Source organism: Arthrobacter sp. 10N410 (genome assembly GCF_056394945.1).
In genome coordinates this window covers 57,672-113,549 of record NZ_JBFTIP010000004.1, presented here as the reverse complement: position 1 = coordinate 113,549, position 55,878 = coordinate 57,672, and the positions used below count along the sequence as shown (strand labels likewise).

Here is a 55,878-nt window from a genome sequence, read left to right as displayed (position 1 = left end):
CATCGCCAACCCCGACCTGGTGCGCCGCTGGCGCGAGGGGCTCCCGGTCAACGAGCCCAACCAGGCCACCTTCTACTCCGACGGCGCCGAGGGTTACACCGATTACCCGGCTTACCAAAACTAGGAGCGGGGCGCCGGCGTAATCATTCACCGGACATGCCCAGTGCACGCCTCGAACGGTGGACAGAATCCGATTCTGTCCACTGTTGGCGTTTAAGGATGGGCATGTCCCCCGGAGCAGCTCGAAGGCGAGGGGCATGTACCGTGGCGCACCCAGAGGACGGGCATGTCCAATGGTGGGTGTGAAGGATGGGCATGTCCCCCGGAGCAGCTCGAAGGCGAGGGGCATGTACCGTGGCGCACCCAGAGGACGGGCATGTCCAATGGTGGGTGTGAAGGATCGGCATGTCCCCTAGGGGGCGGGGGACACGGACCGCTGGCAGAGGCCGATGAAGCCGCCCAGCTGCTCCAGGCCTTCCGGATGGGTGGGCAGGTAGTTTGTCAGCTCCGGAGCACGCACGACGACGGCGCGCCACTGCCCGCGTGACACAGCCACGTTGATCCGGTTCCGGGAGAGCAGGAACTCCATGCCCCGGGGCGCCTCGGCCACCGCCGAACACGCCATGGACACGATCACCACCGCGGCTTCCTGGCCCTGGAACTTGTCCACGGTTCCGACCCGTACGCCTGACAGTCCGGCCCGGTCCAGGGCTTCGCGAACAAGGTTCACCTGGGCGTTGTAGGCAGCCACCACAAGGATGTCCGAGGCCTCAAGAGGGCGCGACCCCTCCGGAGTGTGCCACGCCAGACCCAGATGGCGCCGCACCTGCCGGACGACTTCGGCGGCTTCCTCCGGGGACGACGTCGTGTTGCCGCTGTGCGGCACCATCACCGTTTCGATCCCGGCGGGAACTCCATCCAGTCGCCGGAGGTCAGCGGACGGCGCAGACCGCAGCCGGCCCTCGTAGGACAGCTCGGAGACCGCCAGACACAGCTCGGAGTTCATCCGCCACGAGTCGGCCAGGAAGTAGCCAAGCTCCGGCGGCAAGGTGGCGTGCCCCGCGGAGATCCAGCCCAGCGCCGACTCGTCGACCGGCTCGGGATGCTTGCCTTGGCTGACCTGCGGGAGCTGCTGCGGGTCGCCCAGCAGGAGCAGCCGGCTGCTGGACTGGGCGACCGCGAGCGTGTTGGCCAGCGAGAACTGGCCGGCTTCGTCGATCACCAGCAAATCGAGTGAGCCGGCCGGGACGGTGGCGCCGGTCATGGTCCACGCCGTGCCGCCGACCAGGGCACCGCCGGGCGCGCTCAGCAGCGCCGCAACGTCCTTGGCGGTACGCGCCTGCCACGGCAAGGGATTGTCGTGCTTCACGTCCTTCGCGACCAGGGCGGGGCTGACCCCCGCTTTGGTGATGGCGGTCGTCAGCAGGTTCTCCACCACGGCGTGGGACTGGCCGACGACGCCGACCTTCCAGCCTCGGGCGACGAGCCGGGCGATGACGTGGGAACCCACATGGGTCTTGCCGGTTCCCGGGGGACCCTGCACCGCCAGGTAGGAGTGGTCGAGTCCCAAGACCGCCGTGGTGATCGCATCGATGAAGCGGTCCGGACCGTCGCCCGGCTGCGGCAATGACGCGCCGCCGGACAGCCGTGGCGGCAGATGCCGGACGAGGTCAAGGGCAGGGTGCCGGGGGATGGAACCGGACTGCAAGCCATCGGCTACCAGGTCGGCGAGTGACTCCAACGCCTGCTCCAGGCTTTTGGTGGCCAGCGGCTGGTCCTCGGTCAGCGCGATGGGCACCTCGCTGTGGGGCGATACGTTTCGGTGCAGCCGGTCCCGAATTACGACGGTGTCCTTGCCGTCCTCGTGCCCAAGTTCCAGAACCTCCGTGCCGAACCAGCCGCTTCGACCGGCACCGTTCTTGCCCGTGCCCTCCAGCCCTGCGGGAAGCGGCAGCCCGTACATCCGGAACCATTTGCTGCCTTCGCGCAAATCCGAGCCGGGGCTCACAGTGCCGGTCAGCCGGACCCGCCGCTCCGGAAGCTTCCGGCCTTCTTGCTGCCAGTCGTCGAGGATCACGGCGGAATCGACAAGGAAGACGTTCCGGTCCCGCTCGTGCGTGTCCGGGCCTTGCTCGCACCGGTCGAAATGCGCCCACCAGAAGGACTTGCGCTCCCGGCGGTGATAGCTCACAGCCGCAGCCAGCATGGCGACGGCCTTGCGATCCTCCTCGGACAGGCCGCTCCCGGGCTCGGCAAGGGCCAGCAACGCCAGCTCGGCCGGGCCAAGCGCGGCAGCAGCGGCCGGGGAGTCGACGTCGTCCCCGGCGCCCGCCGGTACGGAACCGGCGCCGCCCGACCCGGACCCGGTGTCCCCGCCCGGCCCGGAGCCGGTGCCGCCTGGCTCAATCCCGCCCGGCTCGATCCCACGTTCCTTGGCCCGCTGGAGCAGCCAATTCCGCAGCTCCAGCGTCGAGAGGCAGTCGTATTCGTTGTAGTCGGAGATGCCGGCGAGGATCCTCGCGGCGTCCTCGGCCCTGGCCTCATCCACCTTGCCAGCCTCGCGCGCCTCGCAGTAGTGGGCGTAGGCGACAACGGAGGCGCCGGCGTCCTTCACGTCGCCCGTCCGGAGGTTCGTGCCCATGTAGAGCGGCTCGAGCTTCTTGATGCTGTACGAGTTTTCCGAGATGCGGATGCTGTTCCGGACCGTCTGGTAGAGGTCCACCAGCAGGCCTTCGCGGAGCCACTCATCCACAATGTCTTCGCCGGCCACATGCAGCACGGAGAGCTTGCGGAGTGCCGTCTTCTCATAAGGGGCGTAGTGGTAGACGTGCATATCGGGGTAGTCCCGTCGACGCTGTTCCACGTAGTCCAGGAAGTCGAGGAACGCCTGCTTCTCCGCCGCCCGGCTGTGCGCCCAGAACGGCCGGAACACGCCCGGAACGCTCGGCCCGGTGGGCGCCTCGACGACGCCGAAAAGGTACTCGAGTCCCCACACCCCGGTGGCGCTGTCCTGCCATAGTGGATCGCCCTCGAAGTCGAAGAAGATGTCGCCCGGACTGGGCGGTGGAAGCTCAGCCAGGGCGTTTTGCGGGAGCACGGCGTAGCGCAGCGTGTGTTCCTCGCCGTCCTTGCGGTACTGCACTTCCCCGTCGGCCGGTCCAACGCCGCTCTGCATCCGGGCCTGTTCCTGCAGCCGCAGGAGCGTGGGCGTCGGCTTGGCGAGCGGGGTTTGGGCCAGCTCCGTGACGGTGTGAATGCCCAGCTCGTGGAGGTTCTTGCGCTGCACCGAGTTCATCCGGGCCACCAGGAGCAGATCGTCGGTGGCCTTGACCTGTTCCTGGCAGTAGTCGCACCGGCCGCAGGCGGCGACGTCCTCCGCGCCCCAGCGGACGGCGTCTGGCAGTGCGATGTGCGCGGCCGTCAGGGCGAGGAAACGTTCGCGGCGTTCCCGGAAGACCGGCAGGATCTCGGCGAGTTTGTGGTGGCTCCGGACGTAGTCGTAGCCGCCGTCGGCCAGTTGCACCGTGGCGCCGAGGACAAGGGTGACCGCGGGATCCACGGGGATGCCCTCCTTGAGCAGCTGGTCGCCGTAGGCGGCGAGCTGCAGCAGGGCGGTCACTTTGGCGTGGCGGGCCAGTTTCGTGTCGAACACGGCGTAGCCGCCGTCGGCCTGCCGGACCAGGAAGTCGGAGCGGCCGTGGAACTGGCCGTCAAAGAACGCGGCCTGGAAGACGACGTCGGCGCCCGCCCGCAGCGCCTCGATGGACTCGTGGTGCTTGGCCGCCAAGGTGGCGCGGTCCATGGCAGTGGCGGGAACGACGTCGTACACGCCGCGCCCGTGGGTGGGGTCCCAGGTGCCGAACTCGTCCATGAACCCGTCCAGGACCTTGCGCTCGTGAATGTCGCCCAGCAAGGCCGCGTGCTTGAGCATTTCATCGGTGCCGAAGTCAGCCTTGGGGGCACGGCCCAGCTTTTCGTCGAGCTTCCGGAGCAGCTGGTACTCGCAGCCGACGGCCACCACAAGGTCGCTCGCGGAGTAGACCAGATCCGGTGCCGCGCCCGGTACTTCCGGTTCAAGAAAAAACACTGCGCCCCGCTTTGCTTGGCTCTGGCCGACTGACTCTTTTTGACCGACCGGCCGGCTCCCGACGCCGTCGATCTCTCTTCTGCCAAGCTACCAAAGCCCTCTGACACTTAAACACTGGCCGTCGTCGTGGGAGCGGCGTAAGGTCAGCAAGACCATGACCGAACAACAACCCTTCGAGCTGGTCCGCAGCTATCCCCACTTCGAGTTGCGCCGCTATCCCGCGCACGTCGTCGCCGAGATCCGGGTCAACGCGAGCTTTGACCGCGCCGGAAATGCGGCCTTCCGCCACCTGTTCAACTACATCAGTGGCAGCAACAGCGCGTCGCAGAAGCTGGCGATGACCGCCCCGGTGATCCAGGGGACCGGTGGCCCGGGAACACGAGGCCAGGGGAGCTCGGGCAACGGCCCCTCGCAGAAACTGGCGATGACCACTCCGGTGCTCCAAAGCGGCCCGTTGCCCGGGAAGGATGCGCCGGCCGACTTCGTGGTCGCCTTTGTCCTCCCCGCGGGCATGAGCGCAGAAACCGCTCCGGTCCCGACCGACCCCGAGGTCAGGATCCGGGCCGTTCCCGGCTCGTTGGCCGCGGCGCTGCGCTTCTCCGGCAGCGGCTCGGAAACCGCGTTCGCGCGGCGCAACGACGGGCTGCAGTCGGCGCTGACCCTGGCCGGGCTGACGCCGGTGGGGCCGCCGAGGTTCGCCCGCTTCGACCCGCCGTTCAAGCCGTGGTTCCTGCGCCACAACGAGGTCGTGCAGGACGTGCAGGAGACCCCTGACGCTGCGGGAACGCCCGGCTCCTGACCCGCGTAAGGCAAAATGGCTGGGTGAGCCAACTCCCGCAGCACCCCGCCGTGACCACCCCGATTGAAACCCAGATTGCCGCCGAGCTCGGCGTGAAACCCTGGCAGGTGAAAGCGGCCGTGGAGCTGCTCGACGCCGGGTCCACGGTGCCGTTCATCGCCCGGTACCGCAAGGAAGCCACCGGCACCCTGGATGACACCCAACTCCGCGGGCTTGAAGAGCGGCTGCGCTACCTGCGCGAGCTGGAGGACCGGCGTCGGACCATTCTGGAAGCAATCGCCGCCCAAGGGGCGCTCACCCCGGAGTTGCAGGCCGCCGTCGTCGCCGCCGACACCAAGTCGCGGCTGGAGGACATCTACCTTCCCTTCAAGTCGAAGCGGCGCACCAAGGCCCAGATCGCCCGCGAGGCCGGCCTGGAACCGCTCGCGGACTCGTTGCTGAAGCGGCCGGAGCTGGACCCGGAACGCGAAGCCGCCCGGTACCTGAACGAAGAACATGCCATCGGTGACGCCACCGCTGCGCTGGCCGGAGCCCGGTCCATCCTTGTCGAGCGCGTCGCGCAGGACGCTGACCTGGCCGCCACCCTGCGGGAGCGGCTCTGGACCCAGGGCCGGATGGTGTCGCGGGTCAAGAAGGGCAAGGAAACCGAGGGGCAGAAGTTCAAGGACTACTTCGAGTTCTCCCAGGCTCCCTCCGGGATGCCCTCGCACCGGGTCCTCGCGCTGCTGCGCGGTGAAAAGGACGGCGTGCTGGAACTGGATCTCAGCGAGGCGGAACCGGACGACGACGCCGCCCTGGCCGCCGCCCGTGGCCGGTACGAAGCCGCTGTGGCCAGGTTCCTTGGGGTCGCCGACCGAGGCCGGCCCGCCGATGCCTGGCTGCTGCAGACGGCGCAGCAGGCGTGGCGCTCGCGGGTGCTCAGCCGCCTGAGCGGCGACCTGCGCAGCCGGATGTTCGCCGCGGCCGAGGACGAGGCCGTCCGCGTGTTTGCCGCCAACCTCCGGGACGTGCTGCTCGCCGCGCCCGCCGGCAACCGCGCCACCCTGGGACTGGACCCGGGGCTGCGCACCGGCGTGAAAGTCGCCGTGGTGGACGGGACCGGCAAGGTGGTTGCGACGGAGACTGTCTACCCGCACGCCCCGGCACGGAAGTGGGATGAGGCGCTGCGCACGCTCCTGGGGCTGGCCCGGAAACACGGTGTTGAACTCGTGGCGATCGGCAACGGCACCGCCTCGCGGGAGACGGACAAGCTCGCGGCGGAGCTGATCAAGCAGCTCGGTGCGGAAGCCGGCAGCGCGCCGCAGAAACTCGTCGTGTCCGAGGCCGGGGCGTCTGTGTACTCGGCGTCGGCGCTCGCCGCGGCCGAACTGCCCGGCATGGACGTGTCGCTGCGCGGCGCGGTGTCGATCGCCCGGCGGCTGCAGGATCCGCTCGCGGAACTGGTCAAGATCGAGCCGAAGTCGATCGGCGTCGGGCAGTACCAGCACGACGTCACGGCGGCGAAGCTGGACCGCAGCCTCGACGCCGTCGTCGAGGACTGCGTCAACGCCGTCGGGGTGGACGTCAACACCGCCTCACCCGCGTTGCTGAGCCGGGTGGCCGGCGTCGGACCGCTGCTGAGCGAGAACATCGTGGCGTACCGGAACGAGCACGGTCCGTTCAACAAGCGCAGCGAGCTGAAGAAGGTGCCCCGGCTGGGCGCGAAGGCTTTTGAACAGTGCGCCGGCTTCCTGCGGATCAGCGGGGGAGCGGAGCCGCTGGACGCCTCCAGCGTGCATCCGGAGGCGTACCCGCTGGCCCGGAAGATCAAGGCCGCGGCCGGCGCCGGTCAGGGCGGCGGCCTGGCTGCGCTCAACCCTCAGGACTTCGTGGACGGCTCGTTCGGGCTGCCGACAGTGCGGGACATCATGGCCGAGCTGGAAAAACCAGGCCGGGACCCGCGGCCCGCGTTCGCGGCGGCGACGTTCCGGGAAGGGATCGAGAAGATCTCCGACCTCAAGCCCGGCATGGTGCTGGAAGGCACAGTCACCAATGTGGCCGCGTTCGGCGCGTTCGTGGACGTCGGAGTGCACCAGGACGGGCTGGTCCACGTCTCCGCGCTGGCCAACCGGTTCGTCGCCGACCCGCGCGAGGTGGTCAAGTCCGGCCAAGTGGTACGGGTCAAGGTGCTGGAGACCGACCCGGACCGGAAACGCATCTCACTGACGCTCCGGCTCGACGACGAACCCGCGGCAGGTTCGCAGGACCGGGGCCGTCGGGGCCAGGCGAGGCCACCGCAGCCCAGGTCCGCCGCCACGCCGACCCCGGCTAGGCAGGGCTCACCCACGCCTGGCCCCAAAGCGGCCCCGGCGGCGGCCCCGGCGTCGGCGCCCGCCAACACCGCGATGGCCGAGGCGCTCCGGAAAGCGGGCCTCGGAAAGTAACCTGACCGCTCATCGCGGAATCCCTACCGCTCGGCGCACAACTGATACGTTTGCTGATGAATTGCACCATGATTGCCGGAGGCAACTGCCCGCATTTGGGCCTTTCGCCTCTAGAGCGCCGAGACATCGGCGTCTTTCGACACGCAAGGGAGCAACTATGGGCTGGCTGGACCGCGAACGAACTATTGCCCCGCCGGGGTTCAACCGGTGGCTTGTGCCGCCCGCGGCGCTCGCCGTCCACCTGTGCATCGGCCAGGCGTACGCGACGAGCGTTTACAAGACGGCGCTGGTCAAGCACTTCGGCGCCAGCCTGACCGAGATCGGCGTGATCTTCTCCATCGCGATCGTGATGCTCGGCCTGTCCGCCGCGATCATGGGCACCTGGGTGGACAAGAACGGCCCCCGCAAGGCGATGTTCACCTCCGCCTTGTTCTGGGCCAGCGGCTTCGTGATCGGCTCGCTCGGCATCTTCACGCACCAGCTCTGGCTCGTCTACCTCGGCTACGGCGTGGTCGGCGGCATCGGCCTGGGTATCGGCTACATTTCGCCGGTGTCCACCCTGATCAAGTGGTTCCCGGACCGCCCGGGCCTCGCCACCGGCATGGCCATCATGGGCTTCGGCGGCGGCGCGCTGATCGCGAGCCCCGTCTCCACCGCGCTGCTGAAGATGTACGACCCCAACTCCGGCGCCAAGGGCTGGATTGCCAGCGGTGACTCGGTCGGCAAGCTCTTCCTGACCCTCGCCGTCGTCTACCTCGCCTACATGCTCTTCGGCGCTTTCACCATCAAGGTGCCAGCCGACGGCTGGAAGCCCGTCGGCTTCGATCCGGCCAAGGTCAAGGCGTCAAAGCTGGTCACCACGGACAACGTCTCGGCGAAGAACGCGGTCAAGACCCGGCAGTTCTGGCTCGTCTGGATCGCACTGTTCTGCAACGTCACCGCCGGGATCGGCATCCTGGAGCAGGCTGCCCCGATGATCCAGGACTTCTTCCGGAAGTCCGACGGCGTCTCCCTGGTCAGTGCGGGCGTCGCCGCCGGCTTCGTGGGATTGCTCTCCATCGGCAACATGGCCGGGCGCTTTGCCTGGTCCGCGACCTCGGATGTGACCGGCCGGAAGCGCATCTACATGGTGTACCTCGGCGTCGGCGCGCTGCTCTACACGGTGCTGGCCCTCGCCGGTTCCTCGACCACGGTCCTCTACGTGGCGCTCGCCTTTGTCATCATCTCCTTCTACGGCGGAGGCTTCTCGACGGCTCCGGCCTATCTGCGGGATCTCTTCGGCACATTCCAGGTCGGCGCCATCCACGGCCGGCTGCTGACCGCGTGGTCGGCTGCCGGCGTCGCCGGACCGCTGATCGTCAACGCTTTCCTGGACGCCCAGGGCAAGCCCGGCCAGCTGAATGCCGCGTCCTACCAGCCCGCGCTGCTGACCATGGTGGCGCTGCTGGTGATCGGCTTTGTGGCCAACCTGCTGGTCAAGCCGGTCGACGCACGATTCCACGAACCCCGCCCGGACCGCGACCGGTCTGCCGAACCCGCCATGGAGGCCTGAGATGAGCACAGCACATACCCCCGGTACACAGACGGCGGTCACAGCGTCCACCGGCAAAATCGCGGTGGCATGGGCCCTCGTCGGCGTGCCACTGGCCTACGGGGTCTACGAGACCCTGACCCGCGTGGCGGCGCTGTTCGGCTGATCCATGACCTTCACCGCGGCTGAGCAGTTCACCACCCGCCCCACCTTGCAGGGCACCTTCGGGATGAGTGCATCCACCCATTGGATCGCGACGGCGGCAGCGCAGGCGGTGCTCGAACGCGGCGGTAACGCGTTCGACGCCGCCGCGGCCGGCGCCTTCGTGCTGCACGTTGTCGAGCCGCACCTCAACGGCCCGGGCGGGGACATGACGGGTGTCTTCGTGACGGCGGCCGAACCCGGCAGGCCAGTGGTGTTGATGGGGCAGGGGCCGGCGCCGGCTGCGGCCACGGTCGAGCGCTACCGCGCCGAGGGGCTGGACCTGGTGCCGGGCTCCGGGGCGCTGGCCGCCGCGGTGCCCGCCGCCGTCGACGCCTGGCTCCTGTTATTGCGCGACCACGGTACCTGGGAGTTGGACGCGGTCCTGGCGTTTGCGATCGGCTATGCGCGGGACGGGCACCCGGTGCTCGGCCGCGTCGGCACCACGATTGCCGCGGTGGCGGAGCTGTTCCAGGAGCATTGGCCCAGCTCGGCTGAGCTGTGGATGCCCGGCGGCCGGATTCCGGCCGAGGGCGACGTCATCCGCAACCCTGCCTACGCCCGGACGCTGGAGCGGCTCATCGAAGCAGGCTCGGCGTTGGGGTCCGACGGGTCCCGGGAGGCGCGGATCGATGCTGCCCGCCGGGAATGGCGCGAGGGCTTCGTAGCCCGGGCGATGGTCGAATCCGTGCAGGCCCCGCACCGGCACTCCTCTGGGACCGACCACCGGGGCGTCCTGGCGGTGTCCGACCTGGCCGGCTTCGAAGCAGGCTATGAGTCGGCGGCCACCATCGATTTCCGGGGCCACACGATCGCGAAGACCGGGCCGTGGGGTCAGGGTCCGGCGCTGCTGCAGACCTTGGCCATCCTCGCCGGGTTCGAGGACCAGTATCTCGATCCGTCGACCGAGCTCGGGGCGCACACAATCCTGGAGGCCCAGAAGCTGGCGCTGGCCGACCGCGAGGCGTACTACGGCGACACGGACGTACCCCTGGAGTACCTGCTGTCCGAGGAGTACAGCGCGGGCCGCCGCGATTTGATCACGGAGCGGGCGTCACACGAATTCCGGCCCGGGAAGGTCCCGGGGCGCGAGCCTTATCTGCCGCAGCTGCGCACCGAATACACGCCGCCAGCTTTGGTCCGGAACGGTGTGGGGTCCGGACCGGCGGGACTGGGCGTCGGCGAGCCAACCGTGGCGCCGAGCGGGGAAACCCGCGGCGACACCTGCCACATCGACGTCGTGGACCGCTGGGGAAACATGGTCTCGGCCACCCCGTCCGGCGGCTGGCTGCAGTCCTCGCCCGCGATTCCAGAGCTGGGTTTCTGCCTCGGCACCCGCCTGCAGATGACGTGGTTGGAGCCGGGCACACCGTCCACCCTCACTCCGGGCCAGCGGCCCCGCACCACCCTGACCCCGACCCTGGTCCTCCGGGAGGGGCATGCCGTGACCGCGCTGGGTTCGCCGGGCGGTGACCAGCAGGACCAGTGGCAGCTGCCGTACTTGCTGCGAACGATCGTGGGCGGCTACTCGCCGCAGCAAGCCATCGACGCACCGACGTTCCATACGACGTCGATGCCCGGCTCGTTCTGGCCGCGCACCTGGGAGCCCGGCGGCGCAGTGGTCGAGGACCGGCTGGGCGAGGACGTCATCGCGGGGCTCGAACGCCGCGGGCACGTGGTGACCGTGGCCGGCGGCTGGACCCTCGGCCGGCTGTCCGCCGTCGTGCGGGACCCCGCGACGGGGGTGCTGCAGGCCGCGGCCAACCCCCGCGGCGCCCAAGGGTACGCGGCGGGGCGGTAGCGCGTAGGGAGGCTTGGACGCCCCAGGCGGGGCAGCCAATACACCTGCGCATCCATGCTTAGATTGTCCGGTGAGTAGAACCAGCCGCGTCCCCTTAATCGTGGGTTTGCTTACCTTTTTCTATTCAATGGTCGGAGTGTCCGTCCCGAGCTTTTGGACTGACGAGGCAGCCACCGTCAGCGCGGTCAACCGGGACTTTCCCGAGCTCTGGACCATGCTGGGGAAAGTGGATGCGGTTCACGGCGCCTACTACGGCCTGATGTATGGCTGGACTCGAATTTTCGGACTGTCCGAATTGTCGCTGCGCACGCCCAGCCTGATCGCGGTGGCAGTGGCGGCTGGACTGCTGACGGCACTCTGCCGCAGGCTCGGGGGTACCGCCTACGGAGTGAGCGCCGCGGTCATCTTCGTCATCCTCCCGCGGGTCCAATACGTGGCCACGGACGCTCGCTCGTACGCCATGACCGTTTTGGGTGCTGTGCTGGCAACCTACCTGCTGGTGCTCATCCGCGAATCCCCGACCAAACTGCGGTGGCTCTGGTACGGACTTACCGGCCTGCTCACCGTTAGTTTGTCGTTTTACGCCGTGCTTTTGGTCGCGGCGCACGGGATTACCCTGCTGGTCGACGGGCGCCTGCGCAGACAATGGCGTGGCATGGCGGTGGCCTCGCTAGGGTGGCTTGTCCCGGCAGCCCTGATCGCCGCCGTCGCCTCGCGCCAACAGTTTCAGATAGCTTGGGTACAGCCCATCGGGGCGTCCACACCCTACGAGGTCGCCTTTATCCAGTTCTTCAGCGACGCCTATTCCGTTTCGGAGAACTTCGTCACCAGCCCCAAACCGACGCCGGGCGAGGACTTTTCGATGTACGGCCTGGCGGCGGTCGTCTGGGTTGCGGCACTGATCGGCACAATCCTGGCCCGAAAGCATTTCGCAGTGAAGCTGGCCTTGCCATGGCTTGTGCTGCCGCTGGCACTGGTGATTCTAGGATCAGCGATCGCCGGGCGAGGCTATTACCTGCCGCGGTATGTCTCGTTCGAACTGGCCGCCCTGCCAATGCTGGCTGCCGCTCCGCTCCTGGCCAGGCCGCTCGGGCGTCCTGTCCATCGACGTTGGCTGGTTGCGGTGTTGGCCGCCGCGCTGGTGATCTCGGTGCCGTCGTATGTCGGCCAGCGGACGGAATATGGGCGCATTGAAAGTGATGACTTCCGTTTCATTGCTGAAACTATCCAGAGGAACGCCGCCCCGAATGACGCGTTCGTAATAAGCAACGACCGGGACATGGCGTTCCAGGGCTACCGGGCCGATTTTGAGCGCCTTAACGATCCCACAATGGCTCTTCCGGCCGCCCAATGGGGGCGCATTTTTGACCGGCGCTATGACGTCAAGACGGCCAGGAATCGAATTCTTAAATACGACACAGTTTGGGTTGTGGAAGTGTCCAGCAAGACCGGCGCGCGCAAGGCAATGGAAGCTATTGGCTACGCGCCGAAGCGGCAGTTTGCGGGGCTGACGACGTCCGTCACCGAGTTCAAGCGCACTCGTCCCTAGGTCAATGTAGGCACACGGCGGCTGCGACGGCGAGCCGCCAGAAACGTTCCTGCGGTCGCGGCAGCCGGTACGGCGAGGAATGCCGCGGCCCTCGATGCGCCACTGGCCGCACCTCCAACCGCAAGGTAGCCGGTGAGCCCAATCCACCAAAAAAGGGCCGCCGCAAACCCCGCTATGGCGAGCAAATCGCGGACGACAAGAGTACGCTCCTTCGGAAACTAACGGACATTCTGAGCCCAGAGCCTGGTCAGTTCGAATGATCGAGTCGCCTGTATGTCGATACCCCGCGGTCACGATCTGAAGTAGTGGTTTCTTCGGGGTGTTTGGTGGGGGTCGAGGTGGGGCGGTGGGATAAACCAGGGGATGCCGTGGCGGGGTTGGATGGTCCATTGTTCTTTGTGGATCAGGTGGTGATGGTGGGAGCAGAGGAGTGTCCCGTTGTCTGCGGAGGTGGTGCCGCCTTGTGACCAGTAGGTGATGTGGTGGGCTTCGCACCAGGGGGCGGGGATGGTGCAGGAGGGGAAGGCGCAGCCTTGGTCGCGGGCGGTGATGGCTTTGCGGAGGTGGGGCGGGAAGAGCCGGGTGGTACGGCCGATGTCCAGGAGGCGGCCTTGGGAGCCGAGGAGGACGGGGATGATGTCGGCGTCGCAGGCGATGGTGCGGATGGTCGCGGCGGTGACGGGTCCGGTGAACGCCAGTGTCCCGGTGCCGGTGTCGGTCTCTGCGCGCTGGTGGAGGCGGTCGAGGAGGTCGCGGTAGTCGATGGTGGCCATGATCTGGGGCCGGAGTCCGCCCGCGGCGGGCAGCCCGCCGGAGCTTAGGGCGACTTTGCAGGCGCCGACGAGTCCGTCGAGGAGTTTCTGCGGCCGGGACCGCCGGTCCATGCTGCCCGGTCCTGTCCCGTCGGGTTCTTCGCCGTTGAGTGCTGCGGTGCCGGTTGCGGTGTTGCCGTCGATTGCCGCGCCCGGGGTGGTGCGGGGGTTGGTGGCGGTGTTCATCACGGTCAGCAGGTGTTCGTATTGTGCGGTGGTCGCGAAGATCTCCAGGTGTTGGAGGCCGTGGCGGGGTTTGCGGAGGAACGCGCCCTGTAACTGGCGGAGGACGTCTTCGGCGGGTTCGGCGCCGTCCTGGTCGATTGCGTCCATCCAGCGCCGGGCGATCCGGGCCAGGAAATCCGGGTCATGTTCCGCGGCGGTGCGGGTCAGGGCGTGTTCCATCCGGGCACTCGTGTCCGGGTCGCAGAGCGGCCGGGCGCGTTCTAGGGCCTGGCTGATGATGGTCGCGGACCGGGACGGGACGGTACCGGCGGCCACGGCGGCGGCGAGTTCCTCGTGCAGGGCCGCCAGAGGCTGGCCGGTGATCCCGGCGCGGGGCAGCAGGGCGCCGGCGAGGGTGAGGCGGCGGTGGGCCTCGACGGCGGTGATCTGCAGCCGGTCCCGGAGGAAGTCCCCGGTCCTGCGGTACCCGTCACCGGCGGCCGGGAGCGCATCGGGGCTCTCTTTGCGGGTGCGGTCCACGGCCCCCGCGGCAACGACCTGCAAATACTCCAACGCCCGGGAAACTTCCTCGACCCGGCCAGCGAACTCCGCCGCCTCAGCGAATCCCAGCAGCGCCGCGTCCCCGGCCGCCGTCGCGCACAACCGTCGGAGCAGCACCAGGACCTCGTCAACAACAGGACCAGCGCTGCGCCCCTCACCGCCCGGCCAACTGGCCGGACGAACGATGAGGGCTGCACCGATTCCCATAACCCCATTCAACTGCCGACCACCGACATTATTAGCCCGCCGCGGAACGCGCACCGAACTGGTAGGCCGCAACTCGACTCGGGCCCGCCCTAATCCAAAACCCGCGGCCGTCCGAACTGCGTCCGAACGCCCGGCGAGAACAACACCGAGTCGGGCGGCCCCGACACAGCGATGCCGGCCGCTGCGACGAGTTGGTCCTCCAACACCGTCACCCGAGCCGGGTACAGCGGCCACGGCGTGTGCGTATTCGGAACGTAGAACGTCTTGCCGCGGAAGCGGGTATGTAAACCAAACCGGGCCGTGAGGTGGACGGACAGCGGATCGGTTGCTCCGGCGTCGGACTCCGGGACTACCGCGAAATCGCTGCGTGCCCCGCCCCGAAACCTGCGCACCGAATACCCGGTCGACGGGTCCGCCAGGTTCGTTGCCCTGAACCGGTCCCGGGACCACACATAGGGAATTCCCGCCACTCGGGCAGCCAGCACCACCGCCAGGCGGGACGCGTCCAGGCTCAGGAAAACCACGCCCCGCGTGCCGTCCGCTTCCCGGGAGTAGAGCCGCACGTTGATCTCGTTGAAGCTGCCGAAGTACGGAATGCCGGGCCCGTGGCCCAAGCCGGCGCCCTGCATGCGGAAACCGATGAGTCCCACCCAAGCCGATCCGTCGAACAGGTCCGGAACAACGCCGGGCGGCATGAATTTCGCGGCAACCGCCTCGGGGATGCGCCAGTGCAGGAACACGGCGTCCGTCCACCGCTGGTCCATGATGACCGGTCGCGGCAGCTCCGGCGCCGCAGGCCAGGGATCGTTTGCCATCGGTTCGCGGCCCGTTAGTTCAGGGCCCGGGTACCGCCCGGAAGTTCTCCGCCGGACAGCAGTTCCGCCGCGGTATCCGCCAGGGCGGTCAGCGCCACGCGCTGGGTCCACGGACCGTATGAGATGCGGGCGACGCCGAGTTCCTGAAGCTTGGCCGGGGCCAGTGAGCCGGGGACGTTGATGACTGACACCTTGTTCCACCCGATGCCGTCCACCAGCGCCTTGACGGTGGCTTCGTCCAGCAGCCCGGGTACAAACACGGTCGTGGCGCCGGCGTCCAGGAAGGCCCGGCCGCGCTCAACCGCGTCCGCGAGCACTGCGCCGGGGTCCCGGTCCTTGCCCTTCAGAAACGCGTCCGTGCGGGCGTTGAGGACAAAGTCGATGCCCTCGGCCTCGGCCGCCCGCACCACGGAACTCATCTGGGTCACCGCGTCCGCGAGCGGCCGCATCTGGTCCTCGATGTTGGCACCAACAATGCCGACGCCGATCGCCTTGCGGGCGGCCTCGCCCGGGTTGCCGTAGCCCGACTCAAGGTCGGCGCTGACCGGCAGGGAGGTCGCCGCGGCAATGCGGCCGACGGCGGCGATCATCTCGTCCAGTGGGATCTTCTCGCCGTCTTCATAACCCAGCGAAGCAGCAATGGAGTGGCTGGCCGTTGCCAGGGCAGTGGTGCCGGGGACGTCGGCGACGACCTTCGCGGTGATCACATCCCAGACGTTGATGACCTGCAGGATCCCGGGCGCGCGGTGGAGACTCAGCAATTCGGTGGCTTTGGCGGCAAATGAATTCGTCATTTCGCGAGCCTAGCCGGAGCCAGCGAGCGCCGAGAAGGGCTTTCCGCTCTCGGGAGAACCGGTCAGCCGCCCGTCGACGGCGCCTGGGCGACCGCCGGCTGCTTCTGCCAGGGCCAGCGTCCGGTGATTTCAAGTTCGAGGGAGAAGCTCAGGAACGTCCGGATCAGCACGATGATGGCCAACACGCCCACGCTCTCGAAGGTGGGGGTGACGGCGACGGTCCGGATGATGTCGGCCGCCACCAGCAGCTCGAGGCCGAGCAGGATGGAACGGCCCAGCAGTTGCCGGTAGGAACGGTAGACCGAGAGCGGTTCGGAGCCGGACGGCAGCTGCCGTGGCTGGAACCCCCGCAAAGCCATCGGGATCGACACCAGCGCGCCGATGACCATGATGGCCACGCCGGCGAAATCCATGAACCGGCCGACCGTCTCGATGATGTGCTGAAAATCCATGCTGCCCCTCGGAAAAGTCGGGAGTGAACTCTAGTGCCCTGCGAGCAAACGCCGCGTCAGGGGTGCCGCTCGCCGACGCCGGCCAGGATGGCACGGTAGCCCTCGCGGAAGCTCGGATACTCGAACTCGAAGCCCGTACCGCGCAGCAGCGCGTTGCTGACGCGCTTGTTCCCGCCACGCGACGGCTCGCCGCCGCCTGCTCCGGCAGCCCCCGACGCCGGTTCGGTAGGCCCTGGCTCCGGGAGCCCCAGCTCGCGGGCCAGGAACCGCAGCACCTCGCCAAGTTCGGCCGGCTCGTTGTCCACGCCCAGGTACACGGGCGCCGGCTCGGCGGCCATGGTGCACAGGTGCACGATGGCGGCAGCGGCGTCGTCGCGGTGGATCCGGTTGGTGAAGCGGGACTCGGCCGGGACCGTGGCGTTTCCGCTGCGCACCTGGTCGATCAGTCGGGTCCGGCCGGGTCCGTAGATCCCGCCGAGCCGCAGGACCACCGGCGTAACCCCGGTGCCGCGCAGGCGGGTATAGAGCAGGTCCTCGGCTTCGCGGATGATGCGGCCGGAGAACCCGCCGGGGGTCGGCGTCGTCGTTTCGTCCACCCAGCCGCCGTCGGCGTCGCCGTACACCGCGGTGGAGGACACGAACAGCACCCGGCGGACCGGCTCACCGGAAGCGGCCACGGCGTCGAGCACACGGGCCAGGCCGTCCACATAGGCCGCCCGGTAGGCCGACTCGGTGGGGGAATCCGCCGCAATCGCGACGACGACGGCGGTGGTGTCCGCCGGGACCGGCGGCAGTTCGCCGGAAGTCAGGTCAACCGCGGCGCCCTCTATCGCCGTCGGCAGCTTCCCCGGGGAGCGCCGCCAGCCCACCACCCGGTGGCCGGCCGCGGCAAAGCGCAGGCCGGCTTCGGTACCCAGATCGCCGCAACCGGCCAGCAGTACAGTCATACGGGCCAGTCTGCCAGTAAATGCGGGCAGCGCCGTGAGCGACGGAGCCGCCCCTCGCGGGTTTCGTTCGGGCTCGACGTTCGGAAGCGCCGACGGCGGACCGAACCCGCGAGCAGGAGAGTCGCCCGGAGCCGCTAACCGCGCGCCCCGAGCTAACGCGCTACCGCGCCGGGATCGGGAAGAACGCCCGGGGATCCTGCAGCAGTGCCGGGTAGTCGAAGTCCCGGCGGGCCAGGATCTCGTTGACCTGGAAGTTGCGTGCAAACACGCCGTCCACCGTGATCGGACGCCCCTGGACCTCGCCGACGGCGAAGGAGCGGCCGCCCTCGAGCGGGATCGCCACGACGGATTTCCCTGGCAGCGTGGTGAACGCCTCTTCCTGGGCCTGGCGCTTGCGGGTGGGCTTCTTCACCAGCGGCTTGGCGGGGCGCTTGCGGGCGTTCTTGTCCGGCCGGCGCGATCCGTTGTCCGCGTAGACGAACTCGTACTCGTCGTCCCCGGCGTTTGCGGCCTTGCCGCGAACCGGCGGCAGGCTGATCGTGTCCAGCTGCTTTGGATCGGTATCGCCCAGCGGCAGGCGGAGGACCCACATGCGGTCTCCTGCGGGATCTTCCGGCAGCAACTCGTGCTTGGGTTCAGGCCACACGTACTCCAGATCCGGATCCGTGCCGGGGAACACCGCAGTGTAGAACCGCTGGTCCTTGGCGAGCAGCCGGGAGCGGTGGCTGGCGTGGAAGTCCGGGTTCCCCAGCCAGTACGGCATCGGGATCTTGGCGGCGTAGTCCGGGTGCGCGGCTTGCGGAGCGAACTCCATGATCTTCTCCCGGGTGGTGTCTTCGCCGCCGCGGGCGGTCCATTCGTCCACCATGGCCAGGCCGTACATCGTCAAAGCGGGGACGTGGCCCATCCACATCCGGACGGCCGGGTGGGACTGCCAGCCGTACTCGGGAATCACCAGCGCGCGCAGCATCTGCAGCGCCTCAACGCGCTGCTTGCCGAGCCGCGCGGGGTCAAGGGCCGCGGCGCTCTGCTGGAAATCGGGGAAGGGTAGGAAAGTCTGCATCTCTCCAGTTTGAGGCCACGGGCCCGCAACGCCAATTGCTGGGCGCCGCGGGTGAGCGTGTTCACATCGCGGATACCTACAGACAGCTCCCAGCCTCGGGATTTATCATTTAGCCCAACCACCCCAGCCGCACGGAAGACCCGCCATGACCCTTGAAGCAGCGGCGCCCTTTGCGCCCAAGTACGGACAAATGCTCGGCCCGGAAGCCAACGGAATCCTGGTCCTCGAAGAATTCACCCTGGACCCCGCCGCGGCCCGCAAGGAGCAGAGCGGTTTCCGCGCGGCCCTGGCCTCGGTGGCCCTGACCATGCGCCGCCTGCTCGCGTTCCGCCTTTTCATCGCCCTCGTCGCAATCGCCAACCTGCCGCTCTTCCTGCTCTCCAGCGGCTGGGAAATCTACGCCATCTCGCTGACCCTCGTGGTGGCCGTGCACGCGGCCGTGTCATGGCTGAACCGGCACGAGCCGCGGCTGCGGCAGCGCCGGCTGCTCGAACTCCACCTGCACCGTGAGCGCAGCGACAACTACCGCAAGGTCCGCGACGCGGTGAAGTACGTGATCGACACCCCGGCCCGGATGAACGAACAGCTCTACCTGGAACTGCTCGCCGCCAAGCGCGTCGCGCTGCACCTTGCGCAGGGCACCGTGGCCCTGCTGGACACCAGTGACGACGCCGCGTGGAAGGTCCGCATCATCCGCGAACTCCCCAAGACTGCCTGACGCCCGTCCCGGCTCTAGCCCTTCAGGACCGCCCCGAGATACGGGGCGGTCCTGCTTGTTTTGGAGCGCGCGACGACGGCGGGTTCCCCGGCGGCGATGATCTTGCCGCCGGCGTCGCCGCCGGCCGGTCCCAGATCGATCACCCAGTCCGCGGCGGCCACGACGTCCATCTCGTGCTCCACCACCACCACGGTGTTGCCGGCGTCCACCAGCCGGTGCAGCTGGGCCATCAGGAGTTCGACGTCGGCCGGGTGCAGTCCCGTGGTGGGCTCATCCAGCAGGTAGAGCGAGTGGCCGCGCTGGGCACGCTGCAGCTCGGTGGCGAGCTTGATGCGCTGGGCCTCGCCGCCGGAAAGCTCGGTGGCGGGCTGGCCTAGCCGGAGGTAGCCCAGCCCGACTTCGCGCAGGGTCTGCAGGGCGCGCGCGGCGGCGGGGACCTCGGTGAGGAAATCGGCCGCCGCGTTGACCGTCATGCCCAGCACTTCCGCCACGTTCTTGCCGCGGTAGGTTACTTCCAGAGTCTCCGGGTTGTAGCGCGAGCCATGGCATTCCGGGCAGGGGCCGTAGCTGCCGGGCAGGAACAGCAGTTCCACGGCCACAAAGCCCTCGCCCTGGCAGGTTTCACAGCGTCCGCCGGCCACATTGAAGGAGAAACGTCCGGCGCCGAAACCACGGGCTTTGGCCTCGTCCGTGGCCGCGAACTCCTTGCGGACGGCGTCGAACAGCCCGGTGTAGGTGGCCAGGTTGGAGCGCGGGGTCCGTCCGATCGGCTTCTGGTCCACCTTCACCAGCCGGTCGATCTGCTCCAGCCCGGACACGGGACCCACGCTCAGCGGGGCGCTGGGCTCCCCGGCGTCGTCGGCTGCTTCCTCTGTGGTGACGGCGTCAGAGTCCGGGTGCAGCCAGGAATTGGCCACCTCGGCGAGGACCTGGCTGACCAGGGTCGACTTGCCGGAGCCGGAGACGCCGGTGACGGCGGTCAGGACACCGAGCGGGAAGCTGGCATCGAGCTCCTGCAGGTTGTGGCGGCTGATGTCGCGCAACTCCAGCCAGCCGGCCGCCTCCCGACGGGCCCGCGGGCCGCCGTCGTCCGCCTTGCCGGCAGCATCCGGGAACAGGTAGGGCCGGGTGACGGAGGCTTCCACTTCGGCGAGGCCGGCCACCGGGCCGCTGTAGAGCACCTCGCCGCCGCCTTCGCCGGCGCGCGGGCCCACGTCCACCAGCCAGTCGGCCCGGCGCACCACGTCCATGTTGTGCTCGACGACGAACACCGAGTTGCCGGAGGACTTGAGCTGGTCCAGCACCGCGAGCAGGGGCTCAGCGTCGGCCGGGTGCAGGCCCGCGGAGGGCTCATCGAGCACGTAGATCACGCCGAACAGCCCGGAGCGCAGCTGGGTGGCGATCCGCAGCCGCTGCATCTCGCCGGGGGAGAGGGTGGGGGTGGAACGGCCCAGCGCGAGGTAGCCCAGGCCCAGGTCCAGCAGCACGGTGACGCGCTGGAGCAGGTCGCGGGTGATGGCAACAGCCACCTCGTTGGACTCGCCCGAGGACTGCTTCCGCGACGCCGTGCCCGCGGACGTGAGCTCGGTGGTGGGGCGGATAATCGCGGCCAGCTCGGTCATCGGCACCGCGTTGAGCTCGGCGATGGTCTTGCCCGCGAACGTCACGGCAAGCGCCTCGGGACGCAGCCCGCTGCCGCCGCAGCGCGGGCACGGGCCGGTTTCCATGAAGCGCAGCACCTTCTCGCGCATGGTGCTGCTCTTGGAGTCCGCGAGCGTGTGCAGGACGTAGCTGCGGGCGCTCCAGAAGCGGCCCTTGTACGGCTTGGCCACCCGGTCGCGCTGCGGCGTCACCTCCACCACGGGCTGTTCCTCGGTGAAGAGGATCCAGTCGCGGTCCTTCTTGGGCAGCTTCCGCCAGGGGGTATCGACGTCGTAACCCAGGTGGGTGAGGATGTCGCGCAGGTTCTTGCCCTGCCAGGCGCCGGGCCACGCGGCGATGGCGCCGTCGCGGATGCTCAGCGAGGTGTCCGGGACCAGCGAGGTTTCACTGACCGTGTGCGCGATGCCGAGACCGTGGCATTCGGGGCAGGCGCCGGCCGCGGTATTGGGGGAGAACGCGTCCGAGTCAAGCGATGCGGCGCCGTCGGGGTAGCTGCCGGCGCGGGAGAAAAGCATCCGCAGCGAGTTGGACAGCGTGGTGACCGTGCCCACGGTGGAACGGGAGCTGGGGGTGCCGCGGCGCTGCTGGAGCGCGACGGCGGGCGGCAGCCCGGTGATCAGCTCAACCTTGGGGTTGTGGCCTTGCTGGATCAGCCGCCGGGCGTAGGGCGCCACAGATTCGAAGTAGCGGCGCTGGGCCTCGGCGTAGATGGTGCCGAAGGCCAGGGAGGACTTCCCGGAGCCGGAGACGCCGGTGAAGGCGACAATCGCGTCGCGGGGCACGTCCACGTCCACGTTGCGCAGGTTGTTTTCCTGGGCGCCGCGGACCCGGACGAAACCATCCGTGGGGCGGTCCGGCGCCAGGCCGGCAAGATCGGAAGCCTGCTGATTATTCTGCATCTGTTCGACTCTATCCGTCCTTGCTTCCGGCAGGCATATCCTTACCGAATGGAAACTAACAATGGCGGCGCCGACACGGCCCAGGTTGAGGGCGTCCCCGAGTTCGCCGAGGTCCCGGCAGGAGTCCATGCCGCGCTGCCCGTGGCCGAGCTGCACCTGCATATCGAGGGCACGTTGGAGCCGGAACTGATCTTCGCGCTCGCGGAACGAAACGGGATCGCCCTGCCCTACGCGGACCTGGACGAGCTGCGCGCGCGGTACGAGTTCACGGACCTGCAGTCGTTCCTGGATCTCTACTACGCCAACATGGCCGTGCTGCAGACCGAGCAGGACTTCGCCGACATGACCCGCGCATACCTGGCGCGCGCCGCCACAGCCGGGGTGCGGCACGCCGAGATCATGCTGGACCCGCAGGCGCACCTGTCCCGCGGCGTGTCGCTGGCGACGTGCGTGAACGGCGTGGCCTCCGTGCTGGCCACCTCCGCGCAGGAGTTCGGCGTCTCCACCCTGCTCATCGCCGCGTTCCTGCGCGACCTCTCCGAAGAGTCGGCGCTGGAGGTGCTGGAGCAACTGCTGGCGATGGACGCGCCGATCGCCGGCATCGGGCTGGACTCGGCGGAGGTGGGCAACCCGCCGTCGAAGTTCGAACGGCTCTTTGCCCGCGCCAAGGAGGCCGGACTGCACCGCATCGCGCACGCCGGCGAGGAGGGCCCGCCGTCGTACATCATCGAGGCGCTGGACGTGCTGGGCGTGGAACGGATCGACCACGGCATCCGCTGCATGGAGGACCCAGAGCTGGTGGAACGCCTGGTCAACGAACTCATGCCGCTGACCGTCTGCCCGCTCTCCAACGTCCGGCTCCGCGCGGTCGACACCCTGGCCGAGCACCCGCTGCCGGGCATGCTCGCGGCCGGGCTCAACGTCAGTGTGAACTCGGACGACCCGGCCTACTTCGGCGGGTACGTGGATGAGAACTTTGCCCAGCTCAAGTCCGTGATCGGGCTCTCCGAGTTCGACTGCGTGCGGCTCGCGGCCAACTCCATCCGGTCCTCCTTCGCGAGCGAGGAACGCAAAACCGAGTTGCTGGCCGAACTGGCAGCCTCGGGACGCTAAAGCCCTTAATGCAACGCGGGGTCACTTACGGTCCATTCCACCCCTGGGGATGGGCCGTAAGTGACCCCGCGTTGCGGTCTTAGACGTCGATGCTGTCCATGTGCGGGTAGCGCGCGCCGACCGCGACGCCGGCCGGAGCCAGCTCATCGAGCCGGGCGAGGTCGTTCTCGGAGAGTTCGACGTCGACGGCGCCCAGGTTCTCGCGCAGGCGTTCGCGCTTCTTCGTCCCGGGGATCGGCACGATGTGTTCGCCCTGGGCCAGCAGCCACGCGAGGGCCAGCTGCGCCGGGGTGCAGCCCTTCTCGGTGGCGAGTTCCGTCACCCGGTCCACAAGCTCGAGGTTGCGGGTGAAGTTCTCGCCCTGGAAACGCGGCGAGTGGCGGCGGAAATCGTCGTCGGCGAAGTCTTCCTCGCTGCGCAGCTGGCCGGTGAGGAAGCCGCGGCCCAGCGGGCTGTAGGGGACAAAGCCGATGCCGAGTTCGGCGAGGACCGGGAAGATCTTGGTCTCCGGCTCGCGCTCCCACAAAGAGTATTCGGTCTGCAGCGCGGTAATCGGGTGCACGGCGTGGGCGCGGCGGACGGTGTCGGCGCTGGCTTCGGAGAGGCCCAGGTGCTTGACCTTGCCGGCCTGGACCAGTTCGGCCATGGCGCCGACGGTTTCCTCGATCGGCACGGTCTTGTCCACCCGGTGCTGGTAGTACAGGTCGATATGGTCGACGCCGAGGCGCTGCAGGCTCGCGTCGCACGCGGCCCGGACGTATTCGGGCGTGCCGTTGATGCGGACCCACGAACCGTCCTCGCGGCGTTCGTTGCCGAACTTGGTGGCGAGGACGACGTCGTCGCGGCGTCCGGCGATCGCGCTGCCTACCAGCTTTTCATTGGTAAACGGGCCGTACATGTCCGCGGTGTCCAGCAGCGTTCCGCCCGCGTCGAGGAAGGCATGGATGGTGGCGACGGACTCCTTTTCGTCGCCTTGGCCGTAAAACTCGCTCATGCCCATGCAGCCGAGCCCAAGGGCGGAGACGGTGAGTGAGCCGAGGGTGCGTGATTCCATGGAGATCTCCTGAACCAGAGGGGAGTGCCGCGGATCAGCCCCGAGCGAGCGGGGGCGGCGGCGATCAACCCACTCTAGCCAGCTTGTTTGCCGTGGGCAACGGGTTTGCCCAGCCGCAGCAGCAGGGCAGTGAGAGCGGTGACGGCCGCACACACCGCGGCTCCCCAAACGATGTCGGTCAATGCCACCACGGCGGGGAAGTCCTTGAGGATCGCGAACGCGGTCAGGGCCCAGGTTGCGTAGGTGAAGAAACCGAACAGCGCCGCCCCGGCCGCCCGGCTCCGCAGTGTGGCATTGGGATCGTTGGGGCGGATGCCGTAGTGCACTATTCCCACGACGTAGACGACGTAGAACAGCACCGCGCCCAGGACGTTGAAGCTGGCGGGGAGCAGGTGCCCGATCTGGCTGCGGTATTGGTTGTTCGCCACGGTGCTGATCCAGAGGGCGTCGATGCCGGCAAAGATGACGGCGGCAACTGCGTAAGCGAGCAGCCACTTCTTGGTGGGACCGGTCATGGTGGCTCCTCTTGTCGGCAAGGTGCTGGCGTTCCCCGAAGTATAGGCGGCGGCCAGTCAGGGCTGCGATTCTCCAGTATTGAACAATACTGATGGTGGCGGGGTTCCCCGCCCCGGAGCGCCAGCGCTTGGCGACGCCTGTGAAAGGAACATCCTGATGAAAGACTCGGACCGCAAAGCCCTCGCCAGCATTCCCGGGGTTGTCGTGATTGGGGCGCTGCTGGCGGTTGCCGGCAGCCAGGGCGGCGCCGTGGCCGGCGGGATTCCCGTTTTCGCGCTGGCCGTCGGGGTCGCTTTCCTGATCCAGTGGCTGGCGTTCATTCCGGCGTTCCTGGCGCAGGCGGAGAAGTTTTTCGACCTGACCGGGTCGCTGAGCTACATCGCCGTCACGCTGCTGCTCGTCCTGCTCACTCCGGGCATCGACGCGCGGGGATTGTTGCTCGCGGGTTTGGTGCTTGTCTGGGCGGTCCGGCTGGGTACGTTCCTGTTCCGTCGGATCAGCCGGGCCGGCAAGGATGACCGTTTTGACGACATCAAGCCCTCCTTTGTCCGCTTCCTCAGTGTCTGGACCATGCAGGGCATCTGGGTGGCGTTCACCGCCGCTGCCGCGTGGGTGGCCATGACATCCGCGAACCGGGTAGCGCTGGATGGCTTCGCCGTAGCCGGCCTCCTGGTGTGGGTGGCGGGCTTCGGCTGCGAGGTTTTGGCGGACTCCCAGAAATCCCGGTTCAGTGCGGATCCCGCCAACAAGGGCAAGTTCATCTCGACAGGTTTGTGGGCGAAGTCCCGGCACCCGAACTACTTTGGCGAAATCCTGCTCTGGGTCGGCGTCGCGATCATTGCCTTGCCCACACTGCAGGGTTGGCAGTGGGTTGCCCTCATCTCACCGGTGTTCGTGGCTCTGTTGATCACCAAGGTCAGCGGCGTACCGCATCTCGAAAAGAAAGCCGACACCAAGTGGGGCGGCCAGGCCGACTACGAGGCGTACAAGAAGAACACCCCGGTGCTGATCCCCCGGATCTAGCCGCACAGCGGCACTCCGGTCCGTCATAGTGGGTCACGACACCCAGAGTTAACCCGGTCCGGTCGCGGAACCTGCCGAACCTTGGCAAAATGCAGGTGGATCAATTGCTTCTAAAGGAGACCCATGGGCGCGAACGCTGCGGAAAACACGAACCTTCGGCTTAAGGCTGTGCTGGACGTCCTGGCCGAGGGGGTCTGGTCAGGCGAAAAACTGAACGCCGGCGTCGTGCTGGGCGAGGCCATCGCCCGGGTGCCGCTCAATGACCATGAGCGCGAACTGCTCAGCGGCGGCATTCCCCGCGGCCACAAGGCCCTCACCACCGCGACGGCCAAGCTGGTCAAGGCCGGCTGGCTGGTCAAGGGCCGCTCCGGCTGGACCATCACCGAGGACGGCCAGCGCGCTACGGTCGCCTTCGCCGACCCCGCCGCCTTCACTGCAGCGCTCGACGCCGGTACTCCGGTCCCGGCCGACACCCCGCTGCCGTCCGCCCCGGCCGGGAAAGCCGCCGGCAAGCCGGCTCCCAAGACAGCCCCGAAGGCCGTCCAGGTGGCGGAAAAGGTCGCCGAAAAGGTGGCCGACACAGCTGCCAAGCTGGTCGAAGAGGCCGTGGCTCCGGTGGCGAAGGCCGTCCGGAAGCGTAAGGCGGCGTCCGAGGCGTCCGCCGAAGCCGCCCCTGCAGCAGGCGTGGAGGCCATCGAGCAACCAGAGGCGGTTGCCGTTGCCGGCGATTTCACCGTCCTGCTGGGTGCGCCTGCCAACTGGGCCCCGCAGTACGACGAGGTCCAGATGCAGCTGGACGAGGTGGACCAACTCTGGAAGCTCGCCGCGGAACTGCCGCCCGGCTCCTACAGCTTCAAGATCGCGATCAACCGGTCCTGGGACGAGAACTACGGCGCCTTCGGCCACTTCGACGGCGCCAACCACGAGGTGCACCACCGCGGCGGCCTGCTGGTCATCCAGTACGACCACCGGACCCACGACATCGTCATCGACTAGGCGCCCGGCGAGGAGTCAGTCCCGACCCTCTACAAACAACGCGGGGTCACTTACGGCCCATCCTGGCTATCAGGATGGGCCGTAAGTGACCCCGCGTTGCTTTAAACCGCGGTTCAGAACCTTGTGGGGTCGGGCCGCGGCGGCACAGGTCCAGGGTCCGGAATCGGGAGTGGATTAGGCGTCGGGAACGGTCCCGGTGCCGGCGACGGTGTGGGCGCTGGCCCCGGTACAGGCTCAGGCCCGGGAATGGGCGACGGCGGGGTCGGCCCCGGATCCGGCGGGAACGGATCGCCGGGCTGCGGCTCGGGCGACGTCGGCCCCGGTTCCGGCGGGAACGGGGACGGCTCGGGCGCTGGGGGAATGGTCATGGCTCCGATTATCGACCTGCACCAGCCGCGAGGGAAGACTGGCCCGGCAGGGCGGGCCTAGTTCTGCGCCGCGATCGACTTGTCGCGGTCCTCGAACACATCCTCGCCCGGGCCGGAGAACGCACGGGAACGCTGCACGGCCTCGATGGAACCGGTGAACAGCTGTGAATCGTGCGGGTCGGAGGGCAAGCGCGAGGCGGTGTCGTCCGCCGCGGAGAGCTTGCCCGGACGGCGGGGCGCGGGCGGCGTCGAGGCTCCGGCGGCCGGCATGGACTCGAGCCGGACGTGCGGCAGCGCCGTCGGGTGTTCCTGCTGCAGGAAGAGCACCAGCTCTTCGCGGATCAGGCAGCGCAGGTCAAAGAGCGAGGCGCTGTCCCCGGCGCTGACCAGGATGCGAACCCGGACAAAGCCAGCCGTCGCGTCGGTGATCTGCAGGATGCCCACGCGGTTGTCCCAGAGTTCGGTCGAGGCGAGGACCTTCTTTAGCTCCGCCCGCATGGCCTCCACGGGGGCACGCCAGTCGAGGTCGAACTCCACGGTGCCCATGACCTCGGACTGGCGCCGCGTCCAGTTCTCGAACGGAGTGGTGGTGAAGTACGTGGAGGGCAGGATCAGCCGGCGGTCGTCCCAGATGTGGACCACCACGTAGGTCAGGGTGATCTCCTCGATCCGGCCCCACTCCTTCTGGACCACCACGACGTCGTCCACCCGGATCGCGTCGGTGAAAGCGAGCTGGATGCCGGCGAAGACGTTGACCAGTGAGGTCTGCGCCGCGAGACCGGCCACAATCGAGATCACGCCGGCAGAGGCCAGCAGCCCCGCGCCGAGGGCCTGGATCGCGGGGAAGGTCAGCATGATGCTGCCCAGCGCCACGACCGCGATCAGCGCGACGCCGATCCGGCGGGCCAGGATCACCTGGGTGCGGAGCCGCCGGGCACGCCGGTTGTCCGCCACGTCCACCCGGTACCGCGTGAGGACCATGGTTTCGATGATGAGCAGCACGGCGATCGCCAGCCAGGCGACGGAGCCGATCAGCGCGATCGCCAGGGCGTGGTCCACGTTGCGGCGCCAGTCGGCGTCGTCGGTGGTCAGAGCCAGCGCGATCCGCACCCCGATCAGGCAGAGCGCGAAGCGCAGCGGCAGCCGTGCCATCCGGGAGGTTTCCCGGAGGGCCTCCTGCTTGCGGTTGAGCCGGAGGATGACACGGCGCACCAGCCAGGAGGCGGTCAGCCCGGCGGCCACGGCCAGGGCCACGGCGAGGAAGGGCATGGCAGAGCTCAGAAAGTCTTGCATCCTTCAAGGTCTAGCAAGCTTCGCTGATCAACTGAAATCGGTGGAATGTCAACGTGGGTCTGGTCACCCCAACGCTCCCGCGCCGCATCCGTGCCCCACCGGAGACAATTCGGGACCTAAGCCCCTAGGATCCGTGGGGCAAAGCCCCAGAATAGTGCCACCACTTGCATCTCTGGGGGAGGGTGACATGAGCCATAGGATCTCATTCGGCACATTCGGTTCCGCCGCGTTCTGCGCGGCGGTTTTGTTGTCTGGGTGCGGGTCGCCGGCGGCGGCGCCAGCCAGCAGTGCGCCGGCCAGCATGTCGCCAGGCACGACGTCGGCCTCCGCTACCGCGAGCGCCTCGCCGACGGCGGAATCATCGTCTCCCTCGAGCAGTTCCGCACCCAGCTCCACGACGACGGCCCCGGCGGGCTGGAAGTCGTACACGACGCCGGACGGGACCCTGACGTTTGACTACCCGGCGACCTGGTCGGTCAAAGTGACCGGCAGTGCTGCCGCGCTGGTGAGTGACTACGGCAAAACCATGGCGACGCTGCGGACCCAGGCGGGACCGGCACCGGCGTGCAGCACCAAGTCGCAGTTCATGGCCTACGACTCCGCGCCGATCCCGGCCCTCACCCAGTCCGGAGTGACCCCAAGGTTCGCCTATGAGGCACGGGTCGATTCCGCCGCGGCCGATCCAAGTAAGGCGCAGACCTACGCGTACGGCATCACCTCCGCGCCGAAGCCCGCCGGAACCGAGGCCTGCCCGTTCGCGCAGTCCTTTACCTGGCCGCCGAACACGGCGTCCTTTGGCGGCGTCTATGACCCGTTCGACAGCACGCCCGGCAAGCCCATGCATGTGGACACGCCGGAGGTGTACAAGGACACCGCCGAGTACAAGATCATCCGGCAAGCCCTGCTCTCCCTGCGACCGGCGGGGAAGTAGTCCGCCGGTGGCACGTGCTCGGCAAATGGCGGGCGCCGCGCTTGCGCTGGCCGTACTGCTCGCCGGCTGCGCAGCCCCGGTAACACCGACGGAGAGCACGGCACCCACCACTACGACGGTGCCCGGCTCACCGACTGCAGCAACGGCAACGCCGCCTGAGACAACGCCGTCGAACTGGCAGACCTTCACAACCTCGGACGGCCTGTCCTTCGACTACCCGCCCGGCTGGACCGCCCGGGATCCCGGCGGTGACCTCGCTGGAGCCTTCGTGGATGTCACCAACGCGGCTGGGAAACCGATGGCCCAGCTGCGCACCAACATCGTCACCGGCGCGGAGTGCACCGTGCAGTACCCGTACCAGGTCTACGATTCACAACCGCTCCAGGCCCTGGTGGAAGCGGGCAGCGCGGACCGGGGCGTTCCCCGCTATGTCTTCGAATCCCGCGGTGACGGCACCGGACCGGGCCCGAGCACCACGGCCGCCTACGGGATCACCATGATGCCGGAGGAAACCGGGCCGCTCGCCTGCCCCATGTTCCATCTCTTCCTGTGGCCGCCGAGCGGGGCGTTGTTCGGCGGCACCTACAACCCGGCGAACAACCTCACCCCCGGCCCGTCGTCGTTGCCGTATCTGGAGAAGGCGAAGCGCTACGCCGGCACGGAGGAATACCAATCAATCCGGAAGATGATTACGTCCCTGCGGCCGGCGAAGGCGACGGGGTAGCCGCACCCAGGTAGCCGCACCCAGGCGCGGCGCCCGCATCCCAAAATTTACACGGCGGGGAAGTGCCGTCGCTGGCGGCTGTGGGGGCGGGCCGCCGTGCTGCTCTTGGTCCAGGTGGTGCCGCCCCAGGGAGTTGAATGGGTCTCCCGGATCAGTCCGGTGCCGGCGCACTCGCGGACTGCCATGATGCCGTCCGCCGCGGAACGCTTGTCCTCGAAGGCTTTTGAGACAGCGAGCACTGTGCCGTCCGCCCCCAGCAGCCGGAACCGGACGTTCGATTCTGCGTCGGTGAAGATTTCGAATTGTCCTGCCATTGTCTTTTCCTTTCAGGCGTTCCGGCAGGCGTCGCGGGGTGTCCGCTGAGTGCGCTGTGCCGGAGGTCTTCTTCCACCCTCCTTGGCCCGGGACAGGGCTGAAAGGGGCAAAGGTCCCGGATGTGGGCGGCGCCGGACCGGGACTACATTGGAGGCATGGCTGATTTTGCTGGTGGATCCGGGGCTGCGGACGCGGGTGCCGCCGTGCGTCTGACGGCCCGGGTGCAGGGCATGGTGCAGGCGGTCGGCTTCCGGTACTGGACAGTGCGCAAGGCCGAGGAACTCGCCCTGCGCGGCACCGTGCGGAACAACGACGACGGCACGGTCGGCGTCGTCGTCGAGGGCCCGCAGGCGGTGGTGCTGCAGTTCCGGGCCTGGCTGCGCTCGCCGGAGGCGCCTGGACGGGTGGACCACGTGGACGAGCGGATCTCTCCGGCCACCGGAGCCTTCAGCAACTTCCGGGTGCTCTACTGAGCGCGGGTCACACCCAAGGTGCGGGCATCAGGGCAGCGGCCTCAGCAGCCCGCTGGCCAGCACCGCTCGCCGGGACAGGGTCTTGTAGCCCTCCCGCTCAAACAGCACCGTGATCAGCCCGTCGTCGTGGCCCATCACCAGGCCCCGACCCCAGAGGGCATGCTCCACGGCCGCGTTCAGCGGGAACTCTTCCGCGCCGGCCATGGACGAACCGGCCGTGGCAGCGCCGTCGCCGTGCGTCCTTCCTGCCGAACCGTCGCCGCAGTTGTCACAGTTCCCGCACGGGGCGGGGAAGTCCTCGCCGAAGTAGCCCAGCAGGAACTGGCGCCGGCAGCGGTGCGTCTCCGCGTAGCCGCGCATCATGGCGATGCGGGACTTGTCGACTCGTTCCCGCGCCGCGGCGAGGTCGACGGCGCGTTCCACCAGCGCCGCGGGATCGGCGCCCGGCGCCAGGCCCACCCCGTCGGACGCCAATGTCACCCCGCCGGTGTCCTGCAGTTGGTTCAGCAGCCCGGTGAGCCGGCGCGGCGGGTACCCAGTCGCCGCCGCGAGAGCCTGCGGGGGAACCGGAGTGCCGGCGTCGCGCAGGACGTCGAGGACGGCCAACAGGGCCTCCTGGTCCGGACGGTGGGTGGCGAAGTAGCGGCGCAGGCCCAGGTCCTCGGAACGGTAGTGCAGCGCCGCGACGGCGGGCAGGCCGTCCCGTCCGGCGCGGCCGAACTGCTGGTAGTAACTGTCCAGCGACTCGGGAATGTCCGCGTGCAGCACGAACCGGACGTCCGGCTTGTCGATTCCCATCCCGAACGCGGTCGTCGCCACCACCACGTCGAGGTCCCCGGCCAGGAACTGCCGGTGCACCTCGTCCCGTTCCGCCGCGCTCCGGCCCGCGTGGTAGGCCGCGGCCTGCAGTCCCTTCTGCGCCAGCTTCGCGGCGTACTTCTCGGTGTCCTTCCGCTTGGCCGCGTAGACCAGGCCAGGGCCCTGAAGCTCGCGGACCGACTCTGCCGCCTGCCGCACAACGGCACGGCGCTTCTCCTTGTCCTCGTGGTGCCGGATGACGTCCAGGCTGATGTTGGGCCGGTCGAAGCCGCGAACCAGCACCAGCGGATCCGTCATCCGCAGGCGGTCCAGGATCTCCTCCCGGACCGGGGGAGCGGCGGTGGCAGTGAGGGCCGCCGTCGTCGGGTTGCCCAGGCGCTCGCGGACCTCGCCCACGCCGAGGTAATCGGGCCGGAAATCGTGGCCCCAGGTGGACACGCAGTGGGCCTCGTCCACCACGAACAGGGCAATGTTCAGGCCCGCGAGCCGCTCCACCGTGCTGGTCTTCGCCAGCTGCTCCGGGGCGAGGAAGAGGAACGCGGCCTCGCCGTGCTCCATGGCCTGCCAGGCGCTCTCCTGCTCCGCGGCGCTGTGCGAGGAATTAACGGCGACGGCGTGGTCCGGGCCAAGCACGGCCGCCAGGCCGTCCAGCTGGTCCTCCTGGAGGGAGATCAGCGGGGAGACGACGACGGTGGGCCGCTTGAGCTGCCGGTGAAGGAGCAGCGCCGGGACCTGGTAGATGGCCGACTTCCCGTACCCGGTGGGCATCACCGCGAGGACATCCCGGCCGACGGCGAGCGCGTGCATGCCTTCGAGCTGTCCCTCGCGGAGCCGGGGGAGACCGAAACTGGCGGCGGCGAGCGTGCGGAGGGCGCCGTCGTCGGGTGCTTCGCGGACCGGGCCGGCGGTGGCCTCGCTCATTCGACGCTCCCTTGCGACGGTGCGGACTTTGGCGGCCCGCAACGCAGGCCGTTGGGTTCAGGGTAGGCGCAGCCGGGAGTTAGAAGAAACGCTTCGGCTGACGGTCGGGACAAATGGCCCTCGGCAGGGACCTCAGCGGTGGGTAGGGTGACCCGCATGCAGAAGATATCGATCGAGGCCCTTGCCCGCCAGCAGGTTACGGCGGCGCTCGCGGCGCCCAGCGGCCGGGCCGCAGACACCGCTTACGGCGGCCACGAGAAGGTCCTCCGGCAGACCGTGATGGCGTTCAAGGCCGGGACGCAGCTGAGCGAGCACCAGAACCCGGGGGAGGCGACCGTCTACGTGATCCGCGGCTGCGTCCGGCTGCAGGCCGGCCAGGAATCCTGGCAGGGGAAGGCCGGCGACCTGCTGATTGTGCCCGACGGGCTGCACAGCCTGATGGCGGAAGAGGACTCGGCGATCTTGATGACGGTGGCGAAGACCAAGGGCTGAGTACTGACCAGAACGCGCACGCACCCAGTTGAAAGGCCCTCCTTGAAAGTCAGCGAAGCCAGGCAGCTCATCCAGGTCAAGGCGCCCATCTTGTCGCGCCGGCGCCGGGTGCTGGCCAACGCCTTCAACGTTGAGGAGTACCGGAAGGCGGCACGGAAAGTGCTGCCCACCGGGATCTTCGACTACCTCGACGGCGGGTCCGAGGACGAAGTGACGCTGCGCCGCAACCGTGCCGTCTTCGATGCCTGGGCCCTGATGCCCAGCTGGGGCCCGGTATCCGGACCCGACACGACCACCACCCTGCTGGGGAACGAAAGCGCCCTGCCGCTCACCCTGACCCCGACCGGAGCCACCCGGCTGTTCCATCCCGAGGGAGAAGCGGCCGTCGCCGCGGCTGCAGACCGGGCCGGTATTCCGTACGGGCTGGCAGGGCTAAGCACCGTGGCGATGGAAACGATCGCGGCGCGCCAGCCGAACCTTGACCGCTGGTTCAACTTCGGCCTCACCTCCGATGCCCGGGCGCTCAAAGACAAACTGGCACGCTGCGAAGCCGCTGGCTTCACCACGCTCATTGTCGGCGTCGACACCCGCGCGCTGGGATCCCGGGAGCGGGATCTGCACAACGGCTTCACCGCGCCTCCCGCGCTGACGCTGTCAACCATCGCAGACATCGCCCGGCGTCCTGCCTGGTGGATCAACTTCCTGAAGTCGGACGGCATCAGTTTCCCCAACCTGGACCCCCGCAGCGCGGCGGCAAACTCCATGATTACGCCCGCCATGTGGCAGGACATCCTGGGCCACTCGGACGCGACCAGCGGATGGAATGAGCTGGAGGCTTTGCGGCAGGCGTGGAGCGGCAAAATCGTCTTGAAGGGCTGCGTCAACCCTGCCGACGTCGCCAAAGCCTCGCGCATTGGCCTGGACGCCGTGCAACTGAGCAACCACGGCGGACGCCAGCTCGACCACATGCTCAGCCCCATGGACGTCCTGCAGGAATCGCGGCAGCGCGTGGGCGGTTCGATCGAGATCTACGTGGACTCCGGCATCCGGCGGGGCAGCGACATCCTCAAGGCACTCGCGCTGGGCGCCGACGCCTGCTCGATCGGCCGGGCCTACCTTTACGGGCTGGTCGCCGCGGGGTCGCCCGGCGTCGGACGGATCATCGAGATCCTCGCGGACGAACTCCGGCGTACGATGACGTTAGTAGGCGTTTCCAGCATTCCCGAGTTGAAAGCCCGGGGTGGAGAAATTCTCCGGGACATTCGTCATTCCGGGGAAATCCTTGAATCGACGGCGTCAGGCGACACGAAGTGATTCACTCTGATCCAGCAGGCACCCAGAGTTCTCCCGCAGCGCCGCGGGAGGCCAATGAATCCCTGAACAGCTAAGGAAACCATGCGTACTCGATACCTTTTTCCCGTTCTCACGATCGCTACCGCGCTCTCCCTCTCAGGCTGTGTCAACAACAGCGAACCCGCGGCCTCCGGCGGAGCGAATGCAAGCTCCGACGCCGTCGACGTGAAAAAGAACGACGCCATTGCTGCGGCCCTGCCGGAGAAAATCAAGAACGCCGGCGTGCTCAATGTCGGCATGGCCAACAATTACCCGCCCAACGAGTTCAAGGACGATAACGGGGCACCCGCAGGCTGGTCCGTGGATCTCACTAACGCGCTGGGAAAAGTGATGGGGTTGAAGGTCAATTTCGACATTGGCACCTTCGATAACATCCTCCCGGCCGTCCGGGCAGGGAAGGACGACATGGGGATGTCCTCCTTTACCGACACCGTGGAACGCGAAAAGCAGGTGGATTTTGTGAACTACTATTCCGCCGGTATTCAGTGGGCCGCGCCGAAGGGCAAGACCGTGGATCCGAAGAACGCCTGCGGGCTCAAGGTCGCCGTCCAGGCCACCACTTACGAGGACACGCACGAGGTGCCGGCCAAGTCGAAGGCCTGCACGGATGCCGGGAAGCCGGCCATCACCATCTTCCGCTACGACGCCCAGGACCAGGCCACGAACGCCCTGGTGGTGGGGCAGGTCGACGCGATGAGCGCCGATTCGCCCGTGACGCTGTACGCGATTTCCAAGACCAAGGACAAGTTGCAGACCGCCGGCGACGCGTTCGAGGTGGCACCGTACGGGATCCCGGTGGCGAAGGGCAGCGCTTTCACCCCGGTCCTGCAGAAGGCGCTCCAGTCGCTGATCGACGACGGTTCGTACACCAAGATCCTGGCCAAGTGGGGAGTGGAAGCCGGCGGCATCAAGACGGCGGAACTCAACGTGGCCGCCAAAGGGTGACACCCCATGAGCGAGCGGGAACCCGACCGGATGATTGAGCCGGATCCGGCCAAGCCGCTGCCCGCGGGCGCGGCGCCGGCCGGCGGGGCGCAGCCTGCCGGTAACGCGCAGCGCGCTGGCGTGGGCAGCGGGACGGACGACGCCCCGGCGGAGGCCATCGTCGCGATCCCGCTGCGCCACCCCTGGCGGAACGTGATCGCCGTGCTCCTGCTGTTGGGCCTTGCGGTGTTCGTGCTCGACGCCGCCCAACGCCCTGATTACGGTTGGGCGGATGTGGGGAAGTATATTTTCGACCGCCGGATCAGCCAGGCCGCCTGGGTGACATTGTGGCTGACTATTTACGCGATGATCGGTGCGATCGTCATCGGGCTCCTGTTGGCCATCATGCGGCTCTCCCCGAACCCGGTGCTGAAGAGCATCGCGTGGCTCTACATCTGGATCTTCCGGGGAACTCCGGTCTACGTCCAGCTGGTTTTCTGGGGCATCGTGTCGCTGATTTATCCGGTGTTCACCCTGGGGATTCCGTTCATGACGCCGTGGGTCACCATCCCGAATGAGGTCTTCACGAACCTGTTCATCACCGCCGTGATCGGCCTGGGCCTGAACGAGGCCTCCTACATGTCTGAGATCGTGCGGGCCGGCCTGCTGTCCGTGGACGAGGGCCAGGCCGAGGCCTCGACGGCGTTGGCCATGTCCTGGGGGCAGACGATGCGGTACGTCGTGGTCCCGCAGGCCATGAAAATCATCATTCCGCCCACGGGGAACGAAGTTATCTCGATGCTCAAGACCACCTCCCTGGTGGCCGCGATCCCGTTGAGCATTGACCTTTACGGCGTCTCCCGCGGCATCTCCGCGGTGACGTTCACTCCGGTGCCGCTGCTGATCGTCGCGTCCCTCTGGTACCTGCTCTTTACTTCGGTGCTGATGGTTGGCCAGCACTTCATCGAAAAGCGGTTCTCGCGCGGAACCGGCCGGATGAAGACCAGCAAGGGACCCGCGGAGCCCGGGCCGGCGGCGACGGCGGGACCTGGCGTGCAGGGCGCACCCGGGGCGCCCGGCGCCCCGACCGGTAACGACTTTGGAGGAAAAGGATGACCGGCGCTCCCATGGTCCTTGCGGAAAAGGTTTCCAAGAACTTCGGCACCAACAGGGTGCTGCGCGGAATCAGCCTGGAAGTGGACCGCGGCGAGGTGCTCTGCATTGTGGGCCCCAGCGGCTCAGGCAAGTCGACCTTCCTGCGCTGCATCAACCACCTGGAGCGCGTCGACGGCGGCAGGCTGTCGGTGGAAGGCCAGCTGGTTGGCTACCGTCAAAAGGGCGACAAGCTCTACGAGCTCAAGCTAAGTGAAGCAGCGCACCAACGGCAGGACATCGGAATGGTCTTCCAGAGGTTCAACCTGTTCCCGCATCTCACCGCGTTGGAGAACATCACCCTTGCGCCCATGCGGGTGAAAAAACAGTCCAAGTCAGCGGCCACCGCCAGGGCTATGGAACTGCTGGAGCGTGTGGGGCTGGAGGACAAGGGGGATGCCTATCCGGCGCACCTGTCGGGTGGCCAACAGCAGCGCGTGGCGATCGCCCGCGCCTTGGCCATGGACCCGAAACTGATGCTCTTCGACGAACCGACCAGCGCCCTGGACCCGGAGTTGGTGGGCGAAGTCCTGGACGTGATGAAGGGGCTGGCCAAGAGCGGCATGACCATGATCGTGGTGACCCACGAGATGGGGTTCGCCCGGGAGGTTGCGGACACCCTGGTCTTCATGGATGAGGGTGTGGTGGTGGAAGCCGGACCTCCCCGGCAGCTCCTCAGCAACCCGCAGCATGACCGGACCAAGGCGTTCCTTTCCAAGGTTCTCTGACGCGCCACCCGGAGCCGACCCCTGGGTGGTGGGATGCCGCCGTCGGACTTTCCGGAACCCGTTGTCAGTGTGCCGGAGCGGGCCTACGCTGTGCCTCGACGGCCCCACTCCGGGACCGGCTCCAGGACCCTCCCTCGCTGGGGTGCCAGCACACCCCGGATGCCTGTGTCCTGGACTTCACGGGACAGGAACTGCCATGACCAAGTATCTGTTTGAGGCCAATTACCTGGGCGAAGGAATCAAAGGACTGATGCGCGAGGGCGGCAGCAAACGCCGCGACGCCCTGATGGACGCCCTCAAATCCGTGGGCGGATCGCTCGAGTGCTTTTATTACGCCTTCGGGGACACCGACGTCCTGGGTGTCCTTGAGGCCCCGAGCGACGCCGATGCCGCAGCCCTCTCGCTGATGATCAATGCCACCGGCAACGTCAACGTTCGGCTGAAGCCGCTCATGACGGTGGAAGACATCGACGAAGCGGTCAAGAAGACACCCACCTACCGGGCGCCGGGTCAGTAGGGGCGCTAGCCGCCAAAACCTGCGTTCTGTGACGGCCCAACTGGTCCGCGACGGCCGGCGGGTTCGGTGCCGGCCGCCGTCGTAGGACAGACTGTTGCCGTGAGCAACTCTCCCCGCACCGGCATCGCCATCGCAGGGCTCAGCCTCGGCACGGCGCTGAACCCGCTGAACTCCTCGATGATCGCGGTCGCGCTGGTGGTCTTGCGCGCGGATTTCGCGCTCGACGTCGCCACGGTCACCTGGGTGGTCACCTCTTTCTACCTGACCTCGGCGGCCGGCCAGCCGCTGATGGGACGGCTCGCGGACCGCTTCGGCCCGCGCCGGCTGTTCCTGCTGGGCATGGCCCTGGTGGCCGTGACCTGCGCGTTGGCACCGTTCGCGCCGAACTTCGCGCTGCTCTGCGTGGCGCGGGCGTTTATGGCGCTCGGCACCGCGACGGCGTATCCCAGCGCCGTCGTGATGGTCGCGGCGCTGGCCCGGCAGGCCAACGTCAGATCCACCCGGCCGCTGGGCCGGATCCAGATGGCGAACACCTCGGCGGCCGCCGTCGGACCGGTGGTGGGCGGACTGCTGGTGAGCCTGGTGGGCTGGCAGGCGCTGTTCCTGATCAACGTGCCCCTGGCGCTGGCGGCGATCCTGGTGGTCCGCAGGTTCGCCCCGGCGGACGTTGAGCGGGAACGCGGCAAGGTGTCGGAACTGCTCCGCGACTCGGACCTGCCGGGCATCGGCGCGTTCATCGGCGCCCTGGTGCTGGTGATGATGGCGCTGCTCAATGTGCTGCCCGCCTACCGCTGGTGGCTGCTGGGCGGCGGGCTGCTGCTCGCCGTGCTGTTCACCGTGCGGGAGCTGCGCTTCAGCCCGCCCTTCCTGGACCTGCGGCTGCTGGGGACCAACCGGCCGCTGCTGCTGGTGTACCTGGGCTTCGCGTTGTTCAACGGCGTCTACTACTTTGCCTTCTTCGGCCTCCCGCAGCTGCTGCAGACCGCCGGCGGTTACGACCCGGGAATCGTGGGTCTGCTGATGCTGCCGCTCGCCGCCATCTCGGTGGTCGGAACACCGTTCGCGGTCCGTGCCATCGACAGCTTCGGCGTCCGGCGGGTGCTGATCGCCGGGGTCGTGTTGCTGATCGCCGCGTCCGGAACCATGTGGCTGCTGACCGCGTCCCTGGCCGCTCCGCTGGTGCTGGCGATGACGGCGCTGCTGGGGGTCCCGTATTGCGTGGTCAGTATCGCGTCCAGCCAGGGCATGTACCTCTCCACCCGGTTGGAGGAGCGTGGTGTGGCGGCGGGGATCTACCAGACGTGCCGCTACCTCGGCGCCATCACCGCGACAGTGCTGATCGGCATTTTTTACGGCACCGGAGTCAGCCAGGCGAACTGGGGGCTGATGGTGTTTGTCATGCTCGGCCTCGGCGCGGTGGTCTTCGTCGTGTCGCTGCTCTGGCGGGAGCGCCGGCCGGCCTAGCGCGGTCCGGCCGGCACTGCCGACGGAGCCCTTGACGCCCCCGCACCACGGGGGCTATGTGTGAGCGGAGCCACAAAATATTTGCCTGCGCGCCTTCGGGGCGCCTATAGTCAACTCAGCGGTTCGATAATAGAACATTGAGTTCTATTATCGAACAATCGATTTTGATGGCAGCAGCCAGCCCTACAACGACGTAAGGAAATCCCGTGCACTTCCACCACCACGGTTATGTATCCGGGGACCCGCGGGTCCAGCCCGCCGCCGGCGTCGGGGTCGACCGCCCGGCAGAGCTTCCCGACGTCGTCGACGTGCTGATTGTGGGCACCGGGCCCGCGGGCATGGTCGCCGCCGCGCAGCTCTCCCAGTTCTCCGACATCACGACGCGGATCGTGGAGCGCCGGCCGGGCCGGCTCGCCATCGGCCAGGCCGACGGCATCCAGGCCCGGAGCGTCGAAACGTTCCAGGCCTTCGGCTTCGCCGAGCGGATCATTACCGAGGCGTACCGGATCACGGAGATGGCGTTCTGGAAGCCGGACCCCGCGGACCCGTCCCGCATTGTCCGCGCCGCCCGCACCCTGGATGACCCGGCCGGGATCAGCGAGTTCCCGCACCTGATCGTCAACCAGGCCCGCGTCCTGGACTACTTCGCCGAAGTCATGGCCAACGCCCCCACCCGGATGAAACCGGACTACGGCTACGAATTCGTGGGGCTGGAAGTCGGCGAGGGGGAGTACCCCGTCACCGTGACGCTCGCGCACACTTCCGGACCGGAGGCGGGCCGGGAGCGCACCGTGCGGGCCAAGTACGTGGTGGGCGCGGACGGCGCCCGGAGCAAGGTGCGGGATTCGATCGGCTGCACCATGGCGGGGGACAAGGCCAACCACGCCTGGGGCGTGATGGACGTGCTAGCCAACACCGACTTCCCGGACATCCGCACCAAATGCGCCATCACCTCGGGCGCCGGCGGCAGCATCCTGCTGATTCCGCGCGAGGGCGGCCACCTCTTCCGGATGTACGTGGATCTGGGCGTGGTCCCGGAGGGCGACGCCGGCGCGGTGCGCAGCACCAGCATCGAGCAGATCATCGCCAAGGCGAACGCCATCATCCACCCCTACACCCTGGACGTGCGCAACGTCGCCTGGCACAGCGTCTACGAGGTGGGCCACCGCCTCACCGACCGGTTCGACGACGTCGTCCCGGAGGAGCGCGGCACCCGCACGCCGCGCGTGTTCATCACCGGCGACGCCTGCCACACCCACAGCGCCAAGGCCGGCCAGGGCATGAATGTCTCCATGCAGGACGGCTTCAACATCGGCTGGAAGCTGGGGCATGTGCTGGAAGGCCGCAGCCCGGAGAGCCTGCTGGCCACCTACTCAGCCGAACGCCAGGTGGTCGCGAAGAACCTCATCGACTTCGACAAGGAATGGTCGACCCTGATGGCGAAGAAACCGGAGGAATTCGACAGCCCGTCCCAGCTGGAGGATTTCTACGTCAGCACCGCGGAGTTCCCGGCCGGCTTCATGACCCAGTACACCCCGTCGATGCTGATCGGCGAGGCCACGCACCAGGAGCTGGCCACCGGCTTCCCGATCGGCAAGCGCTTCAAGTCCGCGCCCGTGGTGCGGGTCTGCGACACCAATCCGCTGCACCTGGGCCACCAGGCCACGGCGGACGGCCGGTGGCGGATCTACGTCTTCGCGGACCAGGCTGTGGCGGGGGCGGCGTCGCCCACCACGGACCTGGCCGCCTGGCTGGCCGAGGCGCCGGATTCGCCGCTCGCCGCCACCCCGGAGGGTTTGGACCGCGACGCCTGGTTCGACGTGAAGGTCATCTATCAGCAGGAACACACGGAGGTGGATATCACCGCCGTGCCGGCAGTCTTCAAGCCTGCCGTGGGGCCGTTCCAGCTCAACTACCTCGAGAAGGTCTACGCCGCGGATCCGCGGGCGGACATCTTTGAGCAGCGCGGCCTGGACCGCGGCGGCGTTGTGGTGGTGGTGCGGCCGGACCAGTACGTGGCCACCGTGCTTCCGCTGACGGCAACGGCGGAGCTCGCCGCGTTCTTCGCGGGGTTGGTGGGGGAACGGGTGACCGGGCGGGCGCCGGTCTAGTCGGACCGAATAGAGCAAGAGGGGCATCCGGTCGCACTCGACCGGATGCCCCTCCTGGTGAACACTCGTCCAGCGGAGGTGCGGTGTCGACGACGATGGAAACGTCGCGCCTGGGCTCGGCATCGCGCGCGGTGAGTCAAACGACACGGCTCGACCTTTCGCCTTATCAGCAACGAGTGGGTAGCTCCACTCCTGCCGCCTTGAATTCATCTAGTTCTTCGGAAAACAGCGCGGTCAAGAGTTCTTTCATTTCAGGGTTAGCAGTATTGGCTATCTTCTTGATCTCGTCCTGCGCTTCCACAATTTTGGGAACGGTTGACTTGTCGGATTCCTTGAAGCTAGAGATGCCGTTGAGGTAGCGGATGAGAGGACCCTCGAAAGCACGCGCGCCGCATTTCCACTCGCATCTCCCAAGACCTGACGCTCGAGGGGCTCGGCGTTGTCCGTCAGCTCGCGTACGCTGCGACCATTGCGTGCCCTGCGGGACGTCGGACATCGTTGCCGGGCGCCGGTTATTGACCTGTTGTACACGGCCAAGGTGCCGTTGAGACGACTTGCTCACTCTGGGCGGACAAAGAAACGCTTATTGCTGGCACATGTTGCTGCTGGGGCGCCTTAGGGGACCTTATCCAGATGCTGCGGGCAGAAGGTGCTGACGCCAAGTTTACGGATCGACTTCAGCTCTTCGAGGGTGAACTTGATTCCGGCGGGAGCGGTGACCAGCGCGTCGGAAGCGGCGGCTGCCTCCGCTACTTTGCCGTTTTGCACGCCTTTGTCGTAGACGTCGCAGAAGATTTTCGCGATTTCGAGCTGGTTCGCAGTGTCCGTCGATTTCATGGCGGGGTGGGCTGTCCGCAGAGCCTTCAGGAACTTCTCATCGTCTGTTACAGCTGGAGCTGCACTGGGCGCCGGCTCATCCGCGGCGTCCAGTTCCGGCGTGCAGACGTCAACGACGGCGGCCTTGGCTGCAGCGTAGGAGTCCCCCACTGACCATGAGCCGGAATCCTTCCACGCCTGGACGAAATCCTCGAAGAGGATCTGCATCTCGTGAAGAGGTTCGGCAAGCTCAGGCTTTGCAGTTTCTGCTACCTCGGCGAAGCGAGTGGCGAATGAGTCCGCTTTCCGAGCAGTTTTTGCGTCGATGGACTTCACCTCCTTCAGGAAGCCTATGGATTCGTTGGCTAGAGAACTGGTGCCCTCACCAAAAAGGGACAGGCAAGTGGTCAACAAGGGCACCGTGTCCTTGTTCAGAGTGGAGGCGGAGGGCGACTGAGACGGCGACGAGGGCAAGGCCTGCTTGGCTGTTTCCGCCGGCGCTCCACATCCCGTCAGTATCAGTGCGGTAGCGGTCAGCAGCGAGAAAGGCAGTGCATTCAAAGGGCCCCCAATAGACATTTCTGTGCCTGATGACTACAGGCGTCCTAATGATACTTGTCCTGATGTTCCTGTGGTCCGGAGTGCTCAGGGACCTGCCGGTGTTGGGCGGTGTCTGGTCAACGATGTCCCGTCATCTCTGAGAGTGTCTGTGCTGAGATTTCCTTGCTCATGCAGCGGGCAGTACGAGAAGAAATCATTTGCCGCGGTCACAGCGTCATGAGAAAAAGGCCTCAGGCATCAGGGTCTCCGTGGCGTCTATCAGAGGCTCGGGGATGGGCTGGTCGGTGCATACCTGCGTCTCAAAAGGTAGCCAGAGTATACGTAATATATGCCCTACCCCTGATGGACTCGCGTCCGCGTTAGCCCGACGGTCATTCGCTGCAGGGCTTGGACTCAAGCCGAATCCGTGAGCTGACGTTTGTTTTCGGCAGAGAATTTGGATGGCTTTCGGGTTCCTAAAAGCCCACGTCCGCTCCGACACTCTGTTGACGGGCCGACAAGTGGCTGTCGGGAACCTGGCAGGCGCTTCTCAGGCTCTCCTACCGCCGTGTGGTGCTATTTCGTCCACGGCTGTCCGGGCATTTTTGATATCTGACAAAGTTATCCCCCAAATCTTCCGAGTCCTTTTGAATCTGTCCGATAAGGCCGCCTTTTTAATGCGTCCTTGCACTGGCCATTACGGTGGCAACTCACCGCGGAATGTAGCGACTCGGTCTCTTTAGATATTGACGGAGCGCGGCGGTTTTCGAGGTTGACGAAGCATATACGCGGCCAGCGGGTCTTATATAACTCCTTGGCTACCAGTCCTAGGCGCGTCTACTTCGGCCGGATTTCAGGCGACGATTCCTGCAGGGCCGCGAGCCTCTCGGAGAAGCTGCCGCACCCCAACGTCCGGACGGGAGCGAATACACCATGACGCTCGCTCGTCATGACAGTCCTTTTCGACTGAAAAATGAGGGGGCGCCACGCCCGCTGAAGCATTGAAGGATTGTCGGTCCTTAGCTGTATGTTCAGTCTTCGGCCCAACTATGTGCCAGGGCCGACGCCCTGCCAGCTCATCGGGACCACACTAAATCAACTCGTAACAATCTATGGGGATTCGCACTATGACTGAAAACCACCCTGAAGCGGGCATACCCGATCAGCCAACTCGGCCACCTGTGGCCGGTGAGGGGGCCAACCCTTCCGCTGTTTCTGCCGGAAAACCTGCCCAGATCAAGAACGTCAAACCCAAGTTTTTGTGGCGACCACGCACCAAGAAATCGCCCGTACCCGAGAACTTGAGGCGTCCGGGAGCATTAGCTGGAACGGCAGACGAGCGGCCGCGGCGTCGGACCGGATACTGGGCGGCCGGTGCCGCTGTGATTTTCCTAGGCGCCGGTGTCGGAATTGGGGCCACTTTGCCGGACCCAAAAAATAGTTCCGAATTCCGTTCCCTCTCAGCCGAAGCGTCCACGCTGCGCTCCGATCTTAAAAGCCTCCAGAGCAACTACGACTCGCTCGACGCCAACGTGAACGCCCGCGAAGAAGTTGTCGACGCCCGGGAAAGCGCGGCGGCTGAGGCGGACGCAGCCGTGAAAGAAGCCGAGGCGGCTTTGAAGAAGCGCGAGGACGCTGTGAAGGCGGCCGAAAAGACGCAGGCCGCAAAGACCATCACTGAGGGGACCTGGACCGTCGGCGTGGATATTCAGCCCGGGACCTATCGAGCTTCCGCTAACGTATCGTCTAGTTGCTACTGGGGCATCTACCGAACCGGCTCAAACGGCTCGGACATCATCGAAAACGATATCGTCAACGGCGGTCGTCCCTCGGTGACTCTTTCGGCAGGTCAAGACTTTACAACCACCCGCTGCGGGAGCTGGCTGCGACAGTAGGTCCGGGCGCGTGGTTGAGGTGTGTTCCTGACCTCAACCACGCGCACTACTTAGCCGATGCCGGAGGACCGACCGACAACTGGAGCTTTTCTGAAGTTTCCGGGCGCACAAGGTCCCGCTCCTGGCACGGCGCATGGGCAATCCCGCCGGCCACCGCGACGATGAGGGTGAGCAGCGCTGTCAGCAGCACCCCGAGCCCCGGGTGCACGTGTAGCAGGGCCGCGCCCGCGGTGGCGCCGGCCAGGATCAGCACGACGGCGCTGAGGCGTCGGCCCGAGTGGCCGCCCTTCCCGCCGCCCAGCCGGGAGTCCGCGGCCAGTCCGGTCAGCGTCGAGGTGACCACCACTGTGGTGACGTCCCTGACGGCCAGATGCCGGGCGGTGGCCGCCTGGATTCCCATCGCCACCGCGAGCGCTCCCGTGATCGCCAGCGTGACCGGGTCGCCGGCGCGCGGGGCATGCAGGAAAAGGACGACGGCGACGGCGGCCATGGTGACGCCGACGGCGGTGAGCAGGACCGTGGTCCGGCGGCTCCAGCCCGCGGCTTCTGGGCGCAGGGCCCGGCCGGCGGCCACGGCGCCGAGCATAAAGCAGGCCAGCGCGATCAAGGGGCCCACCACGGGGAGGTTGTCCGCGCCGATCAGGGCCATGCCCAGGATCACCACGTTGCCGGTCATGTTGCCGGTGAAGACCCGATCCAGGCCGAGGTAGCCCACGGCGTCGATGACGCCGGTGGAGAAGGTCAGCACCAGCATCAGGATCAGGTGCAGCCGGGCCTGTTCGGCGGACTTCAATCGGTTAAGCATGGGGTCATCTTTCGTTGCTGGGGCCGGGGCGCGGTGTGGGCGCTGAGCTGGCAGGCCAGACGGAGGAGGTCGGCGTCGCGGTGTACCGGACCCACAATACTCACGCCGCAGGGCGACGCGGCGGGCAGCACCAGGATCCCGCCGCCCGCGAGGCACTCATAGGACCAGTTATGGGTCGGGGATGTTGCGGCGTGCGGGGAGGTTACGGAGATGGTTTTGCCTGGCGTAGGTCAGCCGGTGGTCGAGGTCATGCGAAGGCGGTTCGCCGGCGGTCACGCGGGACGGTCAGGCGAGGGCGTCTGCGGCCAGGCGCTCGCCGTTGAAGTATTCAAGCTCCCAGCCGTCGACGGTGTGGTGGTGGGCCAGGTTGAGTACGGCGTTGTCCACCCGCGGCAGCGGGCGGCCGACCATGCGGCTCAAGCTGACCCTGAGCAGCGACCCGTGCGCCACCACCAGGATGCGGCCGCCGCGGAATTCCTCCGCCAGTGTTTCCAGGGCACCCAGTCCGCGGTCTGCGGCGTCGTCCTCAGTTTCGGCGCCGCGGAAACCGCCGGGGATGCGTAGGGCGTCCAGCTCCGGGCCGTCCTGCAGCCCCTCGGCCGGGCCGAAGGAGCGCTCGGTGAGTTCCGGAATGTGCCGGGCCACGCTGAGGCCGAGCCCGGCGGCGATCAGGTCTGCGGTCTCGGCCGCACGGCCCAGCGGCGAAGACACGATCGCGTCCCACTCGTCGCCGGACAAGGCTGCGGCAGCGTCCCGCGCCTGGCCGCGGCCGACGTCGTTCAGCGGAATGTCAGTGGAGCCCTGAAGCCGGCGCTCGGCATTCCAGTCGGTCTGGCCGTGACGGATGAGCGCAAAAGTTGTGAGGGGCATGGTTCCATTGTGCCGGTGGTGGGGGCCGGACCCGGAATCGCCCCTTCACAACGACGGCTGGTGGGCGGCCTATTCCCTTGCCGTAGCTGGGTGTCGGACCCAGCCAAAAAGCTGTGGCCGGAGCATATTGACACCTTCAAAGCCCGGGCATACCTTCAGCCTTAACGAGGCGATTCGCCCCTTCTCCACTACTTTAGGCACAGGTTTTCCCGGTGCCGCGTGCCCGGGCGCTCCCGGAACGGAGCCCCGGCTGCGTCGGCTGCGCGGGCCGCGCCGGGCCACATGCCTGGGGGATCCAATTCGGTCTCTCGCCTTCAAGGAGCAGGAAATGTCGGAGGGTATTGGACTGATAGAGCGGTTTTACAAGGACGTCGTGGAGAGCGGAAATCTGGCCCTCATTGATGAGCTGGCGACGGACAGTTATGTCGATCACGAGGAAGGCCTTCCCGGGCAGCCGTCCGGCAAGGACGGCGTGAAATTCTTCGTGAACACCATGCGGTCCGCCTTCCCGGACATCAAGGTCAAGGCGATTGAGCCCTCAATGACCGCCGGCAACATGGAAGCATGCCACGTGATCCTGACCGGGACCCACCGCGGTGAGATGGCCGGCATCCCGGCCACGGGCAAGAGTGTCGAGTTCGACTGCACAGACATCATCCGGGTCGAGGACGGCAAGGTGGCCGAGCACTGGGGCACCACCGACAACCTGGCCCTCATGCAGCAGATCGGCGCGGTGGCCGTTGGCTGAGCGGCACCCACGCACGACGGCACCACCCACGACGGCGGCCGGACCGACCGCCGTCGGGACCAGAACGGTCGGGACCAGAACCGTTGGGAACAGAACCGTCGGGACCAGAACGGTCGGGACCAGAACCGTTGGGAACAGAACCGTCGGGACCAGAACCGTCGAAACAGAAAAGGCTGCCCACGTTTTTCCTCGGGAATCGTGGACAGCCTCTCTTGTCGGCGGTGTCTCAGGCCTTGGGCGCGTACGCCTTCGGGAGCTTCAGGCCGCGCTCGTCCATCACGGTGCGCAGGCGGGTGGGGTAGTCGGTGATGAGGCCGTCCACGCCGAGGTCCATCAGCCGGTTCATGTCCGCGGTGGTGTTGACGGTCCAGGGAATCACCGGCAGGCCGAGGGTGTGGGCGTCGGCGATCATTCCCGGGGTGACGGAGCGGAACGTGGGGGAGATGGCGTCGTAGCCCTGGGCGGCCGCGGCCTTGGCGAGGGACCCGCCGTAGTTGTCGATGTCGATGCCGCCGAGGTTGGGGCTGGCGCCGGGCCGGCCGACCTCGAGCCAGGCGTCGCCGCTGGAGAGGGCGACGAGCGGCAGCTCCGGGGCGAGCTGTTTGGTGAGGTTCAGCGAGGACCAGTCGAACGACTGCACAGTGGAGCGCTCCGCCATTCCGGAGGCCTGGATCTCGGCGACCACGGCCTTGGTCAGGGCCACCATGCCCGGGCCGCCGGCCTTGCCGTCCTCGACCTTGGTCTCGATGTTGAAGCGGACCTTCTTGACCTCGGCGTCGCGCGCCAGCTGGAAGACGTCCGCGAGCTCGGCGATCCGGTTCCCCTCGATCACGTCCTGCTCGGGGAAGCCTTTCAGCTGGGTGAACCCGCAGTCCAGCGTCTTGATCTGCGCGAGCGACAGGTCCGCCACCCGGTCCCCGACATACGGGAAGGCGGGATCGCCCGGCGCGGCCGGCGCAGTGTCCTGGCATTTGTCGGCCTGGATGGTGTCATCGTGCCAGACGATGATCTTGCCGTCGGTGGTCAGGTGGGTGTCCAGTTCCAGGGTGCTTACGCCCAGCTTCAGTGCGTTGGCGAAGGCGGCCAGGGATTCTTCGGTCCACTCGCCGCGGCCTCCGCGGTGCGCCTGGAGGTCGAAGGAGCCGTTGCGCTCGTTGGTCCTGACCTCAGAGGTTGCGGTTACCGCAGCGTTCGACGCAGCGTTCGACGACGGCGCGGAGCCGGCGTCGGCGTTGGGAGCGGCGGCGACGGCGGGGCTGGCCAGCGACGCGATGAGCGCGGCGGCCGCCGCGGCAGTCAGGACTGTGCGCATGGTGATGGTTCCTTCCGGGGTACGGATACCGGCGTTGAGCCGAAGACCCGTCCACGCTAGGGAACGCAGGTGGACCGCCGTGTTCCGGAAGCTGGACTCCGGGTGAACTGTGCGCGCCGGCTGCCGATGGCCCGGTTTCTCGGGTGGCTAGCTGCCGGAGGCTCCCGTGTCGGTTCCGCTCAGGGTCTCTATGTAATCCAGCGTTTTGGGGCTGACGTGCCGCACCGCTGCGAGGGCCTCACGGAGAACGGTTCTCCTGGCCGGGTCACCCAGGGCGTGCTGGAGTTCCATGACCGTGTCAATGCCCTGGCGCTCGAACACGCCCGTGATTTCCTCCATCTGGGCGAGACGGCCCGGAGAAGGCCAATCGATAACGTCGGCGAGCTTCCCGGTATCGAGGCGCTGGCGGAATCCGCTGGTCGTGGCGGCGTCCGGCCAGGCCGCAATGAGGGCGTCGACCCGTGGTTTGACGGTCTCGTGGTAGTTCTGCCGCCGCTGCAACGTGGCGTCGACGATGATGGCCCCGATGTGGTCCCAGCCGCGGCCGACGTCGGTCGAGGCGTCTGTGCCGGGTGAGGCGGCTGGCGCCGGAAGGTTGGCGGGATCATTGTCCATAGTCATAAGTGAATACTTCCACGTGCCGGCGGCGAGTGTGTCTTCGCGTCAGCCGGGACCGGTTCTTAGGTGGCGGACCCTGCCTCGATCGCGTCCAGGTCCCGGACGGCGTAGCGGTGGTGCTCCCATTCCTCGTTGAGGATGGTGTGCAGGCAGGAGCGGACGGTCACCGGTTGGTCGGGGGCCCACGGATTCCGGCGGGCCGCGGCCAGATCTGCCGAGGTGACGGTGGCGAGGTAGTCCCGGACCATGGCTGCCTTCTCTGCCCGGACCTCAATCACCTCGGCATAGGACGGTGTGACACTTGAGAAGACGGCCGGATCGTAGCCGTCGGTCTCGTACTCGGCGTTGGGTTGGCCGATGGGGTGGTACGGCTGTTCCAGTTCGAGGATTCCCCGGCCCAGCCACGTGTCCGTGGCCATGACCAGGTGGCGCAGCGTCTGGGCGAAGGTCCACTCGCCGTCGACCGAGATATCGACGGTGCCGGACGGCATCGCCGCAACCCGCTCCAGCGTCGCCTGCCAGGTCCGCTCCAGCACGGCCCAGGCTTGCCGGAGCCCGTCCGGGTCCTTGGCGCGCCTCCCGGCACGGCCGGGGAAGCGGCGGTTGAGTTCCGCCTCGACGAAGGGGACGACGTCGACGCCGTTGACGTACAGGGTGTTCCCGGCCTCGAGCAGCCACGGGGCGTCGATGTCCGCCCCGGCCGCGTCGACCGCGCGCATCACCGCGCCGGACAGGTCGGAACGGACGAACCGGGCGCCGCGCAGGTTCACGTCGGTGAAGTGTGCGCCCTGGAGGTTATCTGTCTGGGTGAAAGCTGCCATGCGAGCACTCTGCCACGGCTGCGTCGGTCGCGCAGCACCTGGGCGGAGTTCCGTGGCGACAACCGGCACTCCGGGGATGCTTTGGGTTTACCGGTAGCCCATTTTCCGCAGGACCGGATCGGTCCATAATGGCCACATAAGCTTCGGGGACCCCTCGCGCCGGCGATGATGTAGCGCGGCATCGGAGAGTCCCAGGTGGCTGCCCCGGCTAGGCGCGAGGGGCGGTCACGGCTCCGGACCATGATTCCGGGGACCGAAACCGGGGGGAGCTACGCCATCACTGCGGTCATCGACGCACTGAAGGGATTCATCATGTTCAAGGATTCAAACATCATGGCTGTCCTCCCCGCGAAGGACATCAACAGGGCGAAGGAGTTCTACCGGGACAAGCTGGGCATCGAACCCTCCGAATCCATGGAAGAGGGCAGCGTGATGTACAGCTGCGGCCAGGGAACCCGCTTCCTCGTGTACCAAACGGACAATGCGGGGACGGCCAAGAACACCCAGATGGGCTGGGAAACCGACAACCTCGAAGCCGAAATGGAAGAGCTGCGGGGCCGCGGCGTCGTCTTCGAAGAGTACGACTTTCCCGGCCTGAAGACGGAGAACGGCGTGGCCACCGCATCCTGGGGGAAGGCAGCCTGGTTCCTGGACAGCGAGGGCAACATCCTCAACATCGCCCAGCGCTCATAGGCCGGAGCCTGACACCGATACGACTCATAACATCGCCACCCCCGGCAACGGAGCCGGAGGGAACCGGAGCCCGCCCTCAAGGCGGGAGCCGGTTGCGAGCCTGACGTCGCCCGTGGACGGGGCGCCGAGCGCGTCCAGAACAGCAGCGTTGGCAGCAGCGGCTGCCCGCACGCTAGGTACTGTCGGGTTTCCTGCCCCGCAGGTGGCGGTGGTGTAGCTCGTAGCTGTCGAACACGTCAGAAGAGGTGGTTCCTGAGTGGCCGAACTTGCCGCGGAGAACGTCGGCGAGTCCATCCAGCGCGGCGTGGAGCATCCGTCCGGCGAACTGGAGTTCAGGGTTGTCGCTGCGTTGGGCCTGGGATGCCAGTTCCTGGGCGTAGGCGACTGTGGCAGGCAGGGAGCCGCGCTGCTCGACTTCACGGAAGTAGTAGGTTTCATGGAACGCAAGCAGGTCTATGCTCACCGTCGCCACGTTTCCGGCCATTGCCTCCAAAAGGCCGGCAGCGTGACTGGGGTCCATGGCCGATACACCTGCCGGACCTGCAGCCTCCCTGAACAGGTTCAGCTGGTGGGCAAGGGCCCGGCGGCGGTTCAGGGCCGGGAAAGTCTGCAGGATCCAGGTGACCGTTGCTGTCAGCAAACCGAAACCGGTGACGGCCTCGAGGGCGACAACCAGCCGGAGCAGTGGGTGCGCTGCCACGATATCGCCAAACCCCACGGTGGAAAGAGTGACCAGGGAGATGTAGAGGGCTTCGGCAAAGTCGGCCCGCAGCGGAACCCCGGCTCCGTAAACAAAACCGTCCGTCAGATGGGGCAGGTACAGCAGAGCCCAGCCGATGGCCGCCAAACCGGCCCAGGCTCCAATGACAGCGGCCATCGCCAAGGGGGCTGCGATGAAGGAGCCCCGGCCCCGCAGTTTTCTCGATACAACCCAGAATCCGTGCATGATCGCCCGGCCCAGAGGACCGGAACCGTGCGGATAGAGGAGTGTACGAAAGACGTCGACGAGCATCAGCAGAACCAGCCCGGCCCCTAAGACTGTCCAGAGCGTGTCCTCAAAGTCCATGCCTCATCTTATGGGCCCATCGCGACGGCGTGACGGGCCGGTCGGGTGGACCGGGGGCCAGGGAGCGGGTGAGCTCCTGCCAAACCGTCTCCGCGATCTGCCCGGAAGACTGCCCGGCGTCGATGATGACAAAGGAGGGGAGATCGTCGAGCTCCCTATAGCCCTTGTCGAAGGCCGCCAGGCTCTCCAGGTCCTCGGTGTCCTTGCCCCGCTTGACGATTCTGCTCAAGGCAAGGTCAGCCGGCACGGCGAAGTAGAACACAGCGTCCGGGGCGGGAAACAACCGCAGCAGCCAGGGCAGGAAACGTCCCGGGCCCAGCCCCCTCACCCGCTTCAATGCCAGCTGGCAGTACAGGTACCGGTCCATGATCACGACGCCGGAAAAGTATCTGGCCCGTAGATGGGAAAGCAGGACGTTGGCGCAGCGGATGGACGTTTCGGCAGCGTCTAGCAATCCGGCCGGGACGCTCAGGCCGAGACGGCTGGACCATGCTGTCATTTTGCTCCGCCCGCAGGGATTCGTCGCGACGGTCGCGCGGCGTCCGGAGCCCGCCAGCCGTTGGGCAAGCAGTCGCGCCGCCGTGGATTTGCCTGCGCCGTCGATGCCGGCAAGCACAACCACTACGGCAGGGCGGGTCCCGGACAGCCGCCGCGACGGGGAAGCTTCGGTGGAGGTAGCGGCCAGGGGAACGTTCATGGGGACCTGCTTCCAGTCAGTTGTTGAACCAACTGGAGGTCTCTCCCGGCCGAAATGATCGGCCCTGCCCGCCGGAGTGTACTGGGACACCCGTATTGACGACGGACCGGATCTGGGGATACTCCCCTCCGTATATAAATAGTCAAGCACGGTTCACCTGCTGAGGGAAAGAGTGCGTGCCGACCCGGCCGGGCCTCGGGGGAGGGCCGGGGCAGTGCGACGGTTGCGTCAGCCCCTCGGCGCCCTCAGCCAGTCAGTATCCAGGCAGCGTTGTTCGGCTGCAGCCAGCCGTCCTGCTCCAGCGGCGCCGCGCTGAGCAGTACCGTGCCGGCCGGGAGCTCCACCGGTTCGGTGCCCATCCCGACAGCGACCAGGAAGTCTCTGTTGCGTTCGCAGAGCAGCAGCTCGCCGGCCTCGACACGCCAGGTGCCGCCGTCGTTTGCGGTGAAGACCGCGTTCTTCCACAGCTTCCGGCGCAGCGCTAACGCCGCTTTGGTCAGGTTCAGGACGGACCCGGCGTCCTGAACCTGCCGTTCGACGGCGTAGTGGCCCCAGCCCGCGGGGAGCGGCAACCAGGGCTCGGAGGGTGGCCCTTCAGCGGTGCCGAGTGCGAAGCCGTGGTGCAGCGCTGGATCCTCGGTCCAGGGCAGCGGGATCCGGGCGCCGTCGCGGCAGACGCCGCCGCGGGCCCACATCGGGTCCACCCGGGCCTCCAGCGGAACGTCGACCTCGGGCAGCCCGAGCTCCTGGCCCTGGTAGAGGTAGGCGGCGCCGGGCAGCCCGAGCAACGCCACGAGGGCCGCCCGAGCCCGGACGCTACCCAGATCGCCGCCGCCGAACCGGGTGGCGGAGCGCACGATGTCGTGGTTTTCCAGCGCCCAGGTCGGGGTGGCGCCGTGTTCCCGCCGCGCGGCCTCAAGCTCATTACCGACGGCAGCCCAGGCTCCCGGGTCCCAGCCGAGTTTCACGAACGCGAACGCAAACGCCTGCTGCATCTCATCGGCCCGGGTGTAGCGGCCGGCGCGGGCTGGTTCCAGGTTGACCTCGCCCACCAGCAGGCGGTGCGGCTCGTACTGCTCGGCCAGGGCACGCCAGCGGCGGTAGACCTCGTGGACTTCCTCCTGGTCCGAGACCTGAGGGTTGGACCGCAGCCCGTCCACCACGCCGCCCTCCGACGGCGAGTCCGGCAGCCCCTCGGCCTTGAAAAGGGCGTGCGCGACGTCGATCCGCAGCCCGTCCACGCCCTTGTCGAACCAGAAGCGCAGCACGCCGTCGAAGTAGTCGCCGACGGCGGGATTGCGCCAGTTCCAGTCCGGCTGTCCGGCGGAGAACAGGTGCAGGTACCAGTCCGTGTCCGTCGCCGATTGAGGGTTGGCCCGGCTCCAGGCCCGGCCGCCGAAGACGCTCTGCCAGTTGTTCGGGAGAGTGTCGGCGTCGCGGCCTTCGACGAAGTGGAACATCTCGCGCTCCGGCGAGCCCGGGCCGGCCGCGAGGGCCGCCTCGAACAGCGGGTGCTCCGAGGAGCAGTGGCTGGGGACGACGTCGAGCAGGATCTTCAGGCCGAGCGCGTGGGCCTGCTCGAGGAGCGCCTCGAACTGTTCCATGGTGCCGAACAGCGGGTCCACGCCGCAGTAGTCGGAGACGTCGTAGCCTTGGTCCACCTGCGGGGAGGGCTGGAACGGAGTCATCCAGATGCCGTCGACGCCGAGCGAGGCGATGTACGGCAGCCGGGCGGCCAGCCCGGCGAGGTCGCCCACGCCGTCGCCGTCACCGTCCGCGAAGGAGCGCGGATAGACCTGGTAGATGACCGCGGATTCCCACCAGGCGGCGTCCGGGGTCAGCGCGGTCTCCTCGACCAAAGGCGCGGCGCTCATTTGCCGGTGCCCCCGGTGAGGCCTTCGACGATCCGGCGCTGGAAGATCAGCACCATGATCACCAGCGGCACGGTGACGATCACGCCGGCGGCCATCTGCTCGCCGAAGGGCGCCTGGAACTCGGTGGCGCCGGTGAACTTGGAGATCGCGACCGTGGCCCCCAGCAGCTGCCGGGATTCAGGGGTGATCACTGCGGAGATGAGGATGACGCCGGCGGCGCGGTAGGTGCGCAGAGTCCGAAGGTCGCCGGCGATGTAGGCGGACTTGGCGCCGGTGCGGCCGAGCATCACGGCGTAGCCGCGTTCCTGAGCTTCCTCCTCCACGCCCTGCATGACCTGGGAGGCAAGGGCATCCGAGACCATGGGCGCGAGGAGCCCGATCACGGAGGTCTGCCGGGTCTTCAAGCCCCGGGCGAGGTAATCCGTTTCGTAGGAAAGGCTCTTGACCGCAGTCTCGACGCGTTCCCGTGTTTCGTCCGAGTAGCCGACCAGGCCGTTGACCACCCGGGAAACAGTGGCCGGGGAAACGCCGGCGTGCCGGGCGACATCGCGGATGGTGACCACTGTTCCTCCTCGCTGAAGGTGCCTGCGGGTGCTGCGTGCCCCGGCCGTCGGCCGGTTTACGTAAACGGTTTCGTCCGTGCGGACTCAACAATAAGGGCTGCGCTGGGGATCACATTGCGTTTCGTAAACGAGTGCTTCGACCGCCAGTGGCGGCGTTCTGTGAGCGTAGAGGTCCACCTAGCGACCCAACGCGCCTGTGACCGTCCTGAGAATGTTGCTCGGGACATTCCGAGATCTCAAGTAACCTGCGCCTACCTGATCGAACTTGCATCGTGGAGCTCCAAAAATTACGACATTGTCTTCATCGCGGTCGTTCAGCCGGTGAGAGATCTCGCATTCGTACGTTTGTGACGTCAGCCTGCCTCGGGATCAGATTTAATCTGCGTCACGGCAGGGACTACTGTTGACGAAGGCTCGAGAGGGCCACATTCGGCGCAGGGACTTCGCGACAGCCAAGCGTGCGGTTCGCTACGAGACAACAATTGAAACCGCGAGAGGTTTTGCATGATGGTCAAACGCATTCTCACGTATATCGCCTCATTGGCAGTGGTGTTGTCGACTGCGGCCTGCAGTGGCGGAAGCAACGCCACTGATGCCATACGCATGTCCGAATCTTCGAAGCGTCTCGAAGGCAGGCAATATCAAGATGTTGTTGGTGCTCTGCAAAAGGCAGGATTCACGAACGTAAAGGCGAATCCCTTGGGAGATTTAATAACGGGTTGGCTCAGCGGAGAGGGAGAAGTTAAAGCGGTTGAAGTTGACGGCGATTCCAGCTTCAGCACAGACGACAGCTTTCCCTCGGCGGCGCCGATAGTCGTTTCCTATCACTCATTTCCCGCTAACAACGATAAGGCGTCGAAGTCTGCTTCCCAGTCCAGTGGGGGTTCTGAGACGCTGACAGCTGAGAGCAGTAGGGAACTCGCAACACTATTGGCTGGACCGGATGTTGGGGACAACGTTGAGGCATTTTCACGTCAGTACCGGACCAAGACAATTGCGTTTGATGGGCATGTCGCTTCCATTAGCCCCTCCTCGGTTAAGCGCTTCAAAGACATCCTGATCTTGGCGGGTAATTCTGGAGTGTCCCCGTCGACAGGGCCCAACTTCCAGATCTCAGGGGATCCCACTTATTCCGGTTCGAACATTCCCGAGAACATCGCCGTCGGACAGAACGTCCGCGTTACGGCCCTAGTTGGGGAATACAACAGCAAACAGGGCCTGTTCCATCTTGTGGTTACGTCTATTCAGATCAAGTAGACGTTCGGCCAATCCCGCCTGGCCCCTGTGCGATAGGCCGTCTGCGTTCTGCGATAGCAATTCAAGGCTTGAACCTCGTGGCCGCAAGCACACAATTCTTCGAGCTTGCAACAGCGGCGCTTCGCCCTGCTGGCGGCATCAATAGCATTCTCGTGAACCCCCTAAGTCGTGGGCATGGGCAACACCGACGCCTGCGACAGTGAGCGACCGCAGAACGCCGCCACTGAGCGCCGAAGTCCACAGTAAACGGGGGGCCAGGTTGCCCGGCTCGCACCCCCCGAGTTGTTTTCCCGCTGGCTGGGTTGCAAAGATTCTCAGCCCAAAAGAAGTTTTGTAATTACCCGAAACCGCTGCGTGATGTCAGAGCGTCCACCTAGAGTGCTTCCATGACTCCCGATAAACCCACACCTCGCACAGAGCCGAAGAAGAAGCGCGCCGTCTCACGGAAGTGCCCGGTGTGCGGCCATGAGGCGTGGCGAATTGCCTATGGGATGGTCATGCCGTCGGCGCGCCAGACGATGCCCAAAACA

52 protein-coding genes (2 of these 52 running past the window's edge) are annotated in these 55,878 nt (G+C 67.1%); 28 read left to right on the top strand and 24 right to left on the bottom strand.

Going from position 1 to position 55,878, the window contains the following annotated elements; all coding sequences use genetic code 11:
- Positions 1-124 carry the 3' end of an alkene reductase gene (locus AC1DB8_RS11530; RefSeq protein WP_476893098.1) on the top strand. 947 nt of this gene lie to the left of the window's left edge, so 124 of the gene's 1,071 nt are visible here — the last part of the coding sequence; its start codon lies beyond the left edge, outside the window; the stop codon is at positions 122-124.
- Positions 125-412: 288 nt separating this feature from the next.
- On the opposite strand, the gene AC1DB8_RS11525 is transcribed toward AC1DB8_RS11530, so the two are convergent.
- Entirely contained in the window at positions 413-4,087 is a 3,675-nt protein-coding gene (locus AC1DB8_RS11525; RefSeq protein ID WP_476893097.1) for a TM0106 family RecB-like putative nuclease, read from the bottom strand.
- Between the two features lie 154 nt (positions 4,088-4,241).
- On the opposite strand from AC1DB8_RS11525, the gene AC1DB8_RS11520 reads away from it, so the two are divergent.
- The 6 genes from AC1DB8_RS11520 (at position 4,242) to AC1DB8_RS11495 (ending at position 12,391) form a co-directional block, all read left to right on the top strand.
- A complete protein-coding gene (locus tag AC1DB8_RS11520) occupies positions 4,242-4,886 on the top strand; it encodes an SOUL family heme-binding protein (RefSeq protein WP_476893096.1) in 645 nt (214 codons plus the stop codon).
- A 23-nt stretch (positions 4,887-4,909) separates the two neighbouring features.
- Positions 4,910-7,309, top strand: coding sequence for a Tex family protein (locus AC1DB8_RS11515; protein WP_476893095.1), 2,400 nt, complete (start codon positions 4,910-4,912; stop codon positions 7,307-7,309).
- 157 nt (positions 7,310-7,466) lie between these two features.
- Positions 7,467-8,861, top strand: a complete 1,395-nt coding sequence (locus tag AC1DB8_RS11510; RefSeq protein ID WP_441418335.1) for an OFA family MFS transporter — start codon at positions 7,467-7,469, stop codon at positions 8,859-8,861.
- Between the two features lies 1 nt (position 8,862).
- Positions 8,863-9,006: an MFS transporter small subunit gene (locus AC1DB8_RS11505; RefSeq protein WP_441418336.1), complete on the top strand. Its 144-nt coding sequence runs from the start codon at positions 8,863-8,865 to the stop codon at positions 9,004-9,006.
- 3 nt (positions 9,007-9,009) lie between these two features.
- Complete coding sequence (locus AC1DB8_RS11500) at positions 9,010-10,842, top strand: gamma-glutamyltransferase family protein (protein ID WP_476893094.1); 1,833 nt, start codon at positions 9,010-9,012, stop codon at positions 10,840-10,842.
- A gap of 70 nt (positions 10,843-10,912) precedes the next feature.
- On the top strand, positions 10,913-12,391 hold the full coding sequence (locus AC1DB8_RS11495; RefSeq protein ID WP_476893093.1) for a glycosyltransferase family 39 protein: 1,479 nt from the start codon (positions 10,913-10,915) through the stop codon (positions 12,389-12,391).
- Between the two features lie 290 nt (positions 12,392-12,681).
- Here the strand turns inward: AC1DB8_RS11495 and AC1DB8_RS11490 are convergent, their stop codons facing one another.
- The 6 genes from AC1DB8_RS11490 to AC1DB8_RS11465 form a co-directional block, all read right to left on the bottom strand.
- Positions 12,682-14,136: an HNH endonuclease signature motif containing protein gene (locus AC1DB8_RS11490; RefSeq protein ID WP_441418339.1), complete on the bottom strand. Its 1,455-nt coding sequence runs from the start codon at positions 14,134-14,136 to the stop codon at positions 12,682-12,684.
- Positions 14,137-14,225: 89 nt separating this feature from the next.
- On the bottom strand, positions 14,226-14,951 hold the full coding sequence (locus tag AC1DB8_RS11485) for a YqjF family protein (RefSeq protein WP_441418340.1): 726 nt from the start codon (positions 14,949-14,951) through the stop codon (positions 14,226-14,228).
- Positions 14,952-14,965: 14 nt separating this feature from the next.
- Positions 14,966-15,745, bottom strand: a complete 780-nt coding sequence (locus tag AC1DB8_RS11480) for an isocitrate lyase/PEP mutase family protein (RefSeq protein WP_441418341.1) — start codon at positions 15,743-15,745, stop codon at positions 14,966-14,968.
- A 62-nt stretch (positions 15,746-15,807) separates the two neighbouring features.
- Positions 15,808-16,197 carry a DUF1622 domain-containing protein gene (locus AC1DB8_RS11475; protein ID WP_441418342.1) on the bottom strand — a complete coding sequence of 130 codons (390 nt, stop codon included), beginning with the start codon at positions 16,195-16,197 and terminating at the stop codon, positions 15,808-15,810.
- A gap of 56 nt (positions 16,198-16,253) precedes the next feature.
- On the bottom strand, positions 16,254-17,144 hold the full coding sequence (locus AC1DB8_RS11470; protein ID WP_476893092.1) for an SDR family oxidoreductase: 891 nt from the start codon (positions 17,142-17,144) through the stop codon (positions 16,254-16,256).
- A 160-nt stretch (positions 17,145-17,304) separates the two neighbouring features.
- Positions 17,305-18,207, bottom strand: a complete 903-nt coding sequence (locus AC1DB8_RS11465) for an MSMEG_6728 family protein (RefSeq protein ID WP_476893091.1) — start codon at positions 18,205-18,207, stop codon at positions 17,305-17,307.
- 145 nt (positions 18,208-18,352) lie between these two features.
- Here AC1DB8_RS11465 and AC1DB8_RS11460 point away from each other — a divergent pair, with 145 nt between their 5' ends.
- Positions 18,353-18,925, top strand: coding sequence for a hypothetical protein (locus tag AC1DB8_RS11460; RefSeq protein WP_441418345.1), 573 nt, complete (start codon positions 18,353-18,355; stop codon positions 18,923-18,925).
- 14 nt (positions 18,926-18,939) lie between these two features.
- Here the strand turns inward: AC1DB8_RS11460 and uvrA are convergent, their stop codons facing one another.
- Positions 18,940-21,486, bottom strand: a complete 2,547-nt coding sequence (gene uvrA / locus AC1DB8_RS11455) for an excinuclease ABC subunit UvrA (RefSeq protein WP_476893090.1) — start codon at positions 21,484-21,486, stop codon at positions 18,940-18,942.
- A 48-nt stretch (positions 21,487-21,534) separates the two neighbouring features.
- Here uvrA and AC1DB8_RS11450 point away from each other — a divergent pair, with 48 nt between their 5' ends.
- Positions 21,535-22,599, top strand: coding sequence for an adenosine deaminase (locus AC1DB8_RS11450; RefSeq protein WP_476893089.1), 1,065 nt, complete (start codon positions 21,535-21,537; stop codon positions 22,597-22,599).
- 79 nt (positions 22,600-22,678) lie between these two features.
- Here AC1DB8_RS11450 and AC1DB8_RS11445 read toward each other — a convergent pair whose 3' ends face one another.
- Both AC1DB8_RS11445 and AC1DB8_RS11440 read right to left on the bottom strand, forming a co-directional pair.
- Positions 22,679-23,653 (bottom strand): aldo/keto reductase, encoded by a 975-nt coding sequence (locus tag AC1DB8_RS11445; protein WP_476893088.1) that lies wholly within the window; start codon positions 23,651-23,653, stop codon positions 22,679-22,681.
- A 74-nt stretch (positions 23,654-23,727) separates the two neighbouring features.
- Complete coding sequence (locus AC1DB8_RS11440; protein ID WP_441418349.1) at positions 23,728-24,168, bottom strand: DUF2177 family protein; 441 nt, start codon at positions 24,166-24,168, stop codon at positions 23,728-23,730.
- Between the two features lie 157 nt (positions 24,169-24,325).
- Here AC1DB8_RS11440 and AC1DB8_RS11435 point away from each other — a divergent pair, with 157 nt between their 5' ends.
- A complete protein-coding gene (locus AC1DB8_RS11435; protein WP_476893087.1) occupies positions 24,326-25,192 on the top strand; it encodes a DUF1295 domain-containing protein in 867 nt (288 codons plus the stop codon).
- Between the two features lie 123 nt (positions 25,193-25,315).
- Entirely contained in the window at positions 25,316-26,188 is an 873-nt protein-coding gene (locus AC1DB8_RS11430; RefSeq protein ID WP_476893086.1) for a pullulanase X25 domain-containing protein, read from the top strand.
- A 425-nt stretch (positions 26,189-26,613) separates the two neighbouring features.
- Here AC1DB8_RS11430 and AC1DB8_RS11425 read toward each other — a convergent pair whose 3' ends face one another.
- A complete protein-coding gene (locus AC1DB8_RS11425; protein WP_441418352.1) occupies positions 26,614-27,849 on the bottom strand; it encodes a mechanosensitive ion channel family protein in 1,236 nt (411 codons plus the stop codon).
- 255 nt (positions 27,850-28,104) lie between these two features.
- Between AC1DB8_RS11425 and AC1DB8_RS11420 the strand changes: the two genes are divergently transcribed.
- The 3 genes from AC1DB8_RS11420 to AC1DB8_RS11410 are packed head-to-tail and all read left to right on the top strand — an operon-like array spanning position 28,105 to position 29,504.
- The gene (locus tag AC1DB8_RS11420; RefSeq protein WP_441418353.1) at positions 28,105-28,305 is read left to right on the top strand and encodes a hypothetical protein; all 201 of its coding nucleotides are present in this window, start codon (positions 28,105-28,107) and stop codon (positions 28,303-28,305) included.
- A 25-nt stretch (positions 28,306-28,330) separates the two neighbouring features.
- Positions 28,331-28,780: a hypothetical protein gene (locus tag AC1DB8_RS11415; protein WP_441418354.1), complete on the top strand. Its 450-nt coding sequence runs from the start codon at positions 28,331-28,333 to the stop codon at positions 28,778-28,780.
- 7 nt (positions 28,781-28,787) lie between these two features.
- Positions 28,788-29,504, top strand: a complete 717-nt coding sequence (locus AC1DB8_RS11410; RefSeq protein ID WP_441418355.1) for a hypothetical protein — start codon at positions 28,788-28,790, stop codon at positions 29,502-29,504.
- 47 nt (positions 29,505-29,551) lie between these two features.
- On the opposite strand, the gene AC1DB8_RS11405 is transcribed toward AC1DB8_RS11410, so the two are convergent.
- Positions 29,552-29,818: a YegP family protein gene (locus tag AC1DB8_RS11405; RefSeq protein WP_441418356.1), complete on the bottom strand. Its 267-nt coding sequence runs from the start codon at positions 29,816-29,818 to the stop codon at positions 29,552-29,554.
- Between the two features lie 156 nt (positions 29,819-29,974).
- Between AC1DB8_RS11405 and AC1DB8_RS11400 the strand changes: the two genes are divergently transcribed.
- A complete protein-coding gene (locus AC1DB8_RS11400; protein ID WP_441418357.1) occupies positions 29,975-30,292 on the top strand; it encodes an acylphosphatase in 318 nt (105 codons plus the stop codon).
- A 27-nt stretch (positions 30,293-30,319) separates the two neighbouring features.
- On the opposite strand, the gene AC1DB8_RS11395 is transcribed toward AC1DB8_RS11400, so the two are convergent.
- Positions 30,320-32,032 carry a RecQ family ATP-dependent DNA helicase gene (locus AC1DB8_RS11395; RefSeq protein WP_441418358.1) on the bottom strand — a complete coding sequence of 571 codons (1,713 nt, stop codon included), beginning with the start codon at positions 32,030-32,032 and terminating at the stop codon, positions 30,320-30,322.
- 156 nt (positions 32,033-32,188) lie between these two features.
- Here AC1DB8_RS11395 and AC1DB8_RS11390 point away from each other — a divergent pair, with 156 nt between their 5' ends.
- The 8 genes from AC1DB8_RS11390 to AC1DB8_RS11355 all read left to right on the top strand — a co-directional run bounded on the left by AC1DB8_RS11390 (position 32,189) and on the right by AC1DB8_RS11355 (position 40,773).
- On the top strand, positions 32,189-32,524 hold the full coding sequence (locus AC1DB8_RS11390; RefSeq protein ID WP_476893085.1) for a cupin domain-containing protein: 336 nt from the start codon (positions 32,189-32,191) through the stop codon (positions 32,522-32,524).
- A gap of 42 nt (positions 32,525-32,566) precedes the next feature.
- Positions 32,567-33,838, top strand: a complete 1,272-nt coding sequence (locus AC1DB8_RS11385; RefSeq protein ID WP_476893084.1) for an alpha-hydroxy acid oxidase — start codon at positions 32,567-32,569, stop codon at positions 33,836-33,838.
- A gap of 81 nt (positions 33,839-33,919) precedes the next feature.
- Complete coding sequence (locus AC1DB8_RS11380) at positions 33,920-34,822, top strand: ABC transporter substrate-binding protein (RefSeq protein WP_476893083.1); 903 nt, start codon at positions 33,920-33,922, stop codon at positions 34,820-34,822.
- Between the two features lie 6 nt (positions 34,823-34,828).
- Positions 34,829-35,917, top strand: coding sequence for an amino acid ABC transporter permease (locus AC1DB8_RS11375; protein ID WP_476893082.1), 1,089 nt, complete (start codon positions 34,829-34,831; stop codon positions 35,915-35,917).
- Positions 35,914-36,681: an amino acid ABC transporter ATP-binding protein gene (locus AC1DB8_RS11370; protein ID WP_476893081.1), complete on the top strand. Its 768-nt coding sequence runs from the start codon at positions 35,914-35,916 to the stop codon at positions 36,679-36,681. The genes AC1DB8_RS11375 and AC1DB8_RS11370 overlap by 4 nt, the downstream gene beginning before the upstream one ends.
- A gap of 196 nt (positions 36,682-36,877) precedes the next feature.
- Positions 36,878-37,198, top strand: a complete 321-nt coding sequence (locus AC1DB8_RS11365) for a GYD domain-containing protein (RefSeq protein ID WP_476893080.1) — start codon at positions 36,878-36,880, stop codon at positions 37,196-37,198.
- Positions 37,199-37,297: 99 nt separating this feature from the next.
- On the top strand, positions 37,298-38,662 hold the full coding sequence (locus AC1DB8_RS11360; RefSeq protein WP_441418365.1) for an MFS transporter: 1,365 nt from the start codon (positions 37,298-37,300) through the stop codon (positions 38,660-38,662).
- A gap of 206 nt (positions 38,663-38,868) precedes the next feature.
- Complete coding sequence (locus tag AC1DB8_RS11355) at positions 38,869-40,773, top strand: FAD-binding monooxygenase (protein WP_476893079.1); 1,905 nt, start codon at positions 38,869-38,871, stop codon at positions 40,771-40,773.
- A gap of 166 nt (positions 40,774-40,939) precedes the next feature.
- Here AC1DB8_RS11355 and AC1DB8_RS11350 read toward each other — a convergent pair whose 3' ends face one another.
- Complete coding sequence (locus AC1DB8_RS11350; RefSeq protein ID WP_476893078.1) at positions 40,940-41,074, bottom strand: hypothetical protein; 135 nt, start codon at positions 41,072-41,074, stop codon at positions 40,940-40,942.
- 314 nt (positions 41,075-41,388) lie between these two features.
- Positions 41,389-42,150 carry a hypothetical protein gene (locus AC1DB8_RS11345; RefSeq protein ID WP_476893077.1) on the bottom strand — a complete coding sequence of 254 codons (762 nt, stop codon included), beginning with the start codon at positions 42,148-42,150 and terminating at the stop codon, positions 41,389-41,391.
- Positions 42,151-43,256: 1,106 nt separating this feature from the next.
- Here AC1DB8_RS11345 and AC1DB8_RS11340 point away from each other — a divergent pair.
- Entirely contained in the window at positions 43,257-44,024 is a 768-nt protein-coding gene (locus tag AC1DB8_RS11340; RefSeq protein WP_476893076.1) for a hypothetical protein, read from the top strand.
- Between the two features lie 46 nt (positions 44,025-44,070).
- On the opposite strand, the gene AC1DB8_RS11335 is transcribed toward AC1DB8_RS11340, so the two are convergent.
- Positions 44,071-44,829 (bottom strand): YoaK family protein, encoded by a 759-nt coding sequence (locus tag AC1DB8_RS11335; RefSeq protein WP_476893075.1) that lies wholly within the window; start codon positions 44,827-44,829, stop codon positions 44,071-44,073.
- A gap of 285 nt (positions 44,830-45,114) precedes the next feature.
- Positions 45,115-45,699 carry a histidine phosphatase family protein gene (locus AC1DB8_RS11330; protein ID WP_476893074.1) on the bottom strand — a complete coding sequence of 195 codons (585 nt, stop codon included), beginning with the start codon at positions 45,697-45,699 and terminating at the stop codon, positions 45,115-45,117.
- Positions 45,700-46,027: 328 nt separating this feature from the next.
- On the opposite strand from AC1DB8_RS11330, the gene AC1DB8_RS11325 reads away from it, so the two are divergent.
- Complete coding sequence (locus AC1DB8_RS11325; RefSeq protein WP_476893073.1) at positions 46,028-46,447, top strand: ester cyclase; 420 nt, start codon at positions 46,028-46,030, stop codon at positions 46,445-46,447.
- Positions 46,448-46,673: 226 nt separating this feature from the next.
- Here AC1DB8_RS11325 and AC1DB8_RS11320 read toward each other — a convergent pair whose 3' ends face one another.
- The 3 genes from AC1DB8_RS11320 to AC1DB8_RS11310 all read right to left on the bottom strand — a co-directional run bounded on the left by AC1DB8_RS11320 (position 46,674) and on the right by AC1DB8_RS11310 (position 49,198).
- A complete protein-coding gene (locus tag AC1DB8_RS11320; RefSeq protein WP_476893072.1) occupies positions 46,674-47,759 on the bottom strand; it encodes a glycerophosphodiester phosphodiesterase family protein in 1,086 nt (361 codons plus the stop codon).
- A gap of 147 nt (positions 47,760-47,906) precedes the next feature.
- Positions 47,907-48,380 (bottom strand): hypothetical protein, encoded by a 474-nt coding sequence (locus tag AC1DB8_RS11315; RefSeq protein ID WP_476893071.1) that lies wholly within the window; start codon positions 48,378-48,380, stop codon positions 47,907-47,909.
- Between the two features lie 59 nt (positions 48,381-48,439).
- Positions 48,440-49,198 carry a DinB family protein gene (locus tag AC1DB8_RS11310; RefSeq protein WP_476893070.1) on the bottom strand — a complete coding sequence of 253 codons (759 nt, stop codon included), beginning with the start codon at positions 49,196-49,198 and terminating at the stop codon, positions 48,440-48,442.
- Positions 49,199-49,510: 312 nt separating this feature from the next.
- On the opposite strand from AC1DB8_RS11310, the gene AC1DB8_RS11305 reads away from it, so the two are divergent.
- Entirely contained in the window at positions 49,511-49,891 is a 381-nt protein-coding gene (locus AC1DB8_RS11305; protein WP_476893191.1) for a VOC family protein, read from the top strand.
- 172 nt (positions 49,892-50,063) lie between these two features.
- On the opposite strand, the gene AC1DB8_RS11300 is transcribed toward AC1DB8_RS11305, so the two are convergent.
- The 4 genes from AC1DB8_RS11300 to AC1DB8_RS11285 all read right to left on the bottom strand — a co-directional run bounded on the left by AC1DB8_RS11300 (position 50,064) and on the right by AC1DB8_RS11285 (position 54,091).
- Complete coding sequence (locus AC1DB8_RS11300; protein WP_476893069.1) at positions 50,064-50,957, bottom strand: potassium channel family protein; 894 nt, start codon at positions 50,955-50,957, stop codon at positions 50,064-50,066.
- The gene (locus AC1DB8_RS11295) at positions 50,947-51,654 is read right to left on the bottom strand and encodes a dTMP kinase (protein WP_476893068.1); all 708 of its coding nucleotides are present in this window, start codon (positions 51,652-51,654) and stop codon (positions 50,947-50,949) included. Before AC1DB8_RS11295 ends, AC1DB8_RS11300 begins: the two co-directional genes overlap by 11 nt.
- Before the next feature lie 245 nt (positions 51,655-51,899).
- Entirely contained in the window at positions 51,900-53,528 is a 1,629-nt protein-coding gene (locus AC1DB8_RS11290) for an alpha-amylase family glycosyl hydrolase (protein WP_476893067.1), read from the bottom strand.
- Complete coding sequence (locus AC1DB8_RS11285) at positions 53,525-54,091, bottom strand: LacI family DNA-binding transcriptional regulator (RefSeq protein WP_476893066.1); 567 nt, start codon at positions 54,089-54,091, stop codon at positions 53,525-53,527. Before AC1DB8_RS11285 ends, AC1DB8_RS11290 begins: the two co-directional genes overlap by 4 nt.
- A 504-nt stretch (positions 54,092-54,595) precedes the next feature.
- On the opposite strand from AC1DB8_RS11285, the gene AC1DB8_RS11280 reads away from it, so the two are divergent.
- Both AC1DB8_RS11280 and AC1DB8_RS11275 read left to right on the top strand, forming a co-directional pair.
- Positions 54,596-55,348, top strand: a complete 753-nt coding sequence (locus AC1DB8_RS11280; RefSeq protein ID WP_476893065.1) for a DUF4839 domain-containing protein — start codon at positions 54,596-54,598, stop codon at positions 55,346-55,348.
- A gap of 386 nt (positions 55,349-55,734) precedes the next feature.
- Positions 55,735-55,878, top strand: the 5' portion of a protein-coding gene (locus AC1DB8_RS11275; protein ID WP_476893064.1) for a hypothetical protein. It continues 120 nt past the right edge of the window; the window shows 144 of its 264 coding nt (coding positions 1-144); its start codon is at positions 55,735-55,737; its stop codon lies off the right edge, out of view.

What these genes read in the sequence shown, in the direction of transcription:
- AC1DB8_RS11520 (WP_476893096.1), top strand. Translation starts at nt 4,242, where the DNA reads ATGACCGAACAACAACCCTTCGAGCTGGTCCGCAGCTATCCCCACTTC.
- AC1DB8_RS11510 (WP_441418335.1), top strand. Translation starts at nt 7,467, where the DNA reads ATGGGCTGGCTGGACCGCGAACGAACTATTGCCCCGCCGGGGTTCAAC.
- AC1DB8_RS11505 (WP_441418336.1), top strand. Translation starts at nt 8,863, where the DNA reads ATGAGCACAGCACATACCCCCGGTACACAGACGGCGGTCACAGCGTCC.
- AC1DB8_RS11500 (WP_476893094.1), top strand. Translation starts at nt 9,010, where the DNA reads ATGACCTTCACCGCGGCTGAGCAGTTCACCACCCGCCCCACCTTGCAG.
- AC1DB8_RS11490 (WP_441418339.1), bottom strand. Translation starts at nt 14,136, where the DNA reads ATGGGAATCGGTGCAGCCCTCATCGTTCGTCCGGCCAGTTGGCCGGGC.
- AC1DB8_RS11485 (WP_441418340.1), bottom strand. Translation starts at nt 14,951, where the DNA reads ATGGCAAACGATCCCTGGCCTGCGGCGCCGGAGCTGCCGCGACCGGTC.
- AC1DB8_RS11480 (WP_441418341.1), bottom strand. Translation starts at nt 15,745, where the DNA reads ATGACGAATTCATTTGCCGCCAAAGCCACCGAATTGCTGAGTCTCCAC.
- AC1DB8_RS11475 (WP_441418342.1), bottom strand. Translation starts at nt 16,197, where the DNA reads ATGGATTTTCAGCACATCATCGAGACGGTCGGCCGGTTCATGGATTTC.
- AC1DB8_RS11470 (WP_476893092.1), bottom strand. Translation starts at nt 17,144, where the DNA reads ATGACTGTACTGCTGGCCGGTTGCGGCGATCTGGGTACCGAAGCCGGC.
- AC1DB8_RS11465 (WP_476893091.1), bottom strand. Translation starts at nt 18,207, where the DNA reads ATGCAGACTTTCCTACCCTTCCCCGATTTCCAGCAGAGCGCCGCGGCC.
- AC1DB8_RS11460 (WP_441418345.1), top strand. Translation starts at nt 18,353, where the DNA reads ATGACCCTTGAAGCAGCGGCGCCCTTTGCGCCCAAGTACGGACAAATG.
- uvrA (WP_476893090.1), bottom strand. Translation starts at nt 21,486, where the DNA reads ATGCAGAATAATCAGCAGGCTTCCGATCTTGCCGGCCTGGCGCCGGAC.
- AC1DB8_RS11450 (WP_476893089.1), top strand. Translation starts at nt 21,535, where the DNA reads ATGGAAACTAACAATGGCGGCGCCGACACGGCCCAGGTTGAGGGCGTC.
- AC1DB8_RS11445 (WP_476893088.1), bottom strand. Translation starts at nt 23,653, where the DNA reads ATGGAATCACGCACCCTCGGCTCACTCACCGTCTCCGCCCTTGGGCTC.
- AC1DB8_RS11440 (WP_441418349.1), bottom strand. Translation starts at nt 24,168, where the DNA reads ATGACCGGTCCCACCAAGAAGTGGCTGCTCGCTTACGCAGTTGCCGCC.
- AC1DB8_RS11435 (WP_476893087.1), top strand. Translation starts at nt 24,326, where the DNA reads ATGAAAGACTCGGACCGCAAAGCCCTCGCCAGCATTCCCGGGGTTGTC.
- AC1DB8_RS11430 (WP_476893086.1), top strand. Translation starts at nt 25,316, where the DNA reads ATGGGCGCGAACGCTGCGGAAAACACGAACCTTCGGCTTAAGGCTGTG.
- AC1DB8_RS11425 (WP_441418352.1), bottom strand. Translation starts at nt 27,849, where the DNA reads ATGCAAGACTTTCTGAGCTCTGCCATGCCCTTCCTCGCCGTGGCCCTG.
- AC1DB8_RS11405 (WP_441418356.1), bottom strand. Translation starts at nt 29,818, where the DNA reads ATGGCAGGACAATTCGAAATCTTCACCGACGCAGAATCGAACGTCCGG.
- AC1DB8_RS11400 (WP_441418357.1), top strand. Translation starts at nt 29,975, where the DNA reads ATGGCTGATTTTGCTGGTGGATCCGGGGCTGCGGACGCGGGTGCCGCC.
- AC1DB8_RS11395 (WP_441418358.1), bottom strand. Translation starts at nt 32,032, where the DNA reads ATGAGCGAGGCCACCGCCGGCCCGGTCCGCGAAGCACCCGACGACGGC.
- AC1DB8_RS11390 (WP_476893085.1), top strand. Translation starts at nt 32,189, where the DNA reads ATGCAGAAGATATCGATCGAGGCCCTTGCCCGCCAGCAGGTTACGGCG.
- AC1DB8_RS11380 (WP_476893083.1), top strand. Translation starts at nt 33,920, where the DNA reads ATGCGTACTCGATACCTTTTTCCCGTTCTCACGATCGCTACCGCGCTC.
- AC1DB8_RS11375 (WP_476893082.1), top strand. Translation starts at nt 34,829, where the DNA reads ATGAGCGAGCGGGAACCCGACCGGATGATTGAGCCGGATCCGGCCAAG.
- AC1DB8_RS11370 (WP_476893081.1), top strand. Translation starts at nt 35,914, where the DNA reads ATGACCGGCGCTCCCATGGTCCTTGCGGAAAAGGTTTCCAAGAACTTC.
- AC1DB8_RS11365 (WP_476893080.1), top strand. Translation starts at nt 36,878, where the DNA reads ATGACCAAGTATCTGTTTGAGGCCAATTACCTGGGCGAAGGAATCAAA.
- AC1DB8_RS11340 (WP_476893076.1), top strand. Translation starts at nt 43,257, where the DNA reads ATGACTGAAAACCACCCTGAAGCGGGCATACCCGATCAGCCAACTCGG.
- AC1DB8_RS11335 (WP_476893075.1), bottom strand. Translation starts at nt 44,829, where the DNA reads ATGCTTAACCGATTGAAGTCCGCCGAACAGGCCCGGCTGCACCTGATC.
- AC1DB8_RS11330 (WP_476893074.1), bottom strand. Translation starts at nt 45,699, where the DNA reads ATGCCCCTCACAACTTTTGCGCTCATCCGTCACGGCCAGACCGACTGG.
- AC1DB8_RS11325 (WP_476893073.1), top strand. Translation starts at nt 46,028, where the DNA reads ATGTCGGAGGGTATTGGACTGATAGAGCGGTTTTACAAGGACGTCGTG.
- AC1DB8_RS11320 (WP_476893072.1), bottom strand. Translation starts at nt 47,759, where the DNA reads ATGCGCACAGTCCTGACTGCCGCGGCGGCCGCCGCGCTCATCGCGTCG.
- AC1DB8_RS11315 (WP_476893071.1), bottom strand. Translation starts at nt 48,380, where the DNA reads ATGACTATGGACAATGATCCCGCCAACCTTCCGGCGCCAGCCGCCTCA.
- AC1DB8_RS11310 (WP_476893070.1), bottom strand. Translation starts at nt 49,198, where the DNA reads ATGGCAGCTTTCACCCAGACAGATAACCTCCAGGGCGCACACTTCACC.
- AC1DB8_RS11305 (WP_476893191.1), top strand. Translation starts at nt 49,511, where the DNA reads ATGTTCAAGGATTCAAACATCATGGCTGTCCTCCCCGCGAAGGACATC.
- AC1DB8_RS11300 (WP_476893069.1), bottom strand. Translation starts at nt 50,957, where the DNA reads ATGGACTTTGAGGACACGCTCTGGACAGTCTTAGGGGCCGGGCTGGTT.
- AC1DB8_RS11295 (WP_476893068.1), bottom strand. Translation starts at nt 51,654, where the DNA reads ATGAACGTTCCCCTGGCCGCTACCTCCACCGAAGCTTCCCCGTCGCGG.
- AC1DB8_RS11290 (WP_476893067.1), bottom strand. Translation starts at nt 53,528, where the DNA reads ATGAGCGCCGCGCCTTTGGTCGAGGAGACCGCGCTGACCCCGGACGCC.
- AC1DB8_RS11280 (WP_476893065.1), top strand. Translation starts at nt 54,596, where the DNA reads ATGATGGTCAAACGCATTCTCACGTATATCGCCTCATTGGCAGTGGTG.